The sequence below is a fragment of the Roseibium sp. genome (genome assembly GCF_050301095.1).
Classification (GTDB): domain Bacteria; phylum Pseudomonadota; class Alphaproteobacteria; order Rhizobiales; family Stappiaceae; genus Roseibium.
Genome location: NZ_JBNKYW010000140.1, coordinates 1 through 46,441 on the forward strand (window position 1 = coordinate 1; position 46,441 = coordinate 46,441).

At 61.7% G+C, this 46,441-nt stretch carries 42 protein-coding genes; 14 read left to right on the top strand and 28 right to left on the bottom strand.

Going from position 1 to position 46,441, the window contains the following annotated elements; genetic code table 11:
- Both ACQY7U_RS12995 and bhcA read right to left on the bottom strand, forming a co-directional pair.
- The coding region (locus ACQY7U_RS12995; protein ID WP_428645140.1) for a pyridoxal-phosphate dependent enzyme at nucleotides 1-731 on the bottom strand (731 nt) is incomplete at its 3' end.
- Nucleotides 732-748: 17 nt separating this feature from the next.
- Nucleotides 749-1,939: an L-aspartate--glyoxylate aminotransferase BhcA gene (gene bhcA, locus ACQY7U_RS13000; protein WP_428645070.1), complete on the bottom strand. Its 1,191-nt coding sequence runs from the start codon at nucleotides 1,937-1,939 to the stop codon at nucleotides 749-751.
- A 166-nt stretch (nucleotides 1,940-2,105) separates the two neighbouring features.
- Between bhcA and bhcR the strand changes: the two genes are divergently transcribed.
- A complete protein-coding gene (gene bhcR, locus ACQY7U_RS13005) occupies nucleotides 2,106-2,963 on the top strand; it encodes an HTH-type transcriptional regulator BhcR (protein ID WP_428645072.1) in 858 nt (285 codons plus the stop codon).
- Between the two features lie 124 nt (nucleotides 2,964-3,087).
- Here the strand turns inward: bhcR and ACQY7U_RS13010 are convergent, their stop codons facing one another.
- The gene (locus tag ACQY7U_RS13010; protein ID WP_428645074.1) at nucleotides 3,088-3,975 is read right to left on the bottom strand and encodes a bifunctional allantoicase/(S)-ureidoglycine aminohydrolase; all 888 of its coding nucleotides are present in this window, start codon (nucleotides 3,973-3,975) and stop codon (nucleotides 3,088-3,090) included.
- Between the two features lie 376 nt (nucleotides 3,976-4,351).
- Here ACQY7U_RS13010 and ACQY7U_RS13015 point away from each other — a divergent pair, with 376 nt between their 5' ends.
- Entirely contained in the window at nucleotides 4,352-5,110 is a 759-nt protein-coding gene (locus ACQY7U_RS13015; RefSeq protein WP_428645075.1) for a substrate-binding periplasmic protein, read from the top strand.
- Nucleotides 5,111-5,205: 95 nt separating this feature from the next.
- Here the strand turns inward: ACQY7U_RS13015 and ACQY7U_RS13020 are convergent, their stop codons facing one another.
- From ACQY7U_RS13020 to ACQY7U_RS13050, 7 genes are all read right to left on the bottom strand, one after another.
- Nucleotides 5,206-6,504: an FAD-dependent oxidoreductase gene (locus ACQY7U_RS13020; protein ID WP_428645077.1), complete on the bottom strand. Its 1,299-nt coding sequence runs from the start codon at nucleotides 6,502-6,504 to the stop codon at nucleotides 5,206-5,208.
- A gap of 22 nt (nucleotides 6,505-6,526) precedes the next feature.
- Nucleotides 6,527-8,140 carry a GMC family oxidoreductase gene (locus ACQY7U_RS13025; RefSeq protein WP_428645078.1) on the bottom strand — a complete coding sequence of 538 codons (1,614 nt, stop codon included), beginning with the start codon at nucleotides 8,138-8,140 and terminating at the stop codon, nucleotides 6,527-6,529.
- Between the two features lie 8 nt (nucleotides 8,141-8,148).
- Complete coding sequence (locus ACQY7U_RS13030; RefSeq protein WP_428645080.1) at nucleotides 8,149-9,009, bottom strand: ABC transporter permease; 861 nt, start codon at nucleotides 9,007-9,009, stop codon at nucleotides 8,149-8,151.
- Between the two features lie 12 nt (nucleotides 9,010-9,021).
- Nucleotides 9,022-9,891 (bottom strand): ABC transporter permease, encoded by an 870-nt coding sequence (locus ACQY7U_RS13035; RefSeq protein ID WP_428645082.1) that lies wholly within the window; start codon nucleotides 9,889-9,891, stop codon nucleotides 9,022-9,024.
- Entirely contained in the window at nucleotides 9,891-11,012 is a 1,122-nt protein-coding gene (locus tag ACQY7U_RS13040; RefSeq protein WP_428645084.1) for an ABC transporter ATP-binding protein, read from the bottom strand. The genes ACQY7U_RS13035 and ACQY7U_RS13040 overlap by 1 nt, the downstream gene beginning before the upstream one ends.
- A 152-nt stretch (nucleotides 11,013-11,164) precedes the next feature.
- A complete protein-coding gene (locus tag ACQY7U_RS13045) occupies nucleotides 11,165-12,241 on the bottom strand; it encodes an extracellular solute-binding protein (protein ID WP_428645086.1) in 1,077 nt (358 codons plus the stop codon).
- Between the two features lie 145 nt (nucleotides 12,242-12,386).
- Entirely contained in the window at nucleotides 12,387-13,874 is a 1,488-nt protein-coding gene (locus ACQY7U_RS13050) for a PLP-dependent aminotransferase family protein (protein ID WP_428645088.1), read from the bottom strand.
- Between the two features lie 129 nt (nucleotides 13,875-14,003).
- Between ACQY7U_RS13050 and ACQY7U_RS13055 the strand changes: the two genes are divergently transcribed.
- Nucleotides 14,004-15,110, top strand: a complete 1,107-nt coding sequence (locus ACQY7U_RS13055; protein WP_428645090.1) for a mandelate racemase/muconate lactonizing enzyme family protein — start codon at nucleotides 14,004-14,006, stop codon at nucleotides 15,108-15,110.
- Between the two features lies 1 nt (nucleotide 15,111).
- Nucleotides 15,112-16,605 carry an aldehyde dehydrogenase family protein gene (locus ACQY7U_RS13060; RefSeq protein WP_428645092.1) on the top strand — a complete coding sequence of 498 codons (1,494 nt, stop codon included), beginning with the start codon at nucleotides 15,112-15,114 and terminating at the stop codon, nucleotides 16,603-16,605.
- A gap of 36 nt (nucleotides 16,606-16,641) precedes the next feature.
- On the opposite strand, the gene ACQY7U_RS13065 is transcribed toward ACQY7U_RS13060, so the two are convergent.
- Nucleotides 16,642-17,349 carry a winged helix-turn-helix transcriptional regulator gene (locus ACQY7U_RS13065; protein WP_428645094.1) on the bottom strand — a complete coding sequence of 236 codons (708 nt, stop codon included), beginning with the start codon at nucleotides 17,347-17,349 and terminating at the stop codon, nucleotides 16,642-16,644.
- A gap of 112 nt (nucleotides 17,350-17,461) precedes the next feature.
- Between ACQY7U_RS13065 and ACQY7U_RS13070 the strand changes: the two genes are divergently transcribed.
- Entirely contained in the window at nucleotides 17,462-18,562 is a 1,101-nt protein-coding gene (locus ACQY7U_RS13070; RefSeq protein WP_428645095.1) for a hypothetical protein, read from the top strand.
- Nucleotides 18,563-18,649: 87 nt separating this feature from the next.
- On the opposite strand, the gene ACQY7U_RS13075 is transcribed toward ACQY7U_RS13070, so the two are convergent.
- Nucleotides 18,650-19,246 carry a helix-turn-helix domain-containing protein gene (locus ACQY7U_RS13075; RefSeq protein ID WP_428645097.1) on the bottom strand — a complete coding sequence of 199 codons (597 nt, stop codon included), beginning with the start codon at nucleotides 19,244-19,246 and terminating at the stop codon, nucleotides 18,650-18,652.
- A 282-nt stretch (nucleotides 19,247-19,528) separates the two neighbouring features.
- Here ACQY7U_RS13075 and ACQY7U_RS13080 point away from each other — a divergent pair, with 282 nt between their 5' ends.
- The 7 genes from ACQY7U_RS13080 (at nucleotide 19,529) to ACQY7U_RS13110 (ending at nucleotide 27,789) form a co-directional block, all read left to right on the top strand.
- Nucleotides 19,529-21,127: an ABC transporter substrate-binding protein gene (locus ACQY7U_RS13080; RefSeq protein ID WP_428645099.1), complete on the top strand. Its 1,599-nt coding sequence runs from the start codon at nucleotides 19,529-19,531 to the stop codon at nucleotides 21,125-21,127.
- A gap of 86 nt (nucleotides 21,128-21,213) precedes the next feature.
- Entirely contained in the window at nucleotides 21,214-22,155 is a 942-nt protein-coding gene (locus ACQY7U_RS13085; RefSeq protein ID WP_428645100.1) for an ABC transporter permease, read from the top strand.
- On the top strand, nucleotides 22,152-23,018 hold the full coding sequence (locus tag ACQY7U_RS13090; protein WP_428645102.1) for an ABC transporter permease: 867 nt from the start codon (nucleotides 22,152-22,154) through the stop codon (nucleotides 23,016-23,018). The genes ACQY7U_RS13085 and ACQY7U_RS13090 overlap by 4 nt, the downstream gene beginning before the upstream one ends.
- The gene (locus ACQY7U_RS13095) at nucleotides 23,015-24,016 is read left to right on the top strand and encodes an ABC transporter ATP-binding protein (RefSeq protein WP_428645104.1); all 1,002 of its coding nucleotides are present in this window, start codon (nucleotides 23,015-23,017) and stop codon (nucleotides 24,014-24,016) included. Before ACQY7U_RS13090 ends, ACQY7U_RS13095 begins: the two co-directional genes overlap by 4 nt.
- Complete coding sequence (locus tag ACQY7U_RS13100; RefSeq protein ID WP_428645106.1) at nucleotides 24,013-25,008, top strand: ABC transporter ATP-binding protein; 996 nt, start codon at nucleotides 24,013-24,015, stop codon at nucleotides 25,006-25,008. The genes ACQY7U_RS13095 and ACQY7U_RS13100 overlap by 4 nt, the downstream gene beginning before the upstream one ends.
- Nucleotides 25,001-26,833 carry an aminopeptidase P family protein gene (locus ACQY7U_RS13105; RefSeq protein ID WP_428645108.1) on the top strand — a complete coding sequence of 611 codons (1,833 nt, stop codon included), beginning with the start codon at nucleotides 25,001-25,003 and terminating at the stop codon, nucleotides 26,831-26,833. The genes ACQY7U_RS13100 and ACQY7U_RS13105 overlap by 8 nt, the downstream gene beginning before the upstream one ends.
- 152 nt (nucleotides 26,834-26,985) lie before the next feature.
- Nucleotides 26,986-27,789, top strand: a complete 804-nt coding sequence (locus tag ACQY7U_RS13110; RefSeq protein ID WP_428645109.1) for a 4'-phosphopantetheinyl transferase family protein — start codon at nucleotides 26,986-26,988, stop codon at nucleotides 27,787-27,789.
- Between the two features lie 18 nt (nucleotides 27,790-27,807).
- On the opposite strand, the gene ACQY7U_RS13115 is transcribed toward ACQY7U_RS13110, so the two are convergent.
- Nucleotides 27,808-29,433: a winged helix-turn-helix domain-containing protein gene (locus ACQY7U_RS13115; protein ID WP_428645111.1), complete on the bottom strand. Its 1,626-nt coding sequence runs from the start codon at nucleotides 29,431-29,433 to the stop codon at nucleotides 27,808-27,810.
- 146 nt (nucleotides 29,434-29,579) lie between these two features.
- On the opposite strand from ACQY7U_RS13115, the gene ACQY7U_RS13120 reads away from it, so the two are divergent.
- Nucleotides 29,580-29,843, top strand: coding sequence for a hypothetical protein (locus ACQY7U_RS13120; RefSeq protein WP_428645112.1), 264 nt, complete (start codon nucleotides 29,580-29,582; stop codon nucleotides 29,841-29,843).
- A 50-nt stretch (nucleotides 29,844-29,893) separates the two neighbouring features.
- Here ACQY7U_RS13120 and ACQY7U_RS13125 read toward each other — a convergent pair whose 3' ends face one another.
- Nucleotides 29,894-30,673 (bottom strand): slipin family protein, encoded by a 780-nt coding sequence (locus tag ACQY7U_RS13125; RefSeq protein ID WP_428645113.1) that lies wholly within the window; start codon nucleotides 30,671-30,673, stop codon nucleotides 29,894-29,896.
- 2 nt (nucleotides 30,674-30,675) lie between these two features.
- Nucleotides 30,676-32,106: an NfeD family protein gene (locus ACQY7U_RS13130; protein ID WP_428645114.1), complete on the bottom strand. Its 1,431-nt coding sequence runs from the start codon at nucleotides 32,104-32,106 to the stop codon at nucleotides 30,676-30,678.
- A 244-nt stretch (nucleotides 32,107-32,350) separates the two neighbouring features.
- Here ACQY7U_RS13130 and ACQY7U_RS13135 point away from each other — a divergent pair, with 244 nt between their 5' ends.
- On the top strand, nucleotides 32,351-32,566 hold the full coding sequence (locus ACQY7U_RS13135; protein WP_428645116.1) for a dodecin: 216 nt from the start codon (nucleotides 32,351-32,353) through the stop codon (nucleotides 32,564-32,566).
- A gap of 51 nt (nucleotides 32,567-32,617) precedes the next feature.
- Here ACQY7U_RS13135 and ACQY7U_RS13140 read toward each other — a convergent pair whose 3' ends face one another.
- The 13 genes from ACQY7U_RS13140 to ACQY7U_RS13200 form a co-directional block, all read right to left on the bottom strand.
- The gene (locus ACQY7U_RS13140; RefSeq protein ID WP_428645142.1) at nucleotides 32,618-33,451 is read right to left on the bottom strand and encodes a metallophosphoesterase family protein; all 834 of its coding nucleotides are present in this window, start codon (nucleotides 33,449-33,451) and stop codon (nucleotides 32,618-32,620) included.
- A 331-nt stretch (nucleotides 33,452-33,782) separates the two neighbouring features.
- Entirely contained in the window at nucleotides 33,783-34,391 is a 609-nt protein-coding gene (locus ACQY7U_RS13145) for an ATP-binding protein (RefSeq protein ID WP_428645118.1), read from the bottom strand.
- Complete coding sequence (locus ACQY7U_RS13150; RefSeq protein ID WP_428645120.1) at nucleotides 34,388-35,641, bottom strand: PP2C family protein-serine/threonine phosphatase; 1,254 nt, start codon at nucleotides 35,639-35,641, stop codon at nucleotides 34,388-34,390. Before ACQY7U_RS13150 ends, ACQY7U_RS13145 begins: the two co-directional genes overlap by 4 nt.
- Nucleotides 35,642-35,950, bottom strand: coding sequence for an STAS domain-containing protein (locus tag ACQY7U_RS13155; protein ID WP_428645122.1), 309 nt, complete (start codon nucleotides 35,948-35,950; stop codon nucleotides 35,642-35,644).
- Between the two features lie 14 nt (nucleotides 35,951-35,964).
- A complete protein-coding gene (locus ACQY7U_RS13160) occupies nucleotides 35,965-37,203 on the bottom strand; it encodes a methyl-accepting chemotaxis protein (protein ID WP_428645123.1) in 1,239 nt (412 codons plus the stop codon).
- A 75-nt stretch (nucleotides 37,204-37,278) separates the two neighbouring features.
- Entirely contained in the window at nucleotides 37,279-38,349 is a 1,071-nt protein-coding gene (locus tag ACQY7U_RS13165) for a protein-glutamate methylesterase/protein-glutamine glutaminase (protein ID WP_428645125.1), read from the bottom strand.
- Nucleotides 38,350-38,358: 9 nt separating this feature from the next.
- On the bottom strand, nucleotides 38,359-39,018 hold the full coding sequence (locus ACQY7U_RS13170) for a chemoreceptor glutamine deamidase CheD (protein ID WP_428645127.1): 660 nt from the start codon (nucleotides 39,016-39,018) through the stop codon (nucleotides 38,359-38,361).
- Entirely contained in the window at nucleotides 39,018-39,881 is an 864-nt protein-coding gene (locus tag ACQY7U_RS13175) for a CheR family methyltransferase (protein WP_428645129.1), read from the bottom strand. The genes ACQY7U_RS13170 and ACQY7U_RS13175 overlap by 1 nt, the downstream gene beginning before the upstream one ends.
- A gap of 79 nt (nucleotides 39,882-39,960) precedes the next feature.
- Entirely contained in the window at nucleotides 39,961-42,258 is a 2,298-nt protein-coding gene (locus ACQY7U_RS13180; protein ID WP_428645131.1) for a methyl-accepting chemotaxis protein, read from the bottom strand.
- A gap of 47 nt (nucleotides 42,259-42,305) precedes the next feature.
- Nucleotides 42,306-42,827: a chemotaxis protein CheW gene (locus ACQY7U_RS13185; protein WP_428645133.1), complete on the bottom strand. Its 522-nt coding sequence runs from the start codon at nucleotides 42,825-42,827 to the stop codon at nucleotides 42,306-42,308.
- Nucleotides 42,828-42,849: 22 nt separating this feature from the next.
- Nucleotides 42,850-45,174, bottom strand: a complete 2,325-nt coding sequence (locus ACQY7U_RS13190; RefSeq protein ID WP_428645135.1) for a chemotaxis protein CheA — start codon at nucleotides 45,172-45,174, stop codon at nucleotides 42,850-42,852.
- 22 nt (nucleotides 45,175-45,196) lie between these two features.
- A complete protein-coding gene (locus ACQY7U_RS13195) occupies nucleotides 45,197-45,562 on the bottom strand; it encodes a response regulator (protein WP_428645136.1) in 366 nt (121 codons plus the stop codon).
- Nucleotides 45,562-45,843 (bottom strand): STAS domain-containing protein, encoded by a 282-nt coding sequence (locus tag ACQY7U_RS13200; RefSeq protein ID WP_428645138.1) that lies wholly within the window; start codon nucleotides 45,841-45,843, stop codon nucleotides 45,562-45,564. Before ACQY7U_RS13200 ends, ACQY7U_RS13195 begins: the two co-directional genes overlap by 1 nt.
- Nucleotides 45,844-46,441 lie beyond the last annotated feature (598 nt).

Sequence of the window (46,441 nt, forward strand, 5' to 3'; positions counted from 1 at the left end):
AAGTGCCAGGTCAGTTCCTTCAGCGGCACCTTCAGTCCGTCGGCAACCGTCACCGGCGCGTCGTCGGCGATGATGTGACCGGCCTTGAAGCTGCGTGCGGCGTCGTCGGCCTGTTCCGGCTCCGCGGCGTAGATCTTCACCTCAGGCGCGAGATTGGACAGCGTCAGGCAGGTGCCGGACACCATGCCGCCGCCGCCGATCGGGGCGATCACGGCATCAAGACCGTCCGTCTGCTCCATCAGTTCCTTGGAGCATGTGCCCTGGCCGGCGATCACGCGCGGGTCGTTATAGGGGTGAACGAATTCCGCGCCGGTCTTGGCCTGAACCTCGGCGAACACGGCCTCGCGGCTGGAGGTGGACGGTTCGCACTCGGTGATGATGCCGCCGTAACCGCGCACGGCGTCCTTCTTGGCCTGCGGCGCCGTCCTCGGCATGACCACGTGGCAGGGAATGCCCCGGCGGCCGGCCGCATAGGACAGGCTCAGCGCGTGGTTGCCGGAAGAGTGCGTGGCAACGCCCGCCTTGGCGGTTTCCTCGTCAAGGCCGAAGACCGCGTTGGAGGCGCCGCGCACCTTGAAGGCACCGGCCTTCTGAAAGTTCTCGCATTTGAAGAACAGCTGGGCGCCGGTCAGGTTGTTCAGGAACGACGAGGTCAGCACCGGCGTGCGGTGGATATGGGGCTTGATGCGCTCATGCGCGACCAGCATGTCCTCGAGGGTCGGGATATACATATTCATGGCGTCGGTTTTCATGCTGCTTCCCTGGATGAAATGGCGTGTCCGCTGCGGTAGAACTCCTGGGCGGCGGCAACACCGGAACCGAGTTTGATGTCGAGACCGAGATCGGCCATGACCATTTCGGCGGTGGCCAGGCCCGACAGCGTCATGACGTCGGTCAGGCTGCCCAGGTGGCCGATGCGGAAGACCTTGCCGGCGACTTCGCCGAGGCCGACCCCGAAGGCAACGCCGTATTTCTGCGCTGCGTGGGTGACAACGTCGGTGGCATTGAAACCTTCCGGCGTACGGATCGCGCTGACCGTATCGGAATAGACGTCCGGCGTCTTGGCGCACAGTTCCAGACCCCAGGCCCGGACGGCTGCACGCACACCTTCGGCGATGCGGTGATGGCGGGCGAAGACGTTTTCCAGGCCTTCACCGAGCAGCATGTCGCAACTCTGCTTGAGACCGTTCAGCAGGCCGACCGCCGGCGTATAGGGATAGGCGTTGGATGCATAGGCCTTGGTCATGTCGCGGACGTCGAAGAAGGTGCGCGGCAGCTTGGCGCTTTCGATCGCGGCCTGTGCCTTCGGCGACAGGGCAACGATGGCCAGACCCGCCGGCAGCATGAAGCCTTTCTGGGAGCCGGTGACGGCGGCGTCGACCCCCCATTCGTCCATGCGGAAATCCATGGAGGCGATGGAGCTGACGCCGTCGACCAGCAGCAGGGCCGGATGCTGTGCCGCGTTCAGGGCGCGGCGGACGGCGGCGATGTCGGACTTGACGCCGGTGGCCGTTTCGTTGTGGGTCGCCAGAACCGCCTTGATCTCGTGGTTCTTGTCCGCGGTCAGGATCTCTTCATAGCGGTCCGCGGGAAGACCCGTGCCCCACTCGGCCTCGACGACTTCGACCTTCAGGCCGTGGCGTTGGCACATGTCGATCCAGCGGTGGGAAAACATGCCGTTGCGCGCGGCCAGGATCTTGTCTCCCGGGCTCAACGTGTTGGTCAGAACGGTTTCCCAGCCGCCCGTGCCGGTGGACGGGAAGATGAAGACTTCCGCGTTTTCCGTTTTCAGGACTTTTTTGACACCCGCCAGCGCGGGCTGAAGGATCTGTCCGAACAACGGGGAGCGGTGGTCCAGGGTCGGCATGTCGCAGGCCTTGCGGAGCGACTCGGGCATATTGGTCGGACCTGGAATGAAAACAGGGTTTTGAAAGCTCATGGCCGTTTCCTCTCGCATTTTTTAAAAGTGTAGCGAGGGTGTCCGGGAGTCTGCAATTTTTTTAAAATAATTTTTCAAAAACGCAACGAGCTAAAAAGATAAGTATTGTCAATAAGTTGAATTTTTCATATGATGAACACGTTTTTCAAAAACGAAAGTTTGTTTCATGGCAGAGACGAAAACCGACCCGTCGGGAGCTCGCCGGGCACGCGGAAGGCCGCGGGCCTGGGATGACAAGAGCGAACAGAACACCATCAAGTCGCTCGACCGGGCGATGGCGGTGTTCGAGCACCTGAGCACCCAGTCGGGGGTGTCGCTCTCAGCCCTGTCGGACCAGCTCGGCGAAAGCACGGCAACACTCTACCGGATCCTCTTTACCCTCGAAACGCGCGGGCTTGTGGAGTTCGACCAGGGGCAGCAGCTCTGGCACATCGGCCCCGGCGCCTTCATCATCGGGGCGCGGTTCTTAAGGCGCACGAGCCTGGTGGAGCGGGCACGTCCGATCCTCAGAAAGCTGATGGAAGATACCGGCGAAACCGCAAACCTCGGCGTTGCGCAGGGCGATCAGGTGCTCTTCGTCAGCCAGATAGAGACCCATGCGAATATCCGCGCCTTCTTTCCGCCCGGAACCCTGTCGCCGCTGCATGCATCCGGAATCGGCAAGGCCCTGCTTGCCTTCATGGAGCCGGCCCAGTGCGAGCGCATCCTGGCGCAGAACGCGCGCGAACGGTTTACCGAATACACCCTGTGCGACGCGGATCTCCTGAAAGAGAACCTCGCCAAGACCCGGGAGCGCGGCTATTCCATCGATGGCGAGGAAAAGAACCTCGGCATGCGCTGCATCGCAGCTCCCGTCTTCAACAACTACGGCGAGGCGGTGGCCGGCCTGTCGGTTTCCGGCCCGACGAGCCGTGTTTCTCCGGACATGGTCGGGGATCTGGCGGAGGCGGTACGGAAAGCTGCTGCCGCACTCACCTCCGCATTGGGTGGCGAAAACCCGCCCCAAATTCCAACCTCATCCTGAGGAAGCGCGTTTGCGCTGTCTCGAAGTATGGGCCGCTTGCTCTTGAGTATTCCCCCCGTCTTTCGAGGCAGACCTGAAGTCCCTCCTCGGGATGAGGCGAGGAGGACGGAGAGGGCAATCGCGACTATTCCGCCGCGGCCTTGAAGGAGCCCTGAGCGCCTGCGGTGAACCCGGAAGCGGCGTGTAGCTTCATGTGACGGTTGACGTCCTTGTAGAGCAGGTAGCGGAACGGTCCGGGACCGCCGGCGTAGCAGGCCTGCGGGCAGAAGGCTCTCAGCCACATGTAGTCTCCGGCTTCCACCTCGACCCAGTCCTGGTTCAGCCGGTAGACGGCCTTGCCCTGCAGCACGTAGAGCCCGTGTTCCATGACATGGGTTTCGGCAAAGGGAATGACGGCGCCCGGCTGGAAGGTCACGATGTTGACATGCATGTCGTGGCGCAGGTCCGACGGGTCGACGAAGCGGGTGGTCGCCCATTTGCCGTCGGTGCCGGGCATGGCGGCCGGGGCGATCTCGCTTTCATGGGTGACGAACAGCTCCGGCCAGTCGAGGCCGTCGACGGCTTCATAGGCCTTGCGCACCCAGTGGAAACGGACGTCTTCGGAGGAAACGTTCCTGATGGTCCAGTCGGTCCGCGGCGGCAGGAAGGCATAGCTGCCGGCCCGCAGGTCGTAGGTCTTGCCTTCGGCGGTCAGCACCGCCTCACCCTCGACCACGAAGATCACGCCTTCGGCCATCGGGTCGGTTTCCGGCCGGTCCGAGCCGCCCTCGGGGGCAACCTCGACGATGTACTGCGAAAAGGTTTCCGCGAAGCCTGACAGCGGCCGGGACAGCACCCAGACGCGCGTGCCGGTCCAGAAGGGAAGGGCGCTGGTCACGATATCCCGCATGGTGCCGCGCGGGATCACCGCGTAGGCGTCAGTGAACATCGCACGGTCGGTCAAAAGCGTTTCCTGGCCCGGGTGTCCCCCCTTGGGGGCGTAATAGGTCTGGCGGTCGGTGGTGTTGGACACGGGCAACCTTTCTGTTTCTCTTTCGAAGTTGCCTCAGACTATGCCGCCCCCCGGCCGGGGGAACCATCTGTGAAGTTGAAAGAGATCCTTTCGGAAATCCAAGAAAATGATCCCTTGATTTTTTGCTTCTTCCAGCCAATCGCCTCGCCTTGCGACTTGGGTTCGCACCTTGGGAAATCGAACGGTCAGAAGTAACAAGGACAATATAGTCATCAAGAAAACGAATGGATTCCCGAGGGTAAAAGCATTACTAAAAGATTAACTGATTTTATGGATTGATTTGAAAGTGAAGAATGTAATCAAGATTGGTTGAATTATTTGAAGTTCGTTACCCTGTCTCGAGGTAATCACGGTACAGATCTTCAAGAGGCCATTGATGAAAAGAAAATGCTTTGCACTTGCGTTCGCCCTGTCCCTGGTGTCTCAGGCAGCGATCGCGGAGACCATCACGCTGGGCACGGGCGACAGCCTGCCCTTTGCGGCCGTCGGCGCGGGAGATCTTCCCTCGGGGGTTCTGGGAGATGTCAGCATGTCGCTCCTGAAGGATATGGGCTTTGAGGCCAAGGCCTCTCCGCTGCCCTTCGCCCGCCTCTACAGCTCCGTCCACAGCGGCGAGATCGATGGTGCCGTCGGTGTTCTGCGCACCGAAAACCGGGCCACGCAGGCGCTCTACAGCGATCCTATCCTGACCGAATACAACATTCTGGCGGTGAAGAAGGGGGCGGCGTTCAACTTCATGGCGCTGGCGGAATTGAAAGACAAGCGGATCGGCGGCCGCCGCGGCTTCGCCTATCCGGGTCTGGAAGCTGCGGGCGTTTCCGTCGAACCGGCCAATGATGACGTCAACAACATCAAGAAGGTGATTGCGGGCCGGCTCGACGCGGCAATCATCTCCTCGATCGCCTATCTCTCCCAGCTGGATCAGAGCGAGCTGCGGGATGAGGTCGAGCTGCTGCCCCTGGCGGTTGGAGAAGTGCCGATCGGCATTGCGCTGGCCGACGAAAAATTCTCCGAAGGCGATATCGTAAGCTTCAACGGCAAGCTTGCCGAATTCAAGTCGTCGGAAGACTACGCGGCGGTTCTGGCCAAATACGGAATTTCCGACTACGTGAAGACCTGGCCGGTCGCGAATTAAGAAGAGCCTTCCACCTACGCCCTCATCCTTCGAGACAGGCCTTTGGCCTTCCTCAGGATGAGGCGTGCAGGGAGGCCCCTTCTGCTGGGTTACGCCTAGATCCCGACCCGGTCCCGCATCCGGTACACCATGACGGAGGGGGCCAGGAACCAGGGGTCGCCCTTGTAAAGCGGACGGGAGCGGAACGGAATGCGCTCGAAGGTCGAGGGAGACTTTTCAAGGCCCGCGACCTTGCGGCCGATGCGCATACCCAGATAACTCGCCATGCCGACGCCGGAGCCGCAATAGCCGCCGGCGAAATAAAGACCGTCGTCCTCGCCGCAGTGGGCGAGCGTGTCGAAGGTGTAGCCGACGAAGCCCATCCAGGCATGGGAAATCCGGACCCCGGAGAGTTCGGGAAAGAGCGCGCACATGTCCTGATGCAGCTGTGCCGCGCTGTTGCGCGGGTCCGTCTCGTTGAGCGACACGCGGCCGCCGAAGAGCACACGTTTCCGGTCGGGCGACAGGCGGTAGTAATAGACCAGCTTGCGCGTGTCGGAGAGAACCCGGTCGGTCGGAAAAAGCCGGTCGATGAGCTGCTCGGGAACTTCTTCCGTTGCAATCACATAAGAGCCGATCGGGATGATCCGACGCTGATGCCAGGGCGAAACCGGGCCGGTGTAGCCGTTGGTCGCCAGGATGACCTTGCCGGCTTTCACAGGGCCGTGGCTTGTCCTGACCTTGAAGCCCGCCCCTTGCCGCTCGATGGAAACGACGCGGCAGTTTTCCTTGACCATGGCCCCCAGTCTCAGGGCCATCCTGAGCAGGGACGGGTGGTACCTGGAAACATCGATGCTGCAGTGGCGGGGGTAGACGATGCCGCCGTGATAGGCTTCCGTTCCGAGTTCTGCCGGCATCTCCGCCTTCGGAACCATATAGGCGCCGGTCTTCCAGACCGGATGACCGGCGTCGCAGTCCTTCGCCAGCTTGTCGTAGAGATGCGGCTTGTGTGCCCCGTGAAACCGGCCGACTTCGCGCAGGCCCATGTCGATGCCGTCCACCTTGGAAAGCGCGTGCATGTAGTCGAGCGAGGCTTGTGCTTCCCGGCACAGGTTGGTGGCGATTTCCTCGCCGTACCGGCTCTTGAGCGTTGCAAACGAGGGCTTGATGCTGGTCGAAAGCTGTCCGCCGTTGCGCAGGCTGCAGCCCCATCCGGGGTGTTCCGCATCAACGACCAGCGTGCCGAGCCCTTCGCGCACGGCCGGGAGGGCCGCATTGAGACCCGTATAGCCCGCACCGACGATCAGTACGTCGACCTCATCCGGAAGATCGGTCGCCGGCAGCGGGACCTCGGGGGCGATATCCGCCCAGTAAGGCCTTGTTTTAAAAGTTTTCGTAAAGAGATCCGTACGCATCCGGCAGTATTACGCTCTCGGTTCAGACATCGTTCAGGATCAGGTCGGCACCCTTTTCACCCACCATGATTGCGGGCGCGTTGGTATTGCCGGACGTTACCGTAGGAAAGATGGAAGCGTCTACCACGCGAAGGCGCTCGGTGCCATAGACTTTCAGGTGGGCGTCGACGACATTTCCTTCCGGCGCCGGTCCCATCCGGCAGGTGCTGACCGGGTGAAACACGGTCGAACAGCGCTTGCGGACGTCCGCCAGCATGTCCTCGTCGCTCTCGACCCCCGGCCCCGGCAGGATTTCCTCATCGATCACCGTCTGCAGGGCGGGGCTCCCGGCGATCCTGCGCAATAGCCGGCTGCCCTCGATCATCTCCCGGCAATCCTTGTCTGTGCTGAGTGAATTCGGATGGATTTCGGGCGTGTCGAACGGGTCGTTCGAGCGCAGGCGGACTTGGCCCCGGCTTGTCGGACGGGTCGGCTGCATGCCGAGCAGGAAACCGGGAAAGGGGTCGGGGTTCATCAGCGGCCGCTTGCCCTTCGGTGCCTTGGTGTAGCTGACCGGTGAGAAATAGAGCTGCATGTTCGGCCGCTCGCAATCCGGCCGGGTCTTCACGAAGCCACCCGCCTGGTTGACGCTGAGCGATAGCGGCCCCTTGCGGGTCAGCACGTAGCGGATGCCCTGGAGCAGCTTCCCCCACCAGGGATAAAGCTGCTGGTTCAGCGTCGGCACGCGCGAGCGGTAGAGATAATCGAGACCAAGGTGATCCTGAAGGTTCCGGCCGACCGCCGGAAGGTCAACGACGGTCTCAATGCCCTTTGCCTGGAGCTCCGCCCCGTTGCCGATGCCCGACAGCATCAGGATCTGGGGCGAGTTGACCGCGCCGGCGCTCAGGATCACCTCCCGGCGCGCAGTCACTGTCTGGTCCGTGCCGCCCCGGCGGAAGGCAACGCCCGTGGCCCGGTTTCCCTCCATCAAGACCTTCGTGACATGAGCATTGGTCAGAACGCTGACGTTGCCACGCTTCCTGGCGCGCGACAGATAGGCCCTTGCCGTGGACATGCGCAAACCGTTCTTCGCGGTGATCTGATAAAGGCCGACGCCTTCCTGGGAAGCGCCGTTGAAATCCGGATTGCGCCGGAAACCGGCTTCTTCACAGGCGGTCAGGAAGGTTTTGCATAGGGGGTGGACGTCGCTCTCCATGGAAGACACGTAGAGCGGACCGTCCCCGCCGCGCCAGGCATCGGCCCCGTTGCAGTTGCTTTCCGAGCGCTTGAACAAGGGCAGCACGTCATCCCAGCCCCAGCCGGGATTGCCCATCGCCTTCCAGTCCTCGAAGTCCGCGTGCTGGCCGCGGATATAGACCATCGCGTTGATCGAGCTGGAGCCTCCCAGAACCTTGCCGCGCGGCCAGTAGCCGGTGCGGCCGTTGAGGCCGGGGTCCGGTTCCGTCTGGTACATCCAGTTGATGCGGCGGTTGTAGAAGGCCTTGCCGTAGCCGATCGGCATCCAGATCCAGAAATTCAGATCCGAGCCGCCGGCCTCCAGAACGCAGACGGAATACCGGCCGCTTTCGGACAACCGGTCGGCAAGCACCGCACCGGCGGAGCCTGCGCCGACGATAACGAAATCGAATTCCGGCATCATTGCACCTACCGGGAGGACTTGTCGCGCTGGATCAGGATCGACAGCAGGGCCAGCAGTCCGGACCCGACCATCAGGATGAAGGAGACGGCGTTGAGCACGGGCGTCGAGCCGACCTTGGCCATGCGGTCGTACATGGTGATGGTCAGTGGTGCCTCGGACCCGACCAGGAACAGTGTCGTGTTGAAGTTTTCGAACGAAACCAGAAACGCGACGATCCCGGCGGCAATCATCGCCGGCCGCAGGAAGGGCAGGGTGACCGTACGCAGGACCCGGGCCCGGCTGGCGCCGAGATTGAAGGCGGCCTCCTCCATGGTGGCGTCGAACTTCTTCAAGCGCGCCGTGATCACCAGAGAGGTGATGGTTGCGATGAAGGAGAACTGGCCCAGCACCACCAGCGCGAGTCCCGGCCGCAGGGTTTCCAGCTCCAGGTCGAAGCGGTTCTCCAGATAGTTCGCCGTGTCGCTGGCCAGCACCAGGATGGAGATACCGAGGATCACGCCCGGAATGACCAGAGGGATCACCATCAGGATGTAGAAGAAGTTTTTTGCCGGAAATTCGCCGCGGATGAAGAGGAAGGCGTTGGTCGTGCCGACAAAAACCGACAGCAGGGACACGAAGATGGCGATGACGAAGGAATAGTAGAGCCCCTGCAACAGCCGTCGGTCGTGGAACATGCCGAGCTTGGGCTCCGTGTCGCTGAAGAACCAGTCGAGCGTGAAGCCCTGCCACGGCAGCGCCGGAAACAGGCTGTCGTTGAAGGCAAACGCGCCGGCGGAAATCAGCGGCGCCGCCAGAAAGATGAAGAAGGCGGCGACATAAAGCCGGTAGCCGAAGAGGAACGGCGAGGTCTTCTTTGATGCAAGCATGATCGTCTCTCCTCAGCTCTTGGCAACGGTGTTGGCGAGCGTCTGGCCGGAGAGTTTCAGGCCGAGCCAGATGACGAGCGAGGTGAACAGCAGTAGCAGCATGCCGAAGGCCGCGCCCCCTTCCCAGTTGAAGCGGGTGATGAATTGGTTGTAGATCTGCTCGGTGAACCAGCTGGAATTCTTGCCGCCGAGCAGAACCGGCGTCAGATAGGCGCCCGCCGTCAGCATGAAGGTGACAATGCAGCCGGCGACGATGCCGGGCATGGCATAGGGGATGATGATCCGGCGCAGCACGGTGAAACCGCTTCCGCCGAGATTGTAGCCTGCCTCGATCATGGAATCGTCCATGCCGTCGAGGGTGGAGACCAGCGGAACGATCATGAAGAGGATGACGGTGTAGACGAGGCCGATGATCACCGCGACATCGTTGTAGAGCATCTCGATCGGCTGGCCGGTCAATCCGGTCCACATCAGGAAGCTGGAAATGACGCCGGTCTCCCGAAGCAGCAGGATCCACCCGAAGGAGCGGATCAGATCGCTGACCCAGAGCGGGATGAGGCAGAGCAGGAACAGCCCGCCACGGGACCTTGGGCCCGCCACCTTGGCAATGTAATAGGCGATCGGAAAACCGATCAGGAGCGCGAGGGCCGTCACCAGCAGCGACATGGAACCGGTTCTGAGCAACGTGTTCCAGTAGATCGGCTCGTTCACGAATTCCAGATAGTTCGCAAAACTGTACTCATAGACGCGTGGCGCGACCTTCTCCCGGAACGACAGCATCACCATGCCGATATGCGGCAGGATGATCAGAAGCAGGATCCAGAGCGCGAAAGGCGCGAACAGCAGGATCAGCGACAGGCGCCTGATGTCCTTGGTCTGCATCACGCACCCTCCCGGCGGGTAAAGCACATGGCCTGCCGGGCAGACCACATCAGCCGGACGGCTTCACCGGGCCTCAGGTCGTTGTCGCCGGTCAGCGTCACGTCGGATTCCACAAGTTCGCCGCTGCCGGTGCGCACGAGCACGCGGCTGTTGGCGCCGTTGAACAGCAGGCTGTCGATCACGCCGTCCATCTGGTTGTCGCCGTCGGTCCGGGATTGGTCTGCTTCCGACACGCGGACCGTTCTGATGAATTCGGGACGGACGAAGATTTCGACCTTGGCGCCTTCCGGAACGGCCTGACCGTCCGCGGCGTTGAAGGTCATCGGCAGGCCCTGGTCCGTCTCGACCTTGCCGCCGGTGCCGTCCGCGGACCTGACAATTCCGGTCCAGCGGTTGCTGTCGCCGACGAAACCGGCGACGAAGGCCGTGCTGGGCTGGTGATAAAGCTCCTGCGGCGTGCCGATCTGCTCGAAGATGCCCTGGTTCATGATGGCGACATGGTCGGACATGACCAGGGCTTCGGACTGGTCGTGGGTGATATAGACGAAGGTGGTGTTGAACTGGTGCTGAAGAAGTTTCAGTTCGATTTTCATCGCCTCGCGCAGTTTCAGGTCGAGCGCGCCGAGCGGCTCGTCGAGCAGCAGCACGTCCGGATCGAGCACCATGCAGCGGGCAATCGCGATGCGCTGTTTCTGGCCGCCCGAGAGCTGATGGATCTCGCGCTCGGCGACGTCGGGCAGGGCAATACGTTCCAGCACGTCCTGCACCTTGCGCTTGATGTCGGCGTTCCCGACGCCCGCGCACCTGAGGCCGTAGGCGATGTTCTCGTAAACGTTCATCATCGGAAACAGGGCAAGATGCTGGAACACCATCTTGACGTTGCGCCGGTTGGGCGGCGTGCCGAGCACCGACTTGCCCTTGATCCGGATGTCTCCGGCGGAGGGGTCCTCAAAGCCGGCGATCATGCGCATCAAGGTGGTCTTGCCGCAGCCGGATGGCCCGAGAATGGAAAAGAAAGAGCCGCTCGGAATGTTGAATGAGACGCCTTTCACGGCACGGACGGGACCGAAGTTCTTGGCAATGTCGAGGCATTCGAGATCGTAGGCCGGGGTATCTGTCATGAAGGAGCGCCAACTGCAAAGGTCAGAGAATTGGGGACGCCGGTTGTCCGCGGCATCCCCCGATCAGGAGTTGATGGTGAGACTGTTTGGATGGCTGACTGCCGGGACCAGCGGGTCCCGGCAGTGCCGATCCGGCAGATCTTCTGCCGAACTTAGCCGCCTGTGGCCGCCTTGATTTTCTCAAGGGTCTTGCCTTCCATGTCCTCCACGCCCGGAGGAATGTTGGCAAAGAACTTCAGATTGTCGATATCGGCCGGCGTGAAGGCCGCGTTGACGGCTGCCTTCTTGTCTTCCGGCAGAAGATCCAGGCCACCTTTCACAGCGGCGATCGCACCGGTGTTGCCGGACATGACGGTGACGTTCTCCGGCCGCAGCACGAAGTTGATCCACTTGTAGGCGGCGTCATCCGCCTTGCCCTTGCGCGGCAGGGCGAAGGTGTCGATCCATGCAAGCGCACCTGTTTCCGGCGGCACGAAGACGATGTTCTTGTTCTGGTCGTAGAGCTTGTAGGCCGTGGAATCCCAGGTCTCGGACGCAACGATTTCCCCGGAGAGCATCATGGCGGACAGATCGTCGCCACCCTTCCAGTAGGCCTTGATGTTGTCCTTGCAGGTGATCAGCTTGTCGGCGACCTTGTCCAGGATGCCCTGGTATTTTTCGAGGTCGGAATAGGCCGCGAACGGGTCTTCACCCATGGAGAAGGCGGTGCCGAGCAGGATCGTGCGCTTCAGGCGCATCGATGTCTTGCCCTTGTATTTGGGATCGCACAGGTCTGCCCAGCTCTTGAAATCAGGGGCCTTGGTCTTGTCGGCCATCAGGCCGGAAGTGCCCCACAGATGGGGAACCGCATAGACCTCGCCCTCGATGGTGGTGTTTGCCTTCACCCCCTCCAGGAGCGAGCCTTCCATGACACTGGTGTCCACCTTGGAAAGATCGAGCGGCTTGTAGATGTCATATTCCAGCTGGGCCGCATAGATGCGGTCGTGGCTCGGTTGCGCAAGATCGAAACCGGCGCCGCCGGTCGCCCGCAGCTTGGCGATCATTTCCTCGTTGTTCGAGAAAGTGACTTCGACGTCGATGTCCGGGTATTCCGCTTCAAATTTCTGGATCAATTCATCCGGAGCATAGGAGCCCCAGGTCAGGAGGCGCAGGGTTTCCGCTTGTGCGGAGCCGGCGCCGGCGAGCATGGTCGCGGCCAAGAGGCCTGTAAGTGTTGTTTTGAAATGCATGACTTCCTCCCTGAATACACGCAGCAATTCAGGATTGGGAGCCTAGGATTGAATTGGCCTGTCAAATATATCCATTGCAGATAATTTAGCAGTCCAATTCCGGGAGGGCATTCTCGGGGCCGAAATCTGTCGACAGGTCCTGACCCTAGCTGGTGCAGCACTTCGGGAGGACCGATTTCAACACCTGGATGCCCCTGCGGATCTCCTCAGGTGCGGCGCAACCGAAGCCGAACACGATCCCGCGCTGCCCAATCGGGGACAGCGTGTAGCGGGACAGCGGAGCCACCGTGACTTCCTTCTCGGCAGCCTTCCGCACGAGGCGGTTTTCGTCCAGCGAGGGAGCCAGCAGCCCGACCGCATGAAATCCGCTGCTGGTCGGCTGCAGGTTGATCTGACCCGCAAGGCTTTCCGCTTCCGCCAGCAGCGTGTCGTAGCGCTCCTTGTAGAGGTGGCGCATGGTGCGGATATGCGTTGCGAACATGCCCTCGTCCATGAACTCGGCGACGATGGCCTGGGTGACCGTCGGAACGCCGCTGAGCCAGGTCTGGCACACCCGCTCGAAACTCTCCACCAGTCCCTCCGGGACAAGGACGAAGCCAAGCCTCAGCGCCGGAAACAGCGATTTGGAAAAGGTGCCGACATAAATGACGCGGTCATGGGTATCGATGCTTTTCAGCGTCGGTTGCGGCCGGTCGCCATAGTAGAATTCGCCGTCGTAGTCGTCTTCCACGATGATGGCGTCGGCGTCATTGGCGGCTTTCAGCAGGGCCAGGCGCCGCGACAGGCTCATTACGTGGCCGAGCGGCTGCTGGTGAGAGGGAGTGACGAAGGCGAGGCGGAAATGCGGAGCTTTTTCAAGTCCGTCCTCCACGCGCAGACCTTCCGCGTCCACGTCGACCGGAACCGGGTTGGCGCCGATGGCGATAAAGGCATTGCGGGCGCCGATGGCTCCGGGATTTTCAAACCAGACCGGTTCCCCCGGGTTCACCAGCAGTCCGCCGACCAGGGAAAAGGCGCGCTGGGCGCCGTTGGTGATGAAGATCTGCTCCGGCGCGCATTTGATGCCGCGCGAGGCATTGAGCTGGCGCGCGATCGCCCGGCGCAGCGGCATGTAGCCGAAGGCTTCGCCGTATCCGGTGATCAGGTCCCGGTCCTTGCGCCAGTGGCGCGCCGACAGTTTTGCCCATTGCGCCATCGGAAAGGCATCGAGGGCTGGCAGGGCGGTGGCGAAGGCCTGCGACTTGTGCGGCAGGCGGGAGCGCGGAGCGAAATCCGGAATTGCATGGCGCGAGGCATGTGATAGCCGCGGCACCATTTTCACGGTGTTGCTTTCATTCGTCGCGGGTTTCGTGGCCAGCCGGGCGTTCAGCGCCTCGCTGACGAATGTTCCCGCGCCGACGCGGGCTTCCAGAAGGCCTTCCGAGATCAGCCGGTCGACCGCATCGATTACCGTGGTCCGCGAAACGCCGATTTCCCGCGCGAGCGTGCGGGTCGCCGGCAGCCGCGCACCTGGCGCGAGGGCTCCGGTCAGCAACAGGTCCCGCAAGGCCATGTAGAGCTGGATGGAAATTTTCTTTTCAGCGGTCTTGTCGATCGTGATGGATGACAGCACCGCGCCTGCATGCCGTTTCATGACGCCTCCCAATTGGTATGAGAGTTTGCGCAAAACGGACCTTCTATCAAGGCCAATTCCAAGTAGGTTCGTCCCGAAAGCCGCTGGCCGACTCTCCGGAAACGCCCCCTGCAGGGATTGGATGCAGACATGAAAATACAATCAATAGAAACATTTACAAACGAATTCGTGTGTTTCGTCCGGGTGACCGCCGACAGCGGGGCAAACGGGTGGGGACAGGTCGCGCCCTATTGCGCTGATATCACCGCTGAGGTGGTGCACCGGCAGGTCGCACCCTATGCGCTGGGGCAGGATGCGTACGATGTGGCGCATTTGATGGACATCATTCCTGACCGCGAGCACAAGTTTCCGGGGGCCTATCTGCGCCGGGCCATGGGCGGGCTCGACACCGCTCTCTTCGACCTGCGCGGCAAGCTGGAAGGCAAGCCGGTCTGCGAACTTCTCGGCGGCACGCCGGGCAGGGTCCGGGCCTACGGATCCTCCATGAAGCGGGACATCACGCCGGCAGACGAGGCGGACCGCCTGAAGCGGCAGCAGGACCTTTACGGCTTCGACGCCTTCAAGTTCCGTATCGGCTCCGAGTGCGGCCGCGACCGGGACGAGTGGCCGGGCCGCACGGAAGAAATCGTGCCGACCATGCGCCGCGCCTTCGACGACGGCACGGCGCTGCTTGTCGATGCCAATTCCTGCTACTCTCCGGCCAAGGCCATCGAGGTTGGGAAATTCCTGCAGGATCACGGTATTTCCCACTACGAGGAACCGTGCCCCTACTGGCACTACGACCAGACCAAGCAGGTGACGGACGCGCTGGAGATCGACGTGACCGGCGGCGAGCAGGACTGCTCGCTGGTCGACTGGCAGCGCATGATCGACGGCCGCATCGTAGACGTGATCCAGCCGGATATCTGCTATCTCGGCGGCATGGTGCGCACCATGAAGGTGGCGCGGATGGCGCATGAAGCCGGCATCCCCTGCACGCCGCATGCCGCCAATCTGTCGATGGTGACGCTGTTCACCATGCATCTTCTGCGCGCCATTCCGAACCCCGGCAAATATCTGGAGTTCTCCATCGAGGAGGCGGACTACTACCCCTGGCAATACGGCCTCTTCACGTCCTCGCCCTACGAGATCGTCGACGGCCATGCCACCGTCACCGACGCTCCCGGCTGGGGCGTGGAGGTCCATCCGGAATGGCTGGCGAAATCCAGCTACAAGATCAGTTCCCTGGAAGGCTGACATGCAGACGGCACGCGACCTCATCGCCGAATACACAAGCACGGGAACCCTGGAGGCTCTGCCGAAAGGTCACTTCATCGACGGGACCTTCATCCGGCCGTCCCACAACCGGACCATGGAAAGTTTCGACCCGGGCAGGGGCGAGGCTTTTTCCGGTTTCACGGCGGGCACCAGGGAAGATGTCGACCAGGCCGTCCGCTCCTCCCGAAGGGCCTTCGAAACGGTCTGGCGCGACACCGGCCCGGCCGAGCGCGGGCGTATCCTGCAAAAGGCCGCCGCGTTGATCCTGGAAAACCTCGATCTTCTTGCCGTCACAGAAACCCTCGACAGCGGCAAGCCGCTGCAGGAGGCCATGGGCGACGTGCGCGGGGCGGCGCGGGCCTTTGAGTATTACGCCGGTGCCTGCGACAAGCTGCAGGGCGACAGCTTCCCGCTCGGACCCGATCATATCGGCTATTCCATCCATGAACCGGTCGGGGTGACCGCGCATATCATCCCGTGGAACTTCCCCATCTCGACGGCCGCCCGCGGCTTCGCCCCGGCGCTGGCTGCCGGCTGCACTGTGGTTGCCAAGCCGGCGGAACAGACGCCGTTCACGGCCCTGCTCCTGGCAAAGCTTCTGAGCGATGCGGGTCTGCCGGACGGCGTTCTGAATGTCGTCACCGGAACCGGCATTGAAACCGGCGCGCCCCTGACGAGTCATGCGGGGGTCGACCACATCACCTTCACCGGGTCTGTCCAGACTGGGAAAGCGGTGATGAAGGCGGCGGCGGAAGAAGTCACAAGGGTCGTTCTGGAGCTCGGCGGCAAGTCGCCGGTAGTGGTGCTCAGCGATTGCGACAGGGAGCAGGCACTTAACGGGGTTCTCGGCGCGATCTACGAAAACGCCGGGCAGATCTGTTCTGCCGGGTCGCGTCTGGTGATCGAACGCTCCATTCACGCGGATTTCGTGGAGCAACTGGTGCGGCGGACCAAGGCACTGAAGCTGGGGCACGGGCTGGAAAACCCGGACGTCGGCCCGGTAAATTCGGCGGAACATCTGGCGAAGATCGCCGGATTTCTCGACCGTGCCAGGGCGCGCGGCGCTTCCATCGCCACCGGCGGCTCCGTCACGCAGGATCCGGCGACCGGCAAGGGCTGGTTCTTCGAGCCGACCATCGTCGACAGCGTTGCCGCCGATGACGAATTGGCAAGGGAGGAAATCTTCGGTCCCGTGCTGACGGTCCAGGTGGCCGAGGATGCCGAGCATGCGCTGGCGCTCGCCAACGAATGTCAATACGGCCTTGTTGCCGGCATCTACACCTCGGATTTTGCAAGGGCCCACAGGCTTGCCCGCCGCATCGACGCCGGCCAGATCTACATCAACGAATATTTCGCCGGCGGCATCGAGGTGCCGTTCGGAGGCAACAAGAAGTCCGGCTTCGGCAGGGAAAAGGGGCTGGAAGGCCTGAAAAGCTACTGCAAGACCAAGAGCATCGCTGCGCGGATCGCCTGAGCCGCCACGTGGGACCGGATGTGTATCAGAAGGGTTTCAGCGTGTCCGGGCGCCTTCCCCTGCAAGAACGGCAACCCGGCTTTTGCCGAGCCAGTCCGGGAAACTGGCCACGAGTTCGGACCGGCCTTCACGCCGGATCCGCCCGTTCGCAAGGCAGTCCTTCAAGGGCAGGTGACCCAGCCAGACATTGATGAAGTCCCTGACATGTCCGGAAACGACCAGATCCTCCTCGCCTCCGGGCGGCTTGATGCAAAGGTCGACCTGACCGTCGTCAAACAGCAGCCACCACCGGCGTTTGGCCGCAGGCACACCGGAAAAGTCGAAGCGGACCAGCGTTCGTCCGCCGAAGGGCAAGCTGGCCGGATCCAGGGAGCGGCGTATGTCCCACATCAGATAGCCGGGATCGAGTTCGCTTTCGCTCAGCTCGCGGCGCAGGTTCTTGTGTCCCCACAAGCCGAGAGCCTCGATGATCGGGCGTAGTTCCTCGCCTGCCTCGGTCAGTACATAGCGCTTCGCCCCGGATCCGGCGGTCGTCTCGTGACGAATGACGCCGGCAAACTCCAGCTCCCGCAGTCGCTTGGTGAGCTGGGTCGGCGAGATCAGCGAGAGGCCGGCACGCAGGTCGTTGAAGCGCGTGCTGCCGCACATGATTTCACGCAGGATGAGCGGCGTCCATTTCGAGGCGACAACTTCCGCCGCCTGGGCAACCGGACAGAACTGGCCATAGTTGGATTTCGGTGCCATGGATCCAGCCTAAGCACGGCCACAGAGTTGGACAAGTACAGTTTTTGTACTTGTTTCAAATCGGGCAAATTTCAATCTGGATGTCAGGAAACCCGAACTTCAGGAGCCTGACATGTTACCCAGGAAAATGCGCAATACACTCTTCGACAAGCTGTCGGGCGTAACGATGCGGCCGTTCTTTACTCCGATCTCCGCCAGGAATGTTTCGGGACTTGCGGCGCAGGTGCTGGAGCAATCCGAGCGGGACTTCTTCGTGAACGGCACCATCACCGGCCATGGGTCCTGCCCTGAATTGATGGCGGGTCTTTGGTCGGGCGGTCGTGAAGCCGCCCTCGTCGATGACAGGATGGAGGCGTGGCTGAAGATAGCCATGGGAGCGGCACTGTCCCAGGAAAACCGGTGCCCATACTGCGAGGACATGCTGCTCAGCCTCACACATGGCGCCAGGGAAGAACACGTTGCGACGGGCATTCGAACGCGGCAAGAGGGACGTATTGCAGACCCGGCCGTTCGCGCCAAACTGGATTGGGCGCGGTCGGCGGTCGAGGCGTCAAACAGCGGTCTCAAGAGGCCTCTGTTTGCCGAGGAGGAACTGCCGGAGGCCATCGGAACGGTTCTTGTCTTCAGTTACACGAACAAGATTTCCGACTTCCTGCTGGACGGATCACCCGTTCCCGCGTTTGGCCGAGGTGCATCGTTGCGGGCCTTCGGAACGGAATTGAGGGAATCGGCCGGATTACGGCTGGAGCCCGGAGCCTCGATTGATCTTCTGCCTCCGGCGATGCAACCACGGGATCTTGATTGGGCATCCCCGTCTCCCCGGATCGCCGATTGCCTGTCTCGTTGGGCCCAGGTGGTCGACAGATACGCAGCGGATGTGCTTGATCCCGGGACGATCGCGCATGTCCGCAACCGTCTGGCGGTGTGGCATGGCGGTCACCCGCCGGCATCCCGCGCGTGGGTCGAAGCCGATCTGGAGGGGCTTTCCGGCAAGCAGCGGGACCTGGCACGCATAGCGATCCTTGTCGCCAAGGCCTCCTATCAGATCGACGACAAACTGTTGCAGGCCGTCGTGGATCAGGGTGCTTCAGAGGCGGACCTGGTGAAGCTTGGCGCTTTTGGCGCGTTCTCCGGCGCCAGACGCGTGGCCGCCTGGGTGGCCGGGGCGGCTGTGCCGGAGCCGCAGATACGGATTGCGGTTTCCGCGCTTTAGCGGTTCCGTCCGCAGTACGGCGAACGAAAAACCTCCGGTGCGAAAACGGTCGCTCCGGAGGTTTCCGGTGTCAGGTGCTGAGGCGCCCTAAGCACCCGAATGTTTGATCGGTGTCGAGCTGACCCAGAGCTCTTCGCTTTCCTCGTCCCCCAGGACAACGGAATAATGCGGCTTGGACGTGTCGTGGTGGATGCAGTCTCCGGCCGTCATGATGAAGACCTTGTCGCCGAGGTGATATTCCAGCCTGCCGGAGAGCAGATAGCAAAACACTTCGCCGTCATGCTGCATGTGTTCCGACACATGGCCGGGCGGGCGATGGATGATGCACGGGTAGGTCAGGGCGCCGGGAAAGCCTGGGCCAAGCTTCTCGTAAAGCCGTTTCGACTTGCCGAGCACATAGGTCTGCCTCTCGTCCTTCGACACATATTCCGAATAGGGCTCGGGCACCTTGATCAGCTGTTCCAGGCTGGTCTGGAGAGCGCCGGCGATGCGCTGGAAGGAAGACAGTGACGGCGAGCTGATGCCGCGTTCCACCTGGGACAGAAACCCGATGGTCAGGTTTGTGGCCTTGGCCACTTCCTCAAGGGTCATCCCCAGCGACTTGCGGCGCTGGCGGATCACCGGGCCGTAGTTCGGCGTCTCCTGATCGCTTTCCGAAACTGCTGTCGTCCCTTTGGTTGTCATTCAGCCCTCCACTCCGGCGTTCTTTATATCGCCCGATTCCGCATTTTGCCAGCCTCGGGCGAACTTAAAAGTTTATCAATACTAAAATTTTTTTTAGCGAAGCAAAAAAGATAAAGTATCAAAAATATACTGTAAAAACAACAAATTATAAAGGATCTGGAATTTTGGGACGGCTTCGAAATTGGATCCAATTCGAGATTTCACTAAAAAAATGCCTTGCGGCCCATGCCGGTTTGGATAATCTCCAGGGCCTCGAGACATGTGCATCTGGGAGGACACACAATGAAGGCAGCAGCGCTTGCCGCCGGGCTGGCCCTAACAACGGCCCTGACCGCATTCACCTATCAAACGGCGGATGCCGTGGAGCGTGGCGGAACCCTGAATTTCGCCAGATACGACGGCTCCAAGCTCGTCGATCCGATCTATGCGGACCGCAACCCGGACATCTGGATGGTCGGCAGCCTGTTTTCCACGCTTCTGGAAACCGACCCGGCCAGCGGAAACCTCGTCGGCGCGCTCGCGGAAAGCTACGAGGTGTCCGCCGACGGCAAGACGGTCTCGCTGGTGCTGCGCGACGGTCTGAAGTTTTCCGACGGCAGCCCGCTGACGGGCGAGGATGTGGTGTTTTCGCTGGACCGGGCCCGCAATCCCGATCTCGGGCCCTGGGCAGGACTGCTGTCTGCGATTTCCTCGGTGACGAGCGAGGGCCGCAACGTCACGCTCACGCTTGAAAAGCCGGACCCGGCGCTCCTGTCGATGCTGGCGACCTTCAACACCGCCATTGTGTCCAAGAAGGTGTTTGACGCCGCCCCGGGCGCGAACGATCAGGAAAAATCGGCGGCTATTTTCGCTGCAGGCGGGCCGGGTGTCGGCTCCGGGCCGTTTTACCTGAGCGGTTTCGAGCAGGGCGCCTCGATGACCTTTTCCGCCAATCCGAACTACTGGAAGGAAGGCGAGGACGGCAAGCCGCTGCCCTACATCGACAAGGTGCATTTCCAGGTCATTCCGGATGACGCAACCCGTGTCCTGAAGCTGACCGCCGGAGAAGTCGATGTCGCCGAGTTCATTCCCTTCTCGCGCGTTGCCGAACTCGATGCCGACCCGGCAATCGACATGAACCTCTACCCGTCCACACGGATCATCTATTCGCCGATCAACACGCGCGCGACGCGTGCCGACGGTTCGCCGAACCCGCTGGCCGACAAGCGTGTGCGCCAGGCGGTCAACTATGCCACCAACAAGGAAGCCCTCATCGGGTTGGTCCTGCAGGGCGCCGGCAAGCCGATGTCCTCGCCGCTGATGTCCTCGTCCACGCGGCTCGCCGCCGACATGAGCCCGCTCTACGGCTACGACATTGAAAAAGCCAAGGCGCTGGTGGCTGAAGCCGGACTGAAGCCGGGCACGGAAATTACCCTGACGACGCTCGCCGGCTCCGCCGACGATGCCACCGTCTTCGCAGCCCTTCAGCAGATGTGGGCGCCGCTCGGCATCAATCTGGTGGCCGAACAGGTGGACGGCCCGACACGCGGCGCCAAGAACCGCTCCGGCGAGTTCGACATCCACACCTATGGCTGGGTGGATGACGTCAGCGACCCGAGCCAGGTCTCCGGCTGGCTCGGGTATTATCCGACAAGCAAATCCGTCGGCACGGGTTGGAACAATGCCGAGTTCAACGCGCTCTACGAAGCCTCCTCGTCGGAAATGGATCCCGAAAAGCGGGCCGATCAGTACCGCCAGATGCAGGACCTCTATGCCGATGCGGCACCGCTGCTCTTCATGTATGAGACGCCCTTTGCCGTTGCCGTCTCCGCAAAGGTGAACGGCTACCTGCAGACGCCACTCGGAAACAACATCTTCGAGAACGTCTCCCTGGACCGCTAACGGTTCCTCCCAGGACCGGGGGGTGAAGGGCTGCGTGGGAGCCCCTTCGCCTCCCGGCCGTTTTCACGCAAGTGGCGGCAACTGACATGGCTGGTGTGCAGTACACCCTGAACCGTCTGGTTCTGATGATCCCGACCTTCCTGCTGGTCATGATCATCATCTTCCTCCTGGTCCGGCTGTTGCCGGGCGATCCGGCAATCGCGATCGCGGGCGACAAGGCCTCCGACGCCGACATTGCCGCGATCCGGGAAAAACTCGGCCTCACCGCTCCGCTCTGGACCCAGTTCTGGCTGTTCCTGACGAACACGCTTCAGGGCGATCTCGGACGCTCGATCCTGATGCGCGCCGAGGTTCTCGATGTGGTTCTCGCACGGCTGCCGACGACCATCTTCCTGGCGGTCTATGCGGTCACCCTGTCGATCCTGATCGCCGGGCCGCTGGCTTTTCTGGCCGCGGTCAACCGGGGCAGGTGGCAGGACAACCTGATCCGGGCGGTTTTCCAGGTCGGCCTTTCCATGCCGGTCTTTTACATCGGCCTGATCCTGCTGACCTTCCTGGCCGCGCAGCTGAGGCTCTTTCCGGTCGGCGGCTACGGCGAGACCTTCCTGGAACGGCTCTATCACCTGTTCCTGCCCGCCGTGACGGTCGCCCTTTACACCTCCGCCATCCTGATGCGGAACCTGAGGGCGGCGATCATCGAGGTTCTGGATGCCGAATATGTCCAGTTCGCCCGCGCCAAGGGCCTGCCGCCCCGGCTGATCCTCGGTCGCCACGTTCTGAAAAACGCCCTCATCTCCACAGTCACGCTGCTGGGGCTTTCCATCGGCCAGCTGATGAGCGGCACCCTGGTAACCGAGACCGTCTTCGCGGTTCCCGGGGTCGGCCGGCTGATGCTGGAAGCGATTTTCGCCCGCGACTATCCGCTCATCCAGGGGCTCACGCTGACATTTGCCGTGCTGGTGTCGCTGGTCTTCCTGATGACCGACATTTTTCAGAGCTGGCTTGATCCGAGGATGCGCCTGTCATGAGCGACGTCACCCTTTCTCCGGCCGCCGCTCCGCTCAAGAAACCGGGGCGCCTGAAACAGGCGTTGCAAAAGCCTGGTTTCATGACGGGTGTTGCCATTATCGGCGCCTCGCTGGTGCTGGCGCTTTTCCCGGGCCTTTTCGCCCCCTTTGATCCGAACCAGATCGACTATGTCGCCGTGCGCCAGCCGCCGAGCTGGTTGCATCCCTTCGGTACGGATCTGCTCGGGCGCGACACGCTCTCACGGGTCATCTGGGCCTATTCGGTCAACATGCAGATGGCGATCCTGGCGACAGTGTTCGCGCTCTCCATCGGCGTCGTGGTCGGCGCGCTGGTCGGCTACTACCGCGGCATCGCCGACATGATTTTCGGCCGGGTGGTCGATGCCATCATCACCTTTCCATTCCTGGTCCTGGTGATCGCTATTGTCGCCGTCCTCGGTCCCGGTCTCACCAACATGTACATCGCGATCACGCTGGTGAACTGGGTCTATTACGCCCGGCTGATGCGCGCGGAAGTCATCTCTCAGATGGGCAACGACTATGCCTCGGCCGGTATCGTCATGGGTTATTCGGACCTGCGCATCATCTTCCGTCACCTGCTGCCCAACGCCATCACGCCGATCATCGTCTACTGGATGACCGACATGGCGCTTGCCATCCTGCTCGGCTCCTCGCTCGGGTATCTCGGCCTCGGCGCGCAGCCGCCCCAGGCCGAATGGGGGGTCCTGATCGCGGAAGGGCGCAACTTCATCACCACCGCCTGGTGGCTGAGCCTGACGCCCGGCATCGCCATCGTGCTGACCGGGCTCGGCTTCTCGCTGATCGGGGACGGGCTGGCAGACTTGTTGAGGCCGCGCGGATGACCTTGAAAAGCATCAAGACACCTCTTCTGGAGGTCTCCGGCCTCTCGACCACCTTCGGCTCGGGCAGGGCGTCCATTCCGGCGGTCCGGGATGTCAGCTTCCGGCTTAACAAGGGCGAGGTTCTGGGACTTGTCGGCGAGAGCGGCTCGGGCAAGAGCGTCACATTGCGCTCGATCCTCGGCCTTTCCCGGCACTACGGAACGACCACCGGAACCGTGACCTGGCGCGGCGAGAACCTGGTGACCACACCGGAAGCAAAGATGCGCCGCATCCGCGGCGGCGAGATCGCCATGATCTTTCAGGAGCCGATGACCTCGCTCAACCCGCTCCTGACCGTCGGCCTTCAGATCGACGAAACCCTGAAGGCGCACACGGATCTCTCGGCCTCCGAGCGCCGGAAAAGGGCGGTCGAAATGCTCGATGTCGTCGGCATTCCGGCGGCAAGCTCCAGGTTGACTGAATATCCGCACCAGTTTTCGGGCGGCATGCGCCAGCGGGTGATGATCGCGATTGCGTTGGCCGCAAGGCCGAAGCTGCTTCTGGCGGACGAGCCGACGACGGCGCTGGACGTGACCATCCAGGCACAGATCCTCGACTTGATCCTGTCGCTCGCCCGCGACTTCGACATGGGCGTCATTCTCGTCACCCACGACCTCGGCGTCGTCGCGCAGACCTGCGACCAGGTGGCGGTGATGTACGCGGGCAGGATCGTGGAAGAAGGGCCGGTGCGTCCGGTCCTGCGCGATCCGCAGCATCCCTACACCGTCGGACTGATGCGCTCGGTGCCGCAGGACGTAGCCCCGCGTACGCCGCTCTATTCCATCCCGGGAACCCCGCCGAGCCTGCTGGCGCTGCCCGCCGGCTGCGCCTTTGCCGCGCGCTGCCCGCAAAAGAGCGATCAATGCGAGGCGGGACGTCCGGATCTCACCGGCGCCGGCCCGGAGCGGGCGGTCGCCTGTTTCAACCGCATCCGGAAAGAGGGAGGGGCCGCAGCATGAGCGAAACGGTGCTTGAAATCCGCGATGTCAGCCTCTCCTTTGCCGGCAAACGAACGGTCATCGACCTGCTCGCCCGGAGGCCGGTGCGCAACGTCAATGCCCTCAACGGCGTCAGCCTCGATCTGAAACGTGGCGAAACCCTCGGCGTCGTCGGCGAATCCGGCTGTGGCAAGTCCACCCTGGCCCGCTGCATCGTGCGCCTGCATGAGCCGGGTGGCGGCCGTGTGCTCTTTCACGGCAAGGATGTCTTTGCGGCGGGGGAACGCAAGGACCGGACCTATAATCGGCGGGTTCAGATGATGTTCCAGGACCCGTACTCCTCGCTCAATCCGCGCATGACCACCGGCCAGATTCTGACGGAGGCGCTGAAGGTTCACGAGATGTGCCAGGATGCGGAGGTTCCGGGCCGCCTCGCCGCTCTTATGGATCTGGTGCAGTTGCCGCAGGATGCGCTGGAAAAATATCCGCACGAGTTTTCCGGCGGCCAGCGCCAGCGGATCGCGATTGCCAGGGCCCTGGCGGTGGAGCCGGAGGTGCTGATTGCCGACGAGCTGGTCTCCGCGCTGGACGTCTCCGTTCAGGCGCAGATCGTCAACCTGCTCCTGGACCTTCAGGAACGGCTGGGCCTGACCATCCTTTTCGTCGCCCATGATCTGCGTCTGGTGCGCCATGTTTCCAACCGGGTCGCGGTCATTTACTTGGGCCGCATCGTGGAGCTGGGCGACAGCGAGACGCTGTTCGCCAGGCCTTCCCATCCCTATTCGCAGGCGCTGCTCAGCGCAGCGCCTTCGCTCGACCCGGACGACAAGGGCAGGAAGATCCATCTCGAAGGCGAGCTGCCGTCGCCGCTCGACATCCCGCCCGGTTGCCCCTTCCACGTCCGCTGCCGTCACAAGACCCCGAAATGCACCACCGAGCTACCCGAACTGCGCCATATCGAAAGGCGCGGTCAGGTCGCCTGTCACCATGCTGAAGAGATCGAGAATGCCTGAGAGCCGCCGCGCCATACTTCAAAACCGGCTGACCGCCCTGCGCGGGGAGATGAAATCCCTGGAGCTGGACGCCCTGATCGTACCGCGCTTCGACGCCCATCAGGGCGAATATATCGCTCCCCATGACGAGCGTCTCGGCTTTGTCACCGGCTTCACCGGTTCCGCCGGCGTTGCCATCGTGACGCGGGACCTCGTGCGCCTTTTTGTCGACGGCCGCTACACCGTTCAGGCCCGGAACCAGTGCCCGGCGGATCTGATCGACCGGGATCATATCTTTGAGCATCCGCCGGAAGTCTGGCTGGCCGAAACCGCTGAAAACGGCTGGGTCATCGGTTATGACGCCATGCTGCTGCCGCCGAACTGGGTCAGGCGCTACGCGGATTCCGCCGCTGAGGCCGGTGCCTCGCTGCAGCCCCTGACGGGCAATCCGGTCGACAGGATCTGGACGGACCAGCCCGCCGAGCCGTTCGGCGAAATCAGCGCTTTTCCGCTCCAGTTTGCAGGCGTCTCGGCGACGGACAAGCGCGCCGGGCTGCTCGAAACCATGCAGGAAGAAGGCGCGGACCTTCTTGTCGACACCCAGCCGGACAACATCGCCTGGCTTCTGAACGTACGCGGCGGCGACGTTGCCTATAACCCGATGCCGCAGTCCTTCTTCGTGCTGGAGAAATCCGGTGCCGGTCACTGGTTCGTCAACCGCCAGAAGTTCGAGGTCGGGCTGGAAGATACGCTTCCGGACTGGATCGAGGTCCATCCGAAAGAGACGTTTCTGGACGTGCTGGTGGAAAAGACCGGCGAAGGCGCGAAGGTGCTGCTCGACCCGGATTTCTCGCCGGCGGCGGTGACGCTTCTGGTCAAGCAGGCGAAGGCCGAACCGCTTCACAAGCTCAGTCCCGTCACCCTCAAGAAGGCGCAGAAGAACAGGACCGAGCTGGAAGGCCTGAGGGCTTGCCACATCGAGGATGCGGTGGCCTGGGCCGAATTCGGCGCCTGGCTGGAGACCCATGTTCCCGAACGCGCAGCAGTGGGCAATCCGGTAAGCGAATACGAGGCGGAGGAAAAAATCCTGTCTTTCCGCCGGGAGCGCCAGGGGTTTCTGAGTGAAAGTTTCCGGACGATATCCTGCGCGGGCGGCAATGCCGCCATGTGCCACTATGCCGCCGATCCGCAGGTCTCCGCCCCTATCCTGCCCGCGCATCCCTATTTGCTGGACAGCGGCGGCCAGTATGAGACCGGTACCACCGACGCGACCAGATCCTACAGCTTCGGCACGCTGCCGGACGGTTATGCGCGTGCCTATACCGCCGTCTTCCAGGCGCTTCATGCCCTTGCGACCCTCCGGTTTCCCAAGGGCACACAAGGACACCAGATCGACGCCATCTGCCGCCGGCCGCTCTGGGATCTGGGCCTCGACTACGACCACGGTACGGGCCATGGCATCGGCCACCGGCTCTCCGTTCACGAACAGCCGCAGCGCATCGGCAAACAGGTCAATCCCGTCGATCTGGTGCCGGGCATGGTGCTGTCGATCGAGCCCGGTTACTACCAGGCCGGCAGCTATGGCATCCGGCTGGAGAACCTGTTCGAGGTCCGGGAGGCGGAAGACGGGTTCCTTGAATTCTCCAACCTGACCTGGATCCCGATCCAGACAGCGCCTCTTTTGCGCGACCGGCTCGGCACTGCCGAGATCGCCTGGCTCGACGCCTATCATGCCGAAGTCGAAAAGCAGGTCGGCGACAAATGTTCAGACAAGGCAAGAGAGTGGCTCCAGGACGTGTGCCGTCCGATCGGCCAGCCGTCTCCCCACTGGCGGCAGGCGGTCTGACGGCGGCAGAGGCGGCACTCCGGCAACCCGGCGTGCCGCCTCGGCAAATGTGTTCCTGCCTGAAACCCTTCTGCGCCGGCAAGCTCCTGTGATAGACCTTGATTCCGGCCCGGTGAAGCAACCGCGCCGTGTCGCAGGATCAAGGAATACGAATGAGCGTGGACGAAATGCCGGCTTCAGGCGGCTTTCTGGCGGAGGGGCCGGTCGCCGGTGGCCCGGCCCTGATCACACCCGAGCGCGCCGCGCTCTGGTGGCTGCCTCTGGAGGCGGTCGAGGAAGCGGATTGGGCCGGTCTGGAAACGCTCCTGAGTGAAGAAGAGCAGGTGCGCTCGAAGCGGTTTCACTTCGAGCGCGACCGCCAGGTCTATGTTGCCGCGCATGCGATCTGCCGGGGACTGCTGACCTATTGCATCGGCGGCGCGCCTCAGGACTGGCGTTTTTCGGTCGAAGCCCACGGCAAGCCGGAGCTGGTATCTCCGCCCGGTGGTCCCCGTTTCCGGGTGAACATATCCCATACGCGTGACCTTGCAGCCGTCGCTCTGACCGCCCACCACGATATCGGCGTTGATGTCGAGTGGCTGCAGCGCAATGCGCCGACGGAGAAACTGGCCAGGCGCGTTTTTGCCGAACGGGAACAGGAAACCCTCGCCGCCACGCCGGACGATCTCAAGATCGATACGTTTCTGACCTTCTGGACCTTGAAGGAAGCCTATGTGAAGGCTATCGGCAAGGGCCTGTCGCAGCCGCTCGGCGCCTTTTCCTTCGACCTGGAAACGCTTCGGATTCATTTCGACGACCGTTTGGCGGACGACCCGGAAACCTGGCACTTCGAGCGCTATCGCCTTGGACCCGACCACCTGATGGCCCTCGCCGTCAAGCATCCGGACAGGTCAAGGCTAGCCGTCGATACGACGAAAGCCCCGCTGGACTGGTTGCGGACGCTGGCAGCCGCATAGGCTTCACCCTGGCCGCTTCTATTCGGCAAGACCGGCGCGCCGCAGTCCCTCTTCGTATTTCGACCGGTAACCGGCGTCCTGAAAGATGGGATTGGTGGAAATCGCATCCCGAATGGTGGTGGGAGCCCCCAGTGCGGCGGCTTCCTCCAGCTGCCACTCCGCGTCCTCGCCGCGGTCTGCCTGCGCGTAGGCGGCTGCCAGCCACAAACGTGTAAAGGAAGCCGTCGGGTTCTTCTCGGCCGCGCGTTCGAAATCCGATACCGCGGCGGTCATGTCGCCGTCCATAAAGGAGATGATGCCCCGGTTCTGGACATACCAGGAGGGGGCTTCCGGGTTCAGTCGGAAGGCCGTTTCAATGGTCCGCTTTGCCTCCGCCGGCCGACCGCTGCCGATGTGGAGCAGGCTGATGAAGGCATAGGCATCCGCATTCTTCGGGTCGAGTTCGATCGCCCGGCTGACCGAGCCGAGGGCCCTGGAGAGCGTTTCCGGATCTCCGTCCTGCTGGCGTGCCAGAATGCGGCCGAGCGTCCAATGGGCAAACGGATTTTGCGGGGCCACCCGGACGGCGGTTTCCGCCGTTGTCAGCGCCAGTTTGCGGTCGATCACACCGGCATCGTTCCAACCGAAACGCGCGGCGAAATCATACATGTTGGCCAGCCGTGCATAGGCATCGCCGTACTCCGGATCGGCGGCGATGGCCTGCTTGTAGAAGGAGATCGCGCGCGTTACCCCTTCGCGGGTCAGTGCGGTCTCTTCGTGGCGCCCCTTCAGCAGGAGATCGTAGGCGGAAACCTTGACGGTGTTGCCGGAGGCGATGCGATCGGCTTCCCCGGGGACAAGCCTGACGGCGAGGGCCGTGATGATCTGGCTGCGAACGTCGTCCTGGATCGCAAAGAGGTCGCCCAGCTCGCGGTCATAGCGTTCGGCCCACAGGCTGGCGCCGGTTTGTGCATCCACCAGCTGCACGCTGATCCTGAGGCGGTCACCTTCCCTGCGGACACTGCCGTCGACCAGATGGCTTGCTCCGAGACTTGTCGCCATGTCCTTGGCGCTTTCCTCGGGACTGCGCGAATGGAACGTGGCGGACCTGGAAAGCACGGTGAGCGCGTTGATCTTCGACAGGTCGGTCAGGAGATCTTCAGCCAGGCCCGTTGAAAAATAATCCTGTTCGCCGTCGCCGCTCATGTTGACGAAGGGAAGAACGGCGACGGTTTTCACCTGGCGTGAGACGGGCTCGCTCAGAAACCAGGTTGCCCAGAGAAACAGGACAGCCAGTGCCAGCGTGAGCACGGCGACCCAGGGCTTCCCCGGAAGCATGCCGAGCCGCTCTTCAAGCGAGGCTCTGCGGAGTTCTGCCGGGGCAAGCATGTAGCCTTTTTTGGGAATGGTCTTGAGCAGCCGGCTGTTGGCCGGTCCGAGGACCTTCCGTATTTCCGAAATGCACTGGACGAGGCTGTCGTCCGTGACATGCGTTTCCGGCCAGACCGCCTCCATCAGCTCGCTTTTCGACACCATTTCCCCGCGCCGGGACAGCAGCACGGAGAGGACCTGCAGCGATTGCGCCCGCAGGCGCACGGGCTTTCCGAAGTTGTCCCGCAACTCTCCGATGTCGGCATCAAATGTGAAGGATCCGATGCTCTGCATGTCAGATTTCGGAAGTTTTCGGAGGCGATTTCGTGACTTTCGTCGCCATTCTGCGGTTCCTCGGGGCAATGGCACAGCTTGTTTCAGCGCCTGTTCCGGCGCCGGTTGGAGCATTGGGCCGAATGAAATCAGCCTTGGAGGATATTATGATCAGAACCGCTCTCATTTCCACACTCGCGGCTGCCGCAATCCTCGCGGGCGCCAACGTTCCGCAAAGCCGGGCAGGCGACAATCCGGCGGGCACTGCAGAAAAGAACCCGGTGCAGCTCACAACGGCGGCCCGATCCCAATCGCCTGTTTCCGGAGAAGACAGGCTGGACCTCCGGCGTTACGGCAAACGCTTCGAAAAAGCGCTCCGCCTGATCGAAAAGGAGGCTGCAAAACCGGACTGGGGCTGGTCCAGCGAGTGAAGGCGCTTAGGCCATGAATGCGGCATTGCCAGCTGCCGGTACTCTTGAGGTCAGGCCCCGGACTTGTCTTCCGGTTTGCGGACACTTGCCGGCAGAAGGTCGGTCGGCAGTGGAAACACGATCGTGCTGGTCCTGTCGTTTGCAATGTCGCTGAGCGCCGTGAAATACCGCAGCTTCATGGCGTTGGGCTGCCTGGAGAGCATCTCCCCGGCCTCGACCAGCTTGGCTGCCGCCTGCTGCTCGCCTTCCGCGTTGATCACCCGGGCCCGCCGCAGACGTTCGGCTTCCGCCTGTTTGGCGATCGCCCGGACCATGCTTTCGTCGATGTCGACATGCTTGATCTCCACGTTGGCCACCTTGATACCCCAGGCGTCGGTCTGGCGATCGAGGATTTCCTGGATATCGGCATTCAGCTTGTCGCGCTCTGCCAGCATCTCGTCCAGTTCGTGCTTGCCGAGGACCGAGCGCAGGGTCGTCTGGGACAACTGGCTGACCGCGGCACTGAAGTCGGCGACATTGATGATGGCGCGCTGCGGATCGACGATCCGGAAATAGATCACCGCATTGACCTTCACCGAAACGTTGTCCCGGCTGATGACGTCCTGGCTGGGCACGTCCTCCACGAACATGCGCAGGTCGGTGCGCACCACCTGCTGGACGAAGGGGATCAGAAGTACGAAACCCGGTCCGCTGACCCGCGTGAACCGGCCGAGCGTAAAGACGACACCACGTTCGTATTCGCGGAAAATATAGATGGCATAATAAAGGACAAAGACCACGAACCCTGCCAGCAGCAAGGGGACGATTGAGTCGAAAACCGGGAATTCCATGGTTAGGACCTTTCCTGCGGCACGTCTGAAGGTGCATCCACAATCAGCGTGAGTCCGTCGACATTGTGAACAAGAACCGTCTCGCCGGCGTTCAGGTCGCTGGCACCGGTCGCATGCCAGCGTTCGCCTTCCACCCAGACAAATCCTTCGTTGCCGCGCCATTCGAGCACATTGGCAGCGGTGCCGATCATCCGCGCCCGACCGCTGACCGGTGCGCGCCGGTAAGTGCGGATGGCAAAGCCGAGGACCAGGATCAGGACCGCGCCCGTCAGCACCGCCAGCGTGCCGACCAGCCACCAGGAGATCTGGAAACCAGGCGCGTCCGTGTCGATCAGCATTGAAGCCCCGAGCACGAAGGCTATGAGACCGCCGAACCCGAGCACGCCGATGGTTGGTGTCATGGCCTCCACGACCATGAAAGCGATGCCGAGACCGATCAGGGCAAGCCCGGCATAGGTGAAGGGCAGCATGTTGAGCGCGTAAAGGCCGAGCGTCAGGCAGATCGCACCGACGACGCCGGGCACGATCGCCCCCGGGTTCCAGAACTCGAAAATCAGCCCGTAGACGCCGATCATCATCAGGATCAGCGCGACATTCGGGTTGGACAAGACACTCAGGAGACGGGTGACCGTGTCCATCTCGATTGTTTCGACCGGCAGGCCTGCAATATCGAGCGTCCGCTTGACCCGGCCGATCTCGACGGTGCGGCCAGCCACGGCCTCCTGAAGTTCGGCAAGGTCGCGGGCAACGATGTCAATCACATTCATCTCCAGCGCCTTGCCGGATGGCAGGCTGGCTGCCTCGCGCACCGCTTTTTCCGCCCAGTCGGCATTGCGGCCGTGCAGGTCGGCCAGCCCCCGGATCAGGGCAACGGAATCATTGGTGATCTTGGCCGTCATGGCGTCCTCTGGGGCTAATGTGCCGGGTTGGCCTTCGCCCCCGTCTGCTCCTTTGCCTTTGGTGTCCGTGTCTTTCTCCTTGTTGTCACGGCCCGGAAGGCCGCCCGGGAAACCCCCGATCTGGACCGGGGTGGCCGCGCCGAGATTGGTGGCCGGAGCCATAGCCGCGACATGGGTGGCATAGAGAATATAGGTGCCCGCGCTTGCCGCGTGGGCGCCCGCCGGAGCCACATAGCCGATGACCGGCACTTTTGAGGCGATGATCTCCGAGATGATTTCCCGCATGGCGTCCGCGAGACCGCCCGGTGTGTTGAGACGCAGGACCAGGGCAGGCGCTTGCCGCTCCTCGGCAAGTGCTATGACACGCTTGACGTGCCTGACCGTCGCAGGGCCGATGGGACCTTCGATGGCGGCCATGACAAGCGCCGGTCCGGCGCTTGCGGATGTGTCAGTCTGCGTCGCCGCAGGCACGGTCGCCGCAGCCAGGGCTGCAGCCGCTGCGATGAGACGACGCAATTGTTTGAAAACGCTCACATTCGCCTCCCTATGATCATTATAGGGCCCGCAGTGGCGTTCAACAATGAAATGGCGCGCGCGAACGGGTCTTGAAGCCTCTTGCGGCCTGACAAGCCGTCCTGCATGTGTCACGATCCTTGATCGCCGCTGCCGCGGGCCTGGGAGGTAAGCGCAACCGCAGGCGCTTCGTGTGCCGGCGCTTATGTCCCGCCGGTCCGGCCGGGAGAGGCGGGCCCAACTTCGACGTTCAAGGGAGAGGAAAATGGATCACGTCTACCCGGTAACAGAAGTCTACGGTTCATCGCCGGATTCCATCGACCAGGCGGTCCGCAACGCCATCGGTGCGGCCAGCAAGAGCATTCGCAACCTCGAATGGTTCGAGGTGACCGAAATCCGCGGCCACGTGAACAGCGACGGCTCGGTCGGTCACTTTCAGGTGGGCGTCAAGCTCGGTTTCCGCCTCGACAGGGACGGTTAGGTCCAATCCGGAAAGTCGACTGTCCGGTGGAGCGCACTACAACGCTCCCCGCTATCCGGACAGAATTGACCTCAAATAAAAGGCCATGCCCTTTTGCTGATCCCATTGGCGCGGGTAGCCGAGGGAGACCTCCTCGAAGCGCGCGCCGTCGCGCCAGTCGGTGCGGCGGGTGTGGAGGTGGCCGGAGACGACGACGCTGGCATTGAAGCGCAAATGCCAGTCTTCGGTCCGGCGCGTGCCGCACCAGGGTGTGAAGCGGGGGGCCCTTGGAATGTGGATCAGGTCGCGGCGCAGCGGATAGTGGTTGACGAGAACGGTTCTGGTGCCTTCCGGCAGGGCGGCCAGCCGGGCTTCGGTCTCCTCAAGACGGGCTTCGCACCAATGCTCGCGGCTTTCGTATGGCGCCGGGCTCAGGAAATATTCGTCTGCGCAGACGGCGCCCTGTTCCCGTGCCCAGCCGACGACCTCTTCGCGGCCGACATGGTCGGGCCGGAAACTGTAGTCGTACAGCAGGAAGAGCGGGGCGATGACATGGGGGCCGGTGCGGCTTTCCCAGGTCTGAAACGGGTCTTCGGGTGTGAGGACGCCGAATTCGCGGGCACAGGCGACAAGCGCCCTGTAACGGTCTTCTCCCGAAAGGGCCGGCGTCTCCCTGTTGTCCGGAAGCGACCAGAGGTCGTGGTTTCCCGGAACCCAGAAGACCCGGGCGAACTTGCCGGTCAGCGTCTCGAAAGCCAGGCGGACATGGTCTAACCGTTCACCGATGTCTCCGGCGACGATCAGCCAGTCGTCCCCGAAGGACGGCAGTTCGGCAAGGGCTTCACGGTTGGCGGCGCTGGCAAGATGCAGGTCGCTGATCGCCCTGAGTGTGCGGACTTGGGAGATCTAGGCCTCCCGCGCGGAAAAAATAGTGGATTTCATGGTCCGGACCGGAGCTGGATCTGCTCCGGAAACTTCCTTTCATAGATAGAAATACCTACCCCAAAAGAGGTGTTTTGGGGTGTTTTCCGGCAACGGGCCGCATCGGGATCTAGCCGGGCCGATTTCTTAAGTAGTCAACCCGACTTCACCGGAAAAGATGTACTGGCATTATCTTTAGGTAACACGAAATGTGCACTCCCATCGAAACCAAAAACATCCCGCCCGGGCCGTAAGCCCGGGCGGGATTTGTTTTCGAAGTGGGTGGTGGCGTTTGCGCTGGGTTGAAAGGGTCGGCTCAGGATGTCCGGCTCTCCCCGGCCTTCGGGACAAGGATTGTTCCCTCCACGACATTGCCGGGCTCTTCATATCGCAGGGTATCGAAGCAGAACTGCTGCGCGATCTTGATCCCGCGGCCGTTGGGGCCGTCGACCGGAAAATCCGCTGAAAGATAGGTCTCGAAATCGAAGCCCTTGCCCTGATCAGTGACTTTCAGGGTCACGCGATCCGGGCCACGGCTGAACTCGGCAATCGCAAACCGGTCCCGGTAAGGCGATTGCGTATGGCGGCGGCGGATTTCATCCTGAAACGCGTCCTGCATCAACAGGTCGGCCTTCAATTCCATGTCGATTTCAAGGTTGCCGTGTTCGATCGCATTCGACAGCAGTTCCCAGATGCCCATGGCCGCCCTTTCCGGATCCGGCGTGTTCAGCGCCAGCAAGGCCGACAGGCGTTCGGCCTCCTCATGGGTCGTGAACTGAAATGCGCCCTGAAGCAGGCAGCCGAAGGAAGACGAGGATTGGGCAATATACTCCCTGATACCTTCGGGGTCCGGAAATCGTATCCGGCTGGTCTGATCGTCCAGGTCATCTTGTTCAATTGTTGCGGAGGGACAGGTCACGCTCATCGGTCATCACTCCCAAATTCTCGATTCAAATAGGTCAGGCAAAATATGGTTGCGTCGTCTTCGAAGGTCGTAACATTGCCTTCGGAGAGTTTTCCGAGAACCGATGCAACCCGGTCCGCGCAGGTTTTGCCCGCGTGAGGACCGTTGAGAAACCCGGCAAGGCTATCGTAGGTGAAAACGGAATTGGGCGGGTCGGGGGTTTCAACCAGCGCGTCGCTGTAGAGAAACAGGCTGCTGCCCGGGGGGAAACCTTGGATCTTGTCCTCGTAGTCCGCGTTCGCCGTGATCCCCAGGGGAAAACCGGTGCCGTCCAGGGGAAGGAACCCCGCCTCGCCGTCTTCCGGTCGCAGCAGGGCGGGTGGTGCACCTGCGGATGAATAGGTCAGTTCCCCGCACTCGAAATCGATGATTGCGCAGAACATCGTTGCAAACTGGCCGACCGGAAGAATGCCGCTCAGAAAGGAGTTCAGCTGATTCAGAACCTGGCCGGGCGTGTCGATGTCGCGCAGAGAGTTGTAATAGGCCTGAAACCGGAATGTGTTGATCGCGGCACCGACGCCATGACCTGAAAAGTCTAGGATATAGACAAACAGCCGGTTCGGACAAAGTGGCCTGAGCCCCCACAGATCGCCTCCAAGACCGATGGAGGGCTGGTAATGGGAGGCCATGTCAACCGGGTAGGTTTCCAGCACCTCGCTGACGAGCATCCTGTCCGGCAGCATGTCGGCCTGCATCGTCCGCGCCTGGTCCAGTTCCAGGGCGATGCGCTCCTTGTATTCGGTCAGCCGCCTGATCAGCTGGCTGCGTTCCAGATGCACCTGCAACCGTCCTGCCAGCTCAAGGTGATAGACGGGTTTGCTGATGAGGTCGGTGGCGCCGGCCTCGAACACGGCCGTTCGTTCCTCGTGGTTCTCGATGCCGGTCAGCACGAGGACCGGCACGTCGTCCAGTGCCCGGCCGGCCCGTATGCTGCGGCAGAACTCGACCCCGTCCATGACGGGCATGTACAGATCGGTGATAATGAGATCCGGCAGCCATTCGGCCGCGATTTCAAGTGCTTCGAGCCCGTTTCGCGCAGGCCTGATCTGGCGCAGGCCGTAGTGGTTGAGAAATCTTGTAATCAGGGTGAGTACGACGGAATTGTCTTCAACGACGAGGATCCTGCTGTTGGCAAACCTGGCAAGGCAGTTTTCAACCGCACGTGACTGCTGTTCCTGCAAACGTCGGTAGACTGCGGCTGTTCTGCCCATTTACGCCTCTTGCAGGGTTAGGATCCTGTCGAACTTTCCGAGTTTCAACAGCGCCTCGACATGGCCGCTCGCGCCCCGGATCACCAGGGACCAGCCATTCGCGGCCCCTTCATTATGGGCGACCATGAACATGCCGAGCCCGGCGGAATCGATGGATGTGAGGGAGGTCAGGTCGAACACGCAAGTCCTGGCACCCGACTGGGTCACCGTTTGAATAAGGTCGCGAAAGGCCTTGTGGTCGGAAAAGGCAAGCCGGTCGGCGATCCTGGCATGGAAGGTGCTGCCGTCTTTTGTCGTGGTCAGATTCATGCTGAAGGCCCGTCCTAAAAGAGTTCGATGTCGTCGTCGCCGAATTCTCCGCCTGTCTTGGCGGTCTCAACGGCTTCCGGTGGCGGGGTATCGGCGGGGGCGGTGTCCGGTACCTCGAACAGGTCCACATCCGGATCATCGAACGCGGGAACGGCCTGAATGCCCTGCATCGGCACGCTGCCGGGATAAAAGCGCGCCTGAAACCGTTGCGACATTTCGTTGAGCGAGAAGCATCCGATCAGTTCGTCCCTGAAAGCGCCGGTTCCGGTGCTTGCCGTTTCGTCGGCGGAACAAAAGTGCCGGCCGCGGTCTTCCAGGGTCTCAAGATTGCCGGCGACCACATTCAGGGCGGTGTTGATGTTCTGGAACATCTGCTTGGTGCGGTCGTGAAACTGGAGGCTGACCACTGCCATGGAGATGTCGCGGGTGATCTCTTTTGATGATGTCACGGAGTGCTGAAGGACCTCGCCCACCTGTTCGTTCTGTGCGATCAGGCAATCGACCATCTTGCTGAACCCGGCGTTGATTTCCAGGTTTTGCTCCGACAGGTCCATCGTGGCGATTTCCTCCACCAGCTGGTAGGCCCCGCCGAGCCCGGCGGTGATCGAGCCGATCTGTGCCTTCAGGTCCGTCGACAGCGTGTCCACCGTCTTGGCCAGCTCGCGGACCTCGTCGGCGACGACGGCAAAGCCGCGTCCGGCCTCGCCTGCCCGCGCTGCCTCGATTTTCGCATTCAGCGCCAGGAGGTTGGTCTGGCTGTTGATGCGCTCGATCTGGCCGATGCTGCTCTCCACATGAACCAGCTCGTCGTTGATGTCGTTGAGCTTGTAGACCATCGACATGCCACGTGAGGAAAGCTGGACGATCTTTTCGATGAGATCGGCGAGAATGTTTTTCAGATCCGTGGCCAGATCTGCCATGTCGCGCTTTTCGCCGTCGATCTCGATTTCCTGCGAGAGATCCGCCAGATGCTGGATCTGGTTGGTCTGGTCCTGGGAGCGGCCGGCGATGTTGTTGAAACTGGAGCTGATCCCCTCGATGTTGGTGTCGATCAGGCCGCAGGCCCGGTCGATCTCCTCCATCAGCGCAGTGAGTGCTTCCCGCTGGTCCGCTGAAAAGGCCTGCCAGTCCCGCAGAAGGTTGTCGGCCGTTTCATCGGTATTACTTACATCTTCCGCAAAAGATGCCGCAGAGGAAGGTTCTTCAATTTCCTCTGTATCAGTGATTTCGCTATCTATAAACGCTCTCAACATGAAGATAATCTACCGCTCTAAAGTTGATAACTGGTATACGTTCCTGTTGTTGATGGTAAGAATATGTATGTATTGTCATACTCTTATGGCTTTTCCTTTTTCGGAAACGCAGATATCGAGTATCCGTCTGGGAATCTGCGAGAGTGATAGCTGCTCTTCGACGGCGCCGATCTCCTGTGCCACGCGTGGCATGCCGTAGACGACCGACGATGCCTCGTTCTGTCCGAGGGTCCTCGCACCAGCCTGACGCATCGCCAGCAGACCTTTCGCTCCATCCTTGCCCATGCCGGTCAGGATGACGCCGATTGCGTTGTTTCCGGCGCAGTCGGCGACTGAGCGGAACAGCACGTCGACCGAGGGGCAGTGACCCGAAACCCGCTCCTGTCCGCCGATCCGGCAGATATAGTTCGCGCCGCTGCGCGACAGTTGCAGTTGCTGGTCGCCGGGGGCCAGATAGGCATGGCCCGGCAGGACCCGGACACCGTCGCGGGCTTCGGTGACATTGATTGCGCAGATCCCGTCCAACCGCCTGGCGAAGCTGCGCGTAAAGGAAGCGGGCATGTGCTGGGTCACCAGAATGGCGGGACTGTCGGGCGGCAACACCGTCAGCACGTTGGTCAGGGCTTCGACACCGCCGGTGGAGGCTCCGATGGCGACCACGGTTTCCGTCGACCTGTAGCCGGGGGCGGAGGAAAGCCGCTGGATCCGAGCAGGTTTGCCTCCGGGTCTGCTCTGCACCCGCGCTGCCGCTGCCGCCTTGACCTTGGAGGTGATCTCCTCGCATTTTTCCGCCAGACCGTGTTGCAGGTCCTGTGTCGGTTTGGCGACATAGTCGACGGCGCCGATTTCCAGCGCATGCAGGGTTGCGTCCGCGCCCTGCTGGGTCAGGGAGGACACCATGAGAACGGGCATCGGCCGCAGTTTCATGATTTTTTTCAGGAACTCGATACCGTCCATCTTGGGCATCTCGATATCGAGCGTGATCACGTCCGGATTGAGGCTCTTGATCTTCTCGCGTGCCACATAGGGGTCCTGCGCGGTGCCGATTACCTCGATGTCCGGATCGCGGGAAAGCATCTCCGTGAGCATTTTCCGGATAAGGGCGCTATCGTCCACGATCAGGACCCGCACTGGATTTGAAGCCATCACGTCCTCCTATCCGAACAACTCGATTTCGCCTTCAATGTCGGCGCGGCGCAGATCCGAGATGTAGCTGCATTCCGCATTGACGACCTTCTGCTCGACGTTCTGTTTCAGGAGCAGCCGTTGAACCCGGCCGGTGGCCGGCTCGTAGTGGATGCGGCGTCCTCTCGGTCCGCCGAGGTCTTCGGCGGTGATCGCAAGGCCTTCCCGCTCAAGGTAGGCTCGGGCGAATTCCGCGTTCTTGTCTCCCACCAGAGCGACGCCCTGATAGAGATTGGCTCCGCCGAACAGTTTGATCTCAAGGTCGTGTCGCGCGCAGCCGGACTTGAGAACGGCGTTGATGAGCGCTTCCATGGCGTGATTGCCGTACCGCAGGGCGGAACTGACCCCGTTCCAGTCGCCGGTCTCGTGCTCGGGCAGCATGAAATGGTTCATGCCGCCGAAACCGGTGATCGGATTGCGGATGCAGGCGGCGACGCACGACCCCAGGACGGTAACAATGACTTCGTCCGCCGCCGACGTGGTGTAGGAGGCGCCGGGCAGAAGACGCACGGCATATTTGTGCTGCTTGTGGTCGTAGCTACGCACGATCTGAGGTGCCCGTACGTCTGCTTTCGCAGCGGACGGGCTGCAGGCTACGGTTTCCGGCCCTTGAAGTGCCAACTCCGCCATCACGCGTCTCTCCGCCGATAGATCGTGCGGCCCATCAGCTGAAACTTGCCCCCCGTATCGAGGAGCGTTTCGGAATGGCCGATATAGAGCCAGCCTCCGGGTTTGAGCATCGTGGCGAAGCGGTCGATCAGTCCGGTTTTGGTCGCCTCGTCGAAATAGATCATCACGTTGCGGCAGAAGATCGCGTCGAACGGTCCTGTCATCGGCCAGGAAGAAAGGAGATTGAGCTGCTTGAAGGTGATGAGCGCGCGCAGGTCGTCGCTGGCGGCGGTTTCGCCAGCGGACGTGCTGCCGCTGAAATAGCGCTTGCGCAGTGATGCGGGGACGTTTTCCAGGTCGCGGTCCGCGTAACGGCCGGCCCTGCCGCGTGCGACCATGGCGGTGTCCAGGTCGGTCGCGAGGATTTTTGCGTTCCATTCGCGCAGCCGCGGAAAGCGGCTGAGCAGCGTCATGGCGATTGAATAGGGTTCTTCGCCCGACGAGCAGCCGGCGGACCAGATCCTGAGACGGCGCAGCCCGGTGCGGGACGCGGCCGCAGCCGCCTCCTTCAGGGCAACGTCGGCCAGATGCTCAAAGTGGTGGTTTTCCCGGAAGAACTTGGTCAGGTTGGTCGTGATGGCGTTGATCAGGAAGCCGGTTTCCTCCGTGCCCCGTTCGCTTTCCAGAAGCCGGCAATAGTCGTTGAAGGAGGTCAGGCCCAGTTCGCGCAGGCGGCGGGCGAGGCGGGAATAGACCATGTTGATCTTGTGGTCCTTCAGGACGATGCCCGTCTGATCGTAGACCACGGAAGACAGGTATCTGAAGTCCGCCAGCGAGAGCGGAAATTCCTTGTCTTCCGTGCTCCTTGTTGCAAGCGCCTTCATCTGGGGTACCCGGGTTTGGAGGGACTGCGCCCGGCGGGAGCCGGGCGCAAGCGGTTCTTGGGGATGCGGTGACCGGCGGTCAGAATTCCTTCCAGTCGTCATCGGCATCGAAGGCGGTCTGGATGTCCGCCTGCATGGAGGCAACGGCGCCGCCGCCGGCAACCTTGCGCATCTCCTGGCGCGGTGCCGCTTCAACCATCTTGCGGCTGGACTTCTTGCCCGGTCCACTCGATGCCGCCGGAGCCTCGACGCTGAAGAAGGACATGCGCTGGTGCATGTTGCCGGCCTGATCCTGCAGCAGCCGGCAGGCCGCCGCGTTTTCTTCCACAAGCGCGGAGTTCTGCTGGGTCATCTCGTCCATCTGGCTGATGGCCTTGTTGATCTCCTCCACGCCGGTCGCCTGTTCGGTGCTGGCCGCGGCGATCTCCGAGACGATGTCGGTGACGCGTTTCACCGAGTCGACGATTTCCGTCAGCGACTTGCCGGCATCATTGACCAGCGTGACGCCGTCCTTGACCTGCGAGCCGCTTTCCACGATCAGCGACTTGATGTCCTTGGCCGCTTCCGAGGACCGCTGTGCCAGCGAGCGCACTTCCGAGGCGACGACCGCGAAGCCCTTGCCGGCGTCGCCCGCACGGGCGGCCTCGACGGCGGCGTTCAGTGCCAGGAGGTTGGTCTGGAAGGCGATTTCGTCGATCACGCCGGTAATGTCGGAGATTTTCTGCGAGGAGGCTTCGATCTCGGACATGGCGGTGACGGCCTTGCCGACCACTTCGCCGCCGGTGGAGGCAACCGTGCGGGCGCTGATGGCAAGCTGGTTGGCCTGCTGCGCATTATCCGCGTTCTGCTTGATGGTCGAGGCGATCTCTTCCATGGAAGCGGCGGTTTCTTCAAGGTTGGAGGCCTGCTGCTCCGTGCGTTGCGACAGGTCGTTGGTGCCGGTGGTGATTTCCGAGGCGGCGTTGCGCACCTCGTTGGCGCTGACGACCACTTCCGTGACGATTTCGCCAAGCCGTTCCGCGGTTTCGTTCAGCTTGTTCTTCAGATCGTCGAAGCTGCCCGAATAGGAGCGGGTGATCCGGGTGTCGAGGTCGCCCTCCGCGATGGCGCCAAGGTTCGCGTTGACGTCGTCAAGCGCCTCGCCGGTGGTTTCGCACAGCCGGTTCATGGCTTCGGCAAGGTTGCGCATGAAGCCCTTCTTGCCTTCCAGCGGAATGCGCTCGGCGAAATTGCCGTTCACCGCGGCGCCGACCATGGTGTTGATTTCCTCCTCGACGGCGCGCTCCTGCGTCACGTCCTTCCATTCGACGACGGAACCGAGTCGGTTGCCGTTGCTGTCCATCACCGGGTTGGCAATCAGCTCGAAGATCCGGCCGGCGACCTGGATGCTGGTCTGGTAGGTGGAGCTCAGGCGCTCCAGCATGGAACGCTGGTGAGAGGGGTTCTTGTGGAAGATGTCGATGTTGGCACCGACCAGCTTCTTGGCGTCGAACTGCGTCAGTTCCTTGCGCAGGTCCGCTTCGGCTTCGTTCATCATCTCGGTGACGCTGTCGTTCATGTAGACGATGTTGAAGTTGTTGTCGGCAACCATCACGTTGGTGCTGCAGTTGTCGAGGGCGACCTTGATGCGCATGTTGTCTTCGAACACGGTCTTCATTTCGCGGTCGCGGGCGTCTTCCTTGGTCCGGTCCGCCCATTCCACGACGGTGCCGATCCGTGCGCCGTGATCGTCAAAGACCGGTGTGGCGATGAGGTCGAAGACCAGGGTGCCGATATTGAGCGACGTCTTGTATGGCTCGCGCAGATTGTCGAGCAGGCCGCGCTGATGCGCCGGGTTCTTGTGGAAGATGTCGATGTTGGCACCCATCAGCGCCTTGGAGTTGAACTGTGGCAGTTCCTTGCGCAGTTCGTCTTCCGCTTCGCCGAGCATTTCGCCCAGGGACTGGTTGAGATAAGCGATATTGTAGTGTTCGTCGGCGACCATGACATTTGTCGTGCAGTTGTCGAGAGCCACCTTGATGCGTTCATAAGCGGTGCCGCGCTGGTAAAGCGCTTGGACGCTGCGTGCCACGTCACCGAACTCGTCCTTGCGCTCAAGACCGGGAACTTCAATCCGGGAACCGCCCTCCGAAAGCTGTGTGATCGCGGCGGAAAGGTCGTTCAGCGGACCGGTGACCGATCGGATGACGGCATAGCCGATGGCTCCGGCGATCAGCAGTTCGACCGCCAGGACGCCGAGTTCACCGGCGAGGCCGGCGTTGTCGGCACCGCCCAGAAAAGTCTTTCCGATTGTCGAGGCTGCCAGGATGGCAGCAATTGCGCCGAAACCCAGAACAAGGCGACCTCTGATTTGCATTTCCGAGAATTTGATGGACATTGTCCAATCCTCCAGTTTGTCGGACCGGCACCGGCCGGCCTGTCGCCTTAGGCGGCCAGTTCTGCGGCGTTCGCCACGTCTCCGCGATGAAAGAGTTTTTCGAGCGAAAGCAGGACGACCATGCTTTCCTCGATGGTGATGATGCCGGACAGGAATTCGGCGGCCGTCATGCGTTCCATATCCGGGACGGGCCGGATCTGGTCTTCGTTGACGGTCAGAATGTCGGAAACGGCATCGACGAGCAGGCCGATGGTCCGTTCCTGAACGGTCGCGATGATCACGACGTGATAGGGCGTCGTCTGCGTGCGTCCCATGCCGAAGCGGCATCGGAGGTCGAAGGTCGGCACGATGGTGCCGCGCAGGTTGAGGACGCCGAGATTGTAGTCCGGCTGGTTGGGCAACGGAGCGGTTTCCGTCCAGCCCTTGATTTCGCGAACCGCCATGATGTCGATTGCAAATTCCTCGTTTCCGACCTTGAAACTGATGAACTGGTGGAAATGTCCGTTTTGCGCCGACGTTGGCTCTCCCGAAACCTCCTCCTGTACGGGACTCTCAACATGATCGTTCATTGTGTTCTCCCAGGGTGAAAGGTCATACCGTTGCCGGCACTTGCGTGCCGTCCGGCTCGGTCATGGATTCCGGGGCAAAGGAACGCTGCCCGGAACTGTCTTGATGCTTGGCCGCGCTGGTCACCGGCGCTGAAACATGTTTGCGCCCGGCTTCCACCGGCATGGCCTTGAGCTGCTCGATGTCCAGGATGAGGGCAACGCGGCCGTTGCCCAGGATGGTTGCGCCGGAGACGCCGGGCACCGGGTCAAAGTTTTCCTGAATGCTCTTGATCACCACCTGCTGCTGACCGATCAGTTCGTCGACCAGCAGGCCGACCTTGCCGCCATTCGCGGTTTCGGTGACCACCACCAGGCCCTGGCACGGATCGGCCACGGCACCGGGTACGTTGAAGAGCTGGTGCACGCGGATCAGCCGGATGTATTCGCCGCGCATGGAAACGACTTCGCCGCCGCCTGCCAGCGCACGGATCTGTTCGCCGACCGGACGGAAGCTTTCCACGATGCTCGCAAGCGGCAGAATGTATTTCTCGTGCCCGATCGCGACGAGCATTCCGTCGAGCACTGCCAGCGTCAGCGGAATGGTAAGGGTGAAGCAGGTGCCCTTGCCCTGGACCGACTGCACGGAAATGCGGCCGCCGAGCTTGTTGATGTTGCGCCGGACGACATCCATTCCGACCCCGCGGCCGGAGACGTCGGTGACGGTCTGCGCAGTGGAGAAGCCGGGGGAGAAGATCAGTTCCTCGATCTCCTCGTCGGACAGTTTCGCGTCCTCGGCGACAATGCCCTTGGCAATCGCTTTTTTGAGGAGCGCGTCCTTGTTGATGCCCGCGCCGTTGTCGATCACCTGGATGATGATGTTGCCGCCGGCATGGCGTGCCGTGAGCTTGATAGAGCCCATCGGCTTCTTGCCCGCCTGCTCCCGTTCCCCGGGGCTTTCGATGCCGTGATCGATGGCGTTGCGGATCATGTGGGTCAGCGGATCGGCGAGTTCCTCGATGACCGTCTTGTCGACTTCGGTCTGCTCGCCTTCGGTCAGGAGGCGGACCTGCTTGTCAAGTTTCGCCGACACCTCCCGGACCAGGCGGGGCATGCGGGAGAACACGGATTTGACCGGCTGCATGCGGATGGCCATCACGCATTCCTGCAGCTCGCGGATGATCCGGGCCATGTCCTCATGGCCCTGCCCGGAAAGATGGTCGTGCCCGTCCTGGCGGTCGAAGGACTGCTGCGCGAACATGGACTGGGCAATTACCAGTTCGCCGACCACGTTGACGAGGCGGTCGACGCGGTCGAGATCCACCCGGATCGAACTGACGCCGCTGCCGGCTGGGGCCGTGGGAGCCGCCCCGGACCTGACCGGGGCGGGCTCGTCCGGTTTTTGCGGGGCAGCGTTGGGCGATGGGGCCTCTTTTTCCGTAGCTGGTACTGCTTGTCCGGCAGCTTCTTCGAGAGTTTCCGCGCGCCCGGAAGCTGTGGCCTCTTCAGCCGCGGTTTCCGGCGCCGCAGCGGTCTCCGGCGCCTCGTCCGGCTCTGACAGGAGGGAGATCGACAGATCGCAGTCGTCTTCGACGAATTCGAAAACCTCCCGGATGTCTGCTTCCGGCTGGTCCGTCGTCACGACCAGCGTCCAGCGCAGATAGGCGTCTTCCGGCTCCATCGCATTGAGGGCCGGAAGGTGCTCAAGGTCGCATTCGACGTCGACGTGCCCCAGTCCGCGCAATTCCCGGAACAACAGCAAGGGCTCGTTGGCGTGGCGGAAGAGTTCGTCCTTGGGGGCGAATTCGATGCGGTACCGTTTCCCTGTGCCGCCTTCGTTTCCTTTTCCGGCACCTGCATCTGCACCGGTTTCGCCGTCAGGGTCTTGCTCCGGTTCGCTCGCGCTGTCCGGCGTGTCCACCGTCGGGGTGTCAGCAGGCGACAGGACCGATTCCAGCCCGTCGATCTCGGCGAGCAGCAGATCGATGTCGCCACTGACATCGGCGCCATAGGCGGCATCGAGGTCCTCGCCCGTCTGGGCGGCCTCCACCAGACCGGCCAGAACGTCTCCGGCGCGGATCAGAACATCCACCACCCTGTCGGTCTGCTGGACGAGGCCGTCTCGCATACGGTCGAGCAAAGCCTCGTAGCGGTGGGCGAACTGGACGAGTTGTGTGAAGCCGAAGGCTCCGGCACCGGCCTTGATCGAATGAACGGCCCTGAAGATTGCATTCAACGCTTCCGAATCGGCAGGCTCGCTTTGCATCTGTGCGAGCCGTTCTTCCAGATCCGCCAGAAGTTCCACGCATTCGTCGAAGAACGTCTGTTTGAATTGAGCCAAATCGTCTGCGTTGAATGAAGATCCGGTCATTCGGAAAGTCCTTGGATGCGGTTCAGGGGCAAACCTTGTTGACCACCTGAACCAGCTTGTCGGGTGTGAAGGGTTTCACGATCCAGCCGGTGGCACCTGCCGCCTTGCCGTCCGCTTTTTTGGCATCGCCGCCCTCGGTGGTCAGAACGAGGATGGGAATGCCGCGATGACTGCCGCCGCCACGCACGCGCTTGACCAGCGTGACGCCGTCCATGTTCGGCATGTTGATATCGGTGATGATCAGGTCGACGCTGGTCCGGTCGAGAACCGAGAGGGCCTGCACGCCATCCTCGGCCTCGACCACGTCGAAACCGGCGCTGCTCAACGTGAATTTGACCATGTCGCGCATGGTCTTTGAATCATCCACGGTCAGAACCTTCTTTGCCATTAGGAGGCGCTCCATTTCGAGTACTGCTCACTCAACCCGAGATCGGCAAAGGCCGACCGAAACGGTTCCGATGCTTTCTGAATGACGAGGGGTCGGTCTTCGGCTGCAAGGGCCCGGCTGGCCGCCAGAAGGACCTGCACCGCGGGCGTGCCAATGCGTTCCACCTGGCTCGCGTCGATCGAGACAGTGTTTTGTTCGGCTATGGCAGTTGCCAGGCGCTCGCGCAGGTGGTGAACGGTCCCCAGATCCAGGATCACCGGCAATTCAACCTGTCCTTGCATGTTTGACAATTTCAGCCCCTCAGAATCAGAAATCTTTTAAAAATCTCAAGGATTTCTGCCCATTTCCCCGCTCAACTTACGTTAAGGGAGATGGGAATCATTAAAGGTCTGCAGGGTTTATAATTAGTTAATCCGGAGCTGTTGGTTGTGGCGTTGCTTAACGATATGTAGAAACGGTCGAGCAAAAAAGGTGAAAGATCATAGCTATTCTCGCTGATATTTTTATCTATTGATAAAAATTACGGTGATTTGGAAGAGTTGCGTATTTTTAACGCACCTTCCCAAGATCGCTTGATTTCGTACGCGGAAGCTTGTGTCCATGAAATTCAATTTAGAATCAAAGATTTAGAAAAATATAAAGTGTCACACTCCCGGTGAGGCGGACAGTTCTCGCGAATGAGCCGGGACGTGACCGAAAGTGTTTCGACGACCGAGCCCGGTTCAAATTTTCATTCAACTTAAAATTGCCTCAAAGTGCGAAGCTTAATAGTTGTATTTGAAGGGCGTTCGGCGGGAAGGTCAGTGTGGATCACGCTTAACAATTTAGGCGTGTCCATGGAAAAGGGAGTATATAAGGTATTATAAGGTTCAATTCTGA

What these genes read in the sequence shown, in the direction of transcription:
- bhcA (WP_428645070.1), bottom strand. Translation starts at nt 1,939, where the DNA reads ATGAGCTTTCAAAACCCTGTTTTCATTCCAGGTCCGACCAATATGCCC.
- bhcR (WP_428645072.1), top strand. Translation starts at nt 2,106, where the DNA reads ATGGCAGAGACGAAAACCGACCCGTCGGGAGCTCGCCGGGCACGCGGA.
- ACQY7U_RS13015 (WP_428645075.1), top strand. Translation starts at nt 4,352, where the DNA reads ATGAAAAGAAAATGCTTTGCACTTGCGTTCGCCCTGTCCCTGGTGTCT.
- ACQY7U_RS13020 (WP_428645077.1), bottom strand. Translation starts at nt 6,504, where the DNA reads ATGCGTACGGATCTCTTTACGAAAACTTTTAAAACAAGGCCTTACTGG.
- ACQY7U_RS13025 (WP_428645078.1), bottom strand. Translation starts at nt 8,140, where the DNA reads ATGCCGGAATTCGATTTCGTTATCGTCGGCGCAGGCTCCGCCGGTGCG.
- ACQY7U_RS13030 (WP_428645080.1), bottom strand. Translation starts at nt 9,009, where the DNA reads ATGCTTGCATCAAAGAAGACCTCGCCGTTCCTCTTCGGCTACCGGCTT.
- ACQY7U_RS13035 (WP_428645082.1), bottom strand. Translation starts at nt 9,891, where the DNA reads ATGCAGACCAAGGACATCAGGCGCCTGTCGCTGATCCTGCTGTTCGCG.
- ACQY7U_RS13040 (WP_428645084.1), bottom strand. Translation starts at nt 11,012, where the DNA reads ATGACAGATACCCCGGCCTACGATCTCGAATGCCTCGACATTGCCAAG.
- ACQY7U_RS13045 (WP_428645086.1), bottom strand. Translation starts at nt 12,241, where the DNA reads ATGCATTTCAAAACAACACTTACAGGCCTCTTGGCCGCGACCATGCTC.
- ACQY7U_RS13050 (WP_428645088.1), bottom strand. Translation starts at nt 13,874, where the DNA reads ATGAAACGGCATGCAGGCGCGGTGCTGTCATCCATCACGATCGACAAG.
- ACQY7U_RS13055 (WP_428645090.1), top strand. Translation starts at nt 14,004, where the DNA reads ATGAAAATACAATCAATAGAAACATTTACAAACGAATTCGTGTGTTTC.
- ACQY7U_RS13060 (WP_428645092.1), top strand. Translation starts at nt 15,112, where the DNA reads ATGCAGACGGCACGCGACCTCATCGCCGAATACACAAGCACGGGAACC.
- ACQY7U_RS13065 (WP_428645094.1), bottom strand. Translation starts at nt 17,349, where the DNA reads ATGGCACCGAAATCCAACTATGGCCAGTTCTGTCCGGTTGCCCAGGCG.
- ACQY7U_RS13070 (WP_428645095.1), top strand. Translation starts at nt 17,462, where the DNA reads ATGTTACCCAGGAAAATGCGCAATACACTCTTCGACAAGCTGTCGGGC.
- ACQY7U_RS13075 (WP_428645097.1), bottom strand. Translation starts at nt 19,246, where the DNA reads ATGACAACCAAAGGGACGACAGCAGTTTCGGAAAGCGATCAGGAGACG.
- ACQY7U_RS13080 (WP_428645099.1), top strand. Translation starts at nt 19,529, where the DNA reads ATGAAGGCAGCAGCGCTTGCCGCCGGGCTGGCCCTAACAACGGCCCTG.
- ACQY7U_RS13085 (WP_428645100.1), top strand. Translation starts at nt 21,214, where the DNA reads ATGGCTGGTGTGCAGTACACCCTGAACCGTCTGGTTCTGATGATCCCG.
- ACQY7U_RS13090 (WP_428645102.1), top strand. Translation starts at nt 22,152, where the DNA reads ATGAGCGACGTCACCCTTTCTCCGGCCGCCGCTCCGCTCAAGAAACCG.
- ACQY7U_RS13095 (WP_428645104.1), top strand. Translation starts at nt 23,015, where the DNA reads ATGACCTTGAAAAGCATCAAGACACCTCTTCTGGAGGTCTCCGGCCTC.
- ACQY7U_RS13100 (WP_428645106.1), top strand. Translation starts at nt 24,013, where the DNA reads ATGAGCGAAACGGTGCTTGAAATCCGCGATGTCAGCCTCTCCTTTGCC.
- ACQY7U_RS13105 (WP_428645108.1), top strand. Translation starts at nt 25,001, where the DNA reads ATGCCTGAGAGCCGCCGCGCCATACTTCAAAACCGGCTGACCGCCCTG.
- ACQY7U_RS13110 (WP_428645109.1), top strand. Translation starts at nt 26,986, where the DNA reads ATGAGCGTGGACGAAATGCCGGCTTCAGGCGGCTTTCTGGCGGAGGGG.
- ACQY7U_RS13115 (WP_428645111.1), bottom strand. Translation starts at nt 29,433, where the DNA reads ATGCAGAGCATCGGATCCTTCACATTTGATGCCGACATCGGAGAGTTG.
- ACQY7U_RS13120 (WP_428645112.1), top strand. Translation starts at nt 29,580, where the DNA reads ATGATCAGAACCGCTCTCATTTCCACACTCGCGGCTGCCGCAATCCTC.
- ACQY7U_RS13125 (WP_428645113.1), bottom strand. Translation starts at nt 30,673, where the DNA reads ATGGAATTCCCGGTTTTCGACTCAATCGTCCCCTTGCTGCTGGCAGGG.
- ACQY7U_RS13135 (WP_428645116.1), top strand. Translation starts at nt 32,351, where the DNA reads ATGGATCACGTCTACCCGGTAACAGAAGTCTACGGTTCATCGCCGGAT.
- ACQY7U_RS13145 (WP_428645118.1), bottom strand. Translation starts at nt 34,391, where the DNA reads ATGAGCGTGACCTGTCCCTCCGCAACAATTGAACAAGATGACCTGGAC.
- ACQY7U_RS13150 (WP_428645120.1), bottom strand. Translation starts at nt 35,641, where the DNA reads ATGGGCAGAACAGCCGCAGTCTACCGACGTTTGCAGGAACAGCAGTCA.
- ACQY7U_RS13155 (WP_428645122.1), bottom strand. Translation starts at nt 35,950, where the DNA reads ATGAATCTGACCACGACAAAAGACGGCAGCACCTTCCATGCCAGGATC.
- ACQY7U_RS13160 (WP_428645123.1), bottom strand. Translation starts at nt 37,203, where the DNA reads ATGTTGAGAGCGTTTATAGATAGCGAAATCACTGATACAGAGGAAATT.
- ACQY7U_RS13165 (WP_428645125.1), bottom strand. Translation starts at nt 38,349, where the DNA reads ATGGCTTCAAATCCAGTGCGGGTCCTGATCGTGGACGATAGCGCCCTT.
- ACQY7U_RS13170 (WP_428645127.1), bottom strand. Translation starts at nt 39,018, where the DNA reads ATGGCGGAGTTGGCACTTCAAGGGCCGGAAACCGTAGCCTGCAGCCCG.
- ACQY7U_RS13175 (WP_428645129.1), bottom strand. Translation starts at nt 39,881, where the DNA reads ATGAAGGCGCTTGCAACAAGGAGCACGGAAGACAAGGAATTTCCGCTC.
- ACQY7U_RS13180 (WP_428645131.1), bottom strand. Translation starts at nt 42,258, where the DNA reads ATGTCCATCAAATTCTCGGAAATGCAAATCAGAGGTCGCCTTGTTCTG.
- ACQY7U_RS13185 (WP_428645133.1), bottom strand. Translation starts at nt 42,827, where the DNA reads ATGAACGATCATGTTGAGAGTCCCGTACAGGAGGAGGTTTCGGGAGAG.
- ACQY7U_RS13190 (WP_428645135.1), bottom strand. Translation starts at nt 45,174, where the DNA reads ATGACCGGATCTTCATTCAACGCAGACGATTTGGCTCAATTCAAACAG.
- ACQY7U_RS13195 (WP_428645136.1), bottom strand. Translation starts at nt 45,562, where the DNA reads ATGGCAAAGAAGGTTCTGACCGTGGATGATTCAAAGACCATGCGCGAC.
- ACQY7U_RS13200 (WP_428645138.1), bottom strand. Translation starts at nt 45,843, where the DNA reads ATGCAAGGACAGGTTGAATTGCCGGTGATCCTGGATCTGGGGACCGTT.